We start from the raw sequence: 57,671 nt of genomic DNA on the forward strand, positions 1-57,671 counted from the left end.
ATGGCAATGTTGGGTGCTGATCTCTCATCGGTGGCGGATCTGACGACACGGCTCTACCAAGGGCCGCGCCGGACGGCAGATTTTGCCGACCCGTTCGTACCTCTTCCGGAGAACCGATTCGCCGGTGCCGCGATGGCCCGACTCGCGGAATGTCGCGATGCTCGACGGGGACAATTGGTTTATCTATACGGCCCGGCCGGTTGCGGGAAATCGCATCTTGTCAGCACTTTTCTGCGGCAGGAACGCCTGAGACCCGACGGTGATTTCGTCACTCGAACGACCGGTGCGGAACTGAGAGAACGACTCGCCGAAGGTCAGCCGCACGACGAGATCGCGGCGGTTCGGGATGAGTTGCTCTCCGCGATCGTGTTGGTCGTCGAAGATGTCGGCAGCCTCTCCGGCTTCCCGATGGCCCAGCAATTCCTGAAAGAAGCGATCGACGAGACCGTCTCGTGCGGTGGGCGGGTGCTCCTGACCGCCGCGAAGTCTCCCGGCGAGCTGGAACGCGTCACTCCGCAACTTATCAACCGTTTTCACGGTGGGACGTGTGTCGGGATTGAGCCACTCGGCGTGGCGAGTCGCACGGAGTTGCTCTCCCATTTCGCCCGCAAATATCAGCTCGCGATTCCGGCTGACATTCTTCACTACCTGGCAGAGAACTTGACGTCGTCGCCTCGCGAGCTGAGAGGGGCGATGACCCGGCTGGATGCGATTGCCGCTCGAGAGGGCGTCGCTTTCGTCAACTCGGCCACGGCGAAACGTTTCCTCTCCGACGAGGTCAAGCCGCGAACCATCGATCTGCCCGAGATTGCCCAAGCGGTTGCGAACCAGTTTGATCTTTCCGTCGGACAGCTTCGAACCGGCGGCCGGAGTGCCGCGTCGGTCCTTCCGCGTCAAATCGCGATGTATCTGTCACGACAGTTGACTGACAGCTCACTCGAACGGATTGCGACCTATTTCGGCCGCAAGAATCATGGGACAGTGATCCATGCGATCCGGCGTTTGAAGAACCGGGCCAAAGATCAAGCCGCCCTACAGCGTCATCTTGCGGTCATCCGGCGTGCCCTTGGGGCCCCTGCACCAGATGGCTCGATTTGCTGAAGGCGTTCGCAGTTTTGGGCGCGAGTGACGACGTCGTTTTCGGAGCCTGCGCTGAGTCCACGCGACGAATCACCGACCCGTGGCGACAATTCACGGCGACTCTGTGGCCGCGAGTGTGACTGTGAAAACAGTGTCGCGGGAGTGTTGCCCAATGGCGCTTAAGAGCGCGAAAAATATGTGACTAATTGACGTTCAGTACCTCCGGACGTTCGAAGGTAATTTTGTCATCATTTCGGCAACAATTCGTCCACCGTCTTCGAACACGTTTCTCACACCCGGCGACATCGGGCAAAACGCAATAAACACTGTCGTACCTTGGATTTTCGAAGGCCGAATCGATATGATTGACGATTATGAAGCCGCCCAGAACTACTACTGAAATTTAAGTTTGGAGTTCCTCTGAGTGGACCGTTTCTGAGTTCGTAATTGTTTCTTTCGATTCTCGGGGGTGATACCCGATCGAATCTTCGAGTGACTGACATATCCGCAGGATGGAATCTTATGAAGCTTCAATGTCATCGACCGACGCTGTCGATGGCCTTCGGAACGGTGGGGTCGGTGGTACCGGCACGCACCCCGAAGGAGATATTGAAAAACGTCCGCATTATCGCGGAAAACGGCACTGCCACGCTCATCGGGACCGACTCGGAGATCGGCGTTCGGTACGAGATTCCCGAGGTTCACGTCGAAGAACCGGGCGAGACGCTCGTTCCAGCGGGGCGATTCAGTCAGATCCTGCGGGAACTGACTGAGGACGACTTCCACCTGTCGATTGAAGATGGCGGCGTATGGATTCGCTGCGGCCATAGTGAATTCCGACTTTCTCCGGAGGATGTCGCTGATTTCCCACCGGTCCCTTCATTCGAAGAAACCGCCTACCTGGCGATGCCCGGCGGCGTGCTGAAGGAAGCGATTCGTCGCACCGTGATCGCGACCGACACCGAAAGCACGCGCTACGCCCTCGGCGGCGTGCTGCTCGAGGCCGCTACCGATCGCGTCACCTTCGCCGCCACCGACAGCCGGCGTCTCTCGGTGGTCGAGGCTCCCTGTCGGCAGGAAGGGACCGTCGAGTCCAACAATGCGGGGCCGGTCGTACCAAGCAAGGCGATGCAGCTCATTGAGCGAAGCATCACCGATGAAGACGCGGAGGTCGCGCTCGCTTTGCACGAAAACGACGCCGTGATGCGGGTCGGCCAATGCACGATTTCCAGTCGACTGGTCCAAGGGCGGTTTCCGAAATATCGAGCCGTCATTCCTGATGAAACGCCGATCACGATCGAAATGGTCGCCGGACCGCTCTACTCGGCCGTCCGTCAGGCACAAATCGTGACCAACGACGAGAGTCGGGGCGTCGACTTCAAATTCGCCGACGGCACGCTGACATTACAAAGCATCGCCGCCGACGTCGGGCAGTCGAAAATCGAATTGCCGATTCCCTATGACGGCGAGGCGTTGACCATCACGTTCGATCCGCGGTTCGTCGCCGACGTGCTGAGGATTTTGGACAACGATACCGCGTTTACGCTTCATCTGACCGACGGTGACAGCCAGGCGGTCATTCGAGTGGGCGACTCGTTCACCTATGTCATCATGCCGCTATCACGGGATCGATAATGCGGTCGACTTGCAGGACAGGGTGAAAACGGACTCCGTTATGCGACGCCGTATGTCGGATTCTTCCCGTCCTCAATCATTGGGCGAAGCCCTTTCGCACCTGATTCAGGCGAAGGGAATCGCCAAACCGAATGCGACTGCTGAGCTATCAACCGCCTGGCGCGAGACGGCCGGCGAACGAATCGCTTCGCACAGCCGTGTGATTAATGTGCATCGTGGAATCTTGAATGTCGCGGTATCGAGTTCGGCCTTGATGGGGGAGCTATCGGCTTACCATCGCGATCCGATTTTAGAAGCACTCAACGACAAGTATGAGCATTTAAAAATTAAGGGCTTGAAGTTTCGGTTACGCGGAGATCTGAGAGACGATTCGTAAACCGCGCAGGCCAACATCAAAGATTTGCAGCGCCGGCGCCGCGCTGTCCGATTTCGAGGAGAGTCCGGAGTGAGTGAAGAAAACGACGTGTCCGATGCGACCGCCCCGCAGAGCGATTACGACCATGAGAATATGCGGGCGCTTAAGGGCATTGAGGGCATCCGCCTGCGGCCCGCCATGTATATTGGCGGGACCGATGCGGTCGGCTTGCACCATCTGATTTACGAAGTCATCGATAACTCGATCGATGAATTCGTAAACAACCATGCCTCAACCGCAACCGTTAAGATTGAGGCGGATGGCAGCGTCGAAATGACCGACGACGGACGCGGCATTCCCACCGGCCCAATGCCCGGCATGGATGACCGCAGTGCGCTCGAAGTCGTGTTCACCGAGATTCACGCCGGCGGAAAATTCGATCGCTCCTCCGGCTATAAGACCGGTACGGGAGGGCTGCACGGCGTCGGCATTACCGCCGTAAATGCCTGTAGTGAGTGGTTGGAGGTCGAAGTTCGCCGTGAAGGTCACGTTTGGACGATGGAATTCGCGGAGGGGATTTTATCGGTACCACTGAAGAAGCTGGGGCGGACCGACCAGACCGGCACCAAAATTCGCTTTAAGCCTGATCCTAAGATTTTCGGCGATTCGACATTTTCCTATGAGACACTGAGTCGCCGGCTGCAGGATGCGGCGTTTCTTAATCCGGGTTTCCGAACGAAGTTGACTGACGAGCGGACGGAGCAGTCCGACGAGTTTTATTACGAAGACGGTTTGATTCAATTCGTCAAATTCTTAAATCGAACGGAGACGCCGCTCTTTCCGGATGTCATTACGATGGAGGGTCGCTCCGAAGAGCACGACGTTGAAGTCTCCGTCGCCATGCAGTATTCGAATGCCTTCAGCGACACCGTGCGTTGCTACGGGAACGGCGTTTACAACTCGGACGGCGGCTTCCACTTATCGGGTTTTCGAACCGCGGTCACGCGGACGATCAACGCCTACGGCAAGCGGCACAATGCGTTTAAGGACGTCACCCCGAACGGTGATGACTTTCGCGAGGGCCTGGCAGCCGTGGTGACGGTTCGCCATCCCGATCCGAAGTTTGAAGCACAGACCAAAATTAAATTGCTGAACCCCGAGGTCGAGGGGATCGTCAATACGATCGTCGGCGAGAAGTTGGCGATCTATCTCGAAGAGCACCCGTCGATTTCGAAAACGATTATCGACAAGGTGACCCGCGCGGCTGAAGCCCGCGAAGCGGCGAAGAAAGCCCGTGAAATGGTCCGTCGCAAGGGGGCGTTGACGACGGGCGGGCTACCGGAAAAGCTTCGCGATTGCCGTTCGCGTGAGCTCGAGATTACCGAGCTTTATCTCGTCGAAGGGGATTCGGCGGGCGGGAGTGCCGATACCGGTCGTGATTCGAACACCCAGGCGATTCTGCCGCTGCGAGGTAAAATCTTAAACGTCGAGAAGGCACAGCTCGTCAAGATTCTCGACAATGCCGAAATTAGCAACATCTTCAAGGCGATCGGTATTCCACCACAGGCTGAGAGTGACGACATCTCCAGTCGCCGCTACGGCAAGATCATCGTGATGACCGATGCCGACGTCGATGGATCGCACATCCGCACACTGTTGCTCACGTTTATTTTTCGGCACATGCGAGAACTCGTCAAACAGGGCTGCGTCTATATCGCACAGCCTCCTTTGTACCGGGTTCAAAAGAAGAGCGGGAAGTCGGATCCTCGTTATGTGCAGACCCACGAAGCGATGATGCGGGAATTGGTCGCGTTAGGGCGGGATCAGAGCCAGTTGAAAGTGGTCGATGACGGCACCGTCTTTTCCGGCGAAATCTTCGACCGCATTCTTGAACTGTTGATTAAATTGGAAGAACCGTTCGACACGCTCGACCGCCGCGGCGTTGATCTGAAATGGTTAATTCAGAACTTTTCCAAGGACGAAATCTACGTCCCGCGGTTTCGCGTATTTGTCGGCAAACAACAACACTGGTTCGTCACCCGCGATGAACTCGACGCATTTCTCGCCGAACAGGAGGCAGCCCGCGGCGATGAATTAGAAGTCGTCGACCGCGAACCCGAATCAAAGTCACCAGACGCGAAAGACGATGCGTCGCTGCAAGTGACCGATTTCCATGAAATTAAGACGTTAAATGAGGTTATCGCGAAACTCAGCCGGGACTTCGGCATCAAACTGCCTGACTTTCTTCCGAAATTTACGCCCGGTGGAGAGCCAATTCATCGATTCGTGATCGAGAACCCGGACGGTGACGTGTCGATTCAAACGGTGCGGGAGGTCGTTGATACGCTCCGCAAGATGGGTGAAAAAGGCCTGAGGCTGACCCGCTTTAAAGGCTTGGGCGAAATGGACAGCGAAGAATTGTGGACGACATCGATGGACCCCGAGACGCGCACACTGTTGCAGGTCACAATGAAAGACGCGGCGGCGGCAGATGAGATATTCCGGGTCTTAATGGGTGATTCCGTCGAGCCGAGGCGTGAATTTATTGAGAAGCACGCCTTAGAAGTGACCGACCTCGACGTATAAAGCCGGATCGCTGCCATTCAGACGGATAAGAATGTGCGAAAGGTCGATACGGTTATCATCGGACAGGGTCTTGCCGGTTCGCTCGTTGCGTGGTTGTTGCTGCAGCGAAATGAGAACGTCGTCGTCATTGATCGCGGAGATATCGGTTCCGCATCGAGAGTAGCGGTGGGATTGGTGACGCCGATCACGGGGAAACGCCTTGTGCGGTCGTGGCGTTTCGACGAATTTCATCGCCGAGGGATCGCCATCTATCGGGCAATCGAGCGCGAACTCGGGCAGGAACTCTATTCGGCCCGGTCAGCGGTACGTTTGTTCGGCTCTCAGGCCGAGCGTGAACGATTCGATGGTAAAGCGGAACGCGAATTCGGTGACCTCGTCGAAACCATCGATCCCGCTGTGAATGAAAGCCTCTACCATGCGCCGTTCGGAGGCTTCCAGATGAAACGGGCGGGCCGGCTTGATGTGCCCGGCTTCGTCGAAGCCATCGGAGAATGGTTGCAGCAGCAAGGTCGGCTGATCCTTGGCGAGTTCGATCTGACCAAGGACGTTCGCGAAGATGCAGGTCGTCTTGTGATCGAGACCTTCGGTTTATCGGCTAACCAGATTGTGTGCTGTCGCGGGTTCTCAGAATCAATGTCTGAGGATTTCGCAGGATTGGACTTTAATGCTGCCAAAGGAGAAGTCTTAAAAATTGAGCGGTTTCCAACTTGTGATTCGCGGACGATTCACAGCGGAGGCTGGCTGGCTGATGTCGGGGACGGCTTAGCCGTCGGGGCCACGTATGAGTGGGACCGGCTCGATGATCAGGTCACCGATGCGGGTCGGGTGAATCTTGAACTTCGATTGCAGCGGATGCTGCGTGTGCCGTATCGCGTCATCGATCAAGCAGCCGGCGTACGGCCGATCTTGCGTTGGCAGCGGCCGACGATCGGGCAGCATCAAACGTTTTCGGGCGTCTACTGCTTCAACGGTCTCGGCTCGAAAGGTGTTTTACAAGCGCCCTATTTTGCCGAGCAACTGGTCAGTCATCTCTGCGATGGGTCGAATATCGAACCGGAGGCGGATCTGGCCAGCTCGAGCGTGAAGGCGTCGACATCATGCGATTGACCGAGCAAGCCCACGCATTGATTCGGCCCCACCTTCGGCCGGGGGACACCGTCATCGATGCGACCGTTGGCAATGGCTACGACACGTTATTTCTGGCCGAAGGTGTCGGCGGCGACGGGAACGTGTATGGTTTTGATATTCAGCTCGATGCGCTCAAAGCAGCGGGGCAGCTTCTCGAAGAGGCCGGCTATCAGAACGTCCGACTCTATCAATCCTCTCACAGTCGACTAAGGTCAGAGCTCCCGCCGGACCTTGACGGACGAATTTCCGTCGTGATGTTTAACTTGGGCTATCTTCCCGGTGGCGACCATGGCATCGTCACAACGCGGGATTCGACCCTGCCGGCGATCTCGCAATCGTTTCAACTACTCAAACCCGCCGGTCTCCTTTCCGTCATCGCTTACACGGGCCACAGTGGCGGTCGCGAAGAAACAATCGCCCTTGAAGAACACTTCGCATCGATGGATCTGGATTCGGTTCAAAAGTTGGCGTGGCCGCTGCACCCGGCGACAGTAGAAACGGGCCCGCGGCTGTATGTCATTCAGCAGAGATGATCAATCAGCGTTTCAATGATCCGACTCCCAATAATTGTCCTCGCCGGAGCCTTAATCGGCGCGCTGGTTTGCTGGGGGGTGGATCACAGTCTGCACGTTCGAATGAACGAAGTCGGTGTCCCGTCGTTCTACCAGATGAGTATTGATCTGTTCGGTCCGGCCGGTTCGATCGGACTTTTTGGCGTCGTCCCGATCGTGATGTCATCGGCGTTCGGAGCGGTCATCGCCCTGGTCGAAACGCGACTACTAAAACGCTGGGCGAGGATATTTCGACGAATTTGCTACTGCACCTTCGGGGAATACGCATTTCTATATTCTGCGGGCATGAACCTCGCGTTCGCGACTTATCTTCTTTCTTACGAGCTTCCGCTTGCTGCGATGGTGTCGATCGTCGGGACATCGGGGAGCTTGGTCGGGTTCGCCACCTACCGGTGGCTATCGGGCCGATTAACGGCGGGAGACTTACCGAAAAAATTAATCGATCGCGATAACGACCTTGCCGACGTGTGAACCCGACTGCAAATGCCGATAGGCATCCGGAGCTTCATCAAAGCCGAAGACCCGATCGATGGCTGGCTTAAGTTGTGATGTTTCGATCGCACGGTTCATGGCGTGAAACATCTCGCGGCTGCCGACATAAATGCCGTGAATCGTGACGCGATTAAACAGGGCGAGAAGCGGGTTCACCGCCCCCTCAGTACCACTTAATACGCCGATGAGTGAGACGTGCCCATTGAGTGCGGCCGACTTTAGCGAGCGCTCCAACGTGCCGATGCCGCCGACTTCAACGACATTATCAACGCCACGACCGTCCGTCAGGTCGCGCACGTTGCGGTGCCATTCGGGGTTATCGCGGTAATTGACGATGTCCGTTGCCCCGAGTTGTTTGGCCTGCTCTAACTTCTCGTCACTACTGCTGGTCGCGATGACGCGGGCACCGTGCATCGCGGCAAATTTGATGGCAAAGGTCGAGACGCCACCGGTTCCGAGGGTCAGGATGTCGTGACCCGCCTTTATGTCGCCTTTGACAACCAAGGCCTGCCATGCGGTGAGCGCGGCACAGGGCAGCGTCGAGGCTTCCTCGAATGACAAATGTTGCGGCACGGGGACAAGGGCGTGCGGCTTAAACGTCATGTACTCGCGAAGGACGCCATCGATGCCGCCGCCGAGCGCGGTCTGAAACTGTTCTTCCGTCGGATCTCCACCGACCCAGTCGCGGAAGAAACAACCGGCGACACGATCACCGGTCTTAAACTCGGTAACATCCTCGCCGACTTCAACGACCTCCCCTGCCCCGTCGCTGAGCGGGATGACCGGTCGCGTGTCATTCCGCGAATATCCGCCTTGAGCGACAATTAAGTCGCGATAATTCAAGCTGCAGGCGCGGATGCGGACGAGAACCTCATCAGCCTTGGGCTTGGGGCCGTCGAGATTGACTCGCTCGATCGCGTCGATCCCACCGTCCGAATGAATCTGATAAGCCTTCATAACGTCGTTTCCAGAATCGAGGTGAAAAGTTCCAACAATAGCCCGACGCGCAAGCGAGGGAGATCAACAGAGAAATTCATCTCCCGCACTCACACGCGGCTTGCCACTATATTTAATGCATTAACAGCATCCCCGCAGCCATGGCCGCCATGCCAACGTCTTCAATTAAAGTGACGGTCGACATCGGAAGATTAATGACCGTCCCCATGCAGGCGCAGCGAATCTGGCGGCGATTCAGCAGACTGTTCAGCACGCCGATCGAACCGATCAGCATCACGACGATTGTCACGATGTTCGTGGCGGTCGGGAAAATTCTTCCGAGGTAAGCAGCTCCGAGCCCGAGTTCGATGAAAGGATACACATAGGCGTAGGGCTTCCACGCTTTGGCCACGAGGTCGTACATGCTGAAGGTCGCGGCGAACCCGCGGAGGTCGAGCAGTTTGAAGAAGGCGAAGGCCATCAGAAAACCGCCCATGAAGTCGGCCATGAACTCGCCGGTCGACCATTCGGTTCGCCAACGTATCAATAGCGTACCGGTGAGCAGAATGCCGACCATCAGAATCAGCGGGTAGTAGCTCTTTTCCGTTTCGGTGCTGGAAGGGTCTGGCTCGGTATCAAACTCCGGCTGTTTCGTCGTGTCTGGCTCGACTTCCGATTGGACCCGGTAATCGCCGGCGTTTTGCACGGCTTGGGAGATTCGGTCTTTGTCGATCGGCTCATCGCCTTCGATCGTAACTTCGGGCGGGGCGAGTGTGATGGAGGCGGTCTGTCCGCGCTCAAGCGCTTCGCCGACCGATGCTTCGATGCGGCGGACACACGATTCGCAGTGCATGCCCTCGACACGGAAAGTCTGGCTGACGGTAGCGGTGCTCATCGATACGTCCCTCCGGCAAATGTCCAATTCCTGACTCAGCCTATCTTAGGCGAGCGGAATTTGCCGGTGATCCGGGAGTGTCCCCATGCGTTCGCTGCGGGAAGGCGACGCCGAATCAGCCGCGGCTGCGAAACAGCCAAGCGCCGCGGACCGGCGGGGACGATTGCGCGGCCGTATCGTTCGCCTTGGCCGGTAGCGGCGGGAGGCTGTCGTCCCTCTTCGAGTCCACCGGAGGCCTGAGGTCGACCGGTTCGTTCATGACCGGCTCCTTTAAGACCGGCTCTGTCGCCGCCGCGGGAACTTCTGCGGATACCCAGGAGGCGCCTGCCGGTGGACTATGCACAGGAATTGACCCCGGCCCGGCATTGTACGACCAGCGATAGTGCTCGGCGTCGGCTCGTGTCGGGGGGAGATGGTGAATTTGCTCGACGAACAAAGCCGGTTCGCGAAGCGTATTCTTATCGGCCCAACATCGCGTGACGACGTATCGGCTGGAGTAAACGCAGCCGGTGCTCCCGCAGATCGAGATCGCCAAACAGATCAGGGCGAGTTGCTGACGGGAGGGCTTCATACGATCAATCACACGAATTAGTGACGCTGCCGGATCGGTGCGTCCGCGACTTCGAGGGCAAGCTCAACGCTTGTTCGCAGCCGCAGCGCCGGAGCATGGCCTCTGGGACTAGCATCGATCGACAGGATCGGTGCAGTTGATGCGACCGTGATCGACCGCAAGAACCGGCACAGGCGGAGCATCCCGGACGCCCCGATTAAATTACTTGCGTCCCCCCAACCCCCGTTCTAAAGTCAAAGTGTTGAATTTAGGGAACATGGGAAGAAACGACGGAGCGGACGGCGTTCGAATTCTGTTGAGGCGATGTGATGTGCGTTCGGTTGATCGGCGGAGTTCTGGCGGCCGCGTTCGCCGCGGTCTTGGTCATGCCTGCGTCGGCTTCGGACAAAGTGCCGGTGCGTGACGGCGTCTATCGTCCGGCAGAGATGACCGTCGACTTGAATCCGGTCGGTCTGGGCTACGGAATCGGCGTTCGGAACGGTGCCTTCGGCTATAAGCCGTATGACCTCGGCTATGGATACCGCAGCCTGAAGCGGCCCGCGTATTACGGGTACAGCATGTACCGGCCGTCGTTCTACGGGTACGGCTACTATCGCGCCCGATACAGCCCCAGCTTCTACGGAGGCTACGGCGGGACATACTTCAACGACTCGTTCTACTACCGCCCGCTCAACTACGGCTACGCCTACTACAAGCCGCGTTACTACGGCTACAACGCGTTTCGCCCGAGGCTGTACGGCGGGGGATTCTACAAGGGCTACGGGCACAAGTACGGCTATGGCTACGGGATGCCGGCCTACGGCGTGTGCGGCTGCCCCGCGCCTGTGCTGAACTCCGCGTTCGGCGGCTATCTCGGTGGACCGGCCTACGTCGGCACCTACGGCTGTGGCACGCTCTATGCTTATTGATCGTCGAACGGCGCGCGTTGATCGAATCGTCATGTCGTTTAGCCGCGACCGATAGGGAGCGCTCCCTATCGGTCGCGGCTAAACGGCTTTAGACCTGCGGGGATCGCCAGGAGTGGCCCGCTTGATAGAGCAGTTCGGCTGCTTCCTTCGGACCCCAGGTCCCGGCTTCGTAGCCACACGGCTCGATGTTCTGACCCTCCCAGTATTCCAGGACGGGGTCGACGAACTCCCAAGCGGCTTCCAATTCATCATCGCGCGTGAAGAGCGTGTTGTCGCCGCGGATCACGTCGAGCAGCAGCCGCTCGTATGCCTCCGGCAGTTTCATCTCGAAGGCTTCTTCGTAGGCGAAGTCCATCGTCACCGGGTGAATCTGATACTGCATCCCCGGACGCTTCGTGGAGAACGTCAGCGAGATCGCTTCCTTCGGCTGAATGCGAAACACGAGCATGTTGGGTCGCGCCGCGACGAGATCGCACACGTCGCCCTCGCACTCGACCGTCCGGAACATCTGCATCGGCGGCTGCTTGAACTGGATGGCAATCTCGGTCACCCGTGTCGGCAGTCGCTTGCCGGTTCGCAGATAAAACGGCACGCCGGCCCACCGCCAGTTATCGATCTTCACCTTCATCGCGACGTACGTCTCGCGGTTCGAACCGTCGGGAATGCGGTCTTCCTGCCGATAGCCCTTCTTCGACTCACCGCCGCGTTCGCTCGCGACATACTGCCCAGGGATCGCCCAATCGGAGATTTTGTCGCCCCCGGGCTTGAGTGCCTGAAGCACTTTCATCTTTTCGTCCCGCAGGTTGCCAGCGAGAAACTTCGCGGGCGGCTCCATCGCGGTCAGGCAGAGCAACTGCAGCACGTGATTCTGCAACACGTCCCGCAGGGCACCGGACGTGTCGTAATATCCGCCGCGGCCCCCTTCCATCCCCTGTGATTCGGCCACCGTAATCTGCACGAAGTCGACGTACTTCTGATTGAGCAGCGGCTCGAAGATCGCGTTACCGAAGCGGAACAGCAGGATGTTCTGGACCGTCTCTTTGCCGAGGTAGTGATCGATCCGGTAAATCTGCTCTTCGCGGAGCAGCCGACCCATATCGCGGGCGAGTTCCTTCGCCGAGTCGAGGTCGCGGCCGAACGGCTTCTCGATCACCACACGCAGCCAATCCTTCTCCTCGGGATCGGGGATCAATCCGCTCTGCGACAGCGACTCAACGCACGGGACGAATAGCGAAGGCGTGACCGCGAGATAGGCGATCCGTTTGCCCGTCACGCCCGAATCGGACTCGAGCTGGCGGATGTCGTTGCCGAAATCGGCGTACTGATCGGGCTGATCGATATCGAGGCGACTGTAAAACAGCCGTTGAGCGAACGCATCCCATTTTTCCCGTGTGATGCCCTCGTCCGATTTGCTGACCGCATCGAACATTTCGTTGCGGAATTCTTCGTTCGACTTGTCGCGCCGGGCGACGCCGATGATCGGCGCCCGGTCGGTGAGATAGCCGTCGGTCCACAAATCGTAAAGCGCCGGGAGCAGCTTCCGGGCCGTCAAATCGCCCGACGCTCCATAGATGAGGATCGACGCCTCCAGCGCGTCCGGTGCGACGGAACCGTCTCCGGAAGCGGAGTTAGCCTTCGCCTCGGTGCGAATGGTTTGGACCGCCATGATGCTTCTCTCCGCTTGATGTTTCGCGATGTCTTCTTCAATGGCGCTGCCGGCAACGGTCGGCTTCTTGCATCATGCAAACAACTTCCGTTGGTTGCATCAACGAAACGCGGCACACGCCGCATTGCGACGCAATTTAAGCTCCAGCGGAAAGCAGCTCGTCGAAGCGGGCCGGTGACAGCTCGCGTAGTGAATCGACAACGATGTCTGCCTCGCCGTATTGATCACGGGAGTGCCCGGTACTGCAAAAGCCGACACACATCGCCCCGGCCGCCTTGGCTGCGGCGACACCGTAAATCGAGTCTTCGATCACCACACAGCGTCGCGGGGGAACGCCCAGCCCGTCACTGACCTTCAGATAGACTTCGGGATCGGGCTTCGTCCGAGTCACATCATCCGAGGCGACGCTGATTTCAACGATTTGGGCCACGCCGAGCTTTTCGATCGACTGATCGAGGTTGCCGCGCGGCCCGGCCGTGCCGATGCCGATGTGAAAGCCCGCGTCCTTGGCCGCCTTCATCAATTCGACGGCTCCATCCATCGCGGGAAACTCTCGATCGACGATTTCGCGATAGAGAATCTCTTTGCGATCGTCCCGCTGACGGATCTGTTCGTCGGTCAGATCGTCCTCGGGCCAATCGTCACTTTTGAGGATCACGTCGGTCGTGCGGCCGAACCACTTCGCATAGGCTTCCATCGTGAACTCGCCACCGATTTCACGCGCAAGAACCTGATAGGTCTCAAAATGGGGCCCGAAGGAATCGACGAGGACGCCGTCCATGTCAAAAATCAGGGCTTTCGGATCACTCATCGAAGGCGTTCTCGGCGAGGTACAAGGCGAGTAGCGAGAGAGGATACCCCGCCAAGCCCACGGGTCCCACCCCGTGGGTCAAAGACCGCACACAAACTTCCGCGACCTATTTTTTGACGACTTGTCAATTTGTGACGCCATGTTTACGATAAAGCAACTATGACATTGCGCTCCACACGAAAACAGCGGGAATTCGAACAACGCGAGGCCCTGATCCTCGACGTCGCTCGACGGTTGCTCAACGACCGCGGCTACTTCGGCTTTAATATGGACGACATCGCTGCGGAGATCGAATACTCGAAAGGGACGGTCTACCAGCATTTTAAGTCGAAAGAGGACGTGCTGATGGGCCTGGCCGCGGCGGCAACCGGTAAACGGGTCGAAATGTTCGCGCGGGCCGCCACATTCCAAGGACGACCGCGGGAGCGGATGACCGCGATCGGTTGCGCCGCCCAATTGTTCGTTCGCCTGTTCCCCGATCATTTTCGAGTCGAACAGGTGCTGCAAATGAGCTCGATTCGTGGCAAAACGGCTGAAGTTCGGCAAGAGAAGCTGATGGCCTCCGAGGGCCGCTGCATGGCAATCATCGCGGGGATCATCCGAGACGGCATTGCTCATGGGGACCTCTCGCTGCCGAAAGACGAGCCGCCCGAAAATATTGGATTTGGCCTCTGGTCACTTTGCATGGGTGGTTACACGATTGCTCACGGGGCACCGGTGGCCGAGCTGGGCATTACGGACCCGTACCGTGCGATCGTGCACAATTACCACCATTATCTCGACGGCATCAGGTGGGAGCCGCTCTCAACGGCGTTCGACCACGATGCGGTCTGGGAGAGGGCGGGCCGAGAACTGTTCTCAGAAGAGATGAAGATGGTCGAAACGGCTGCGTAAATTTTTTTGCCTCAAAAATGACAAGGCGTCAAAAAATGACGACGCGTATTGTACTGTCGCTGTTGGGAGGCGCCGCTCCGATTGTGGCCGTTGTCGCGCTGATGGCGGTCCTCTCGCCGCCCGCCGATGCAACGCCGGAGGCGACCGGTCGTCCCCTGCCCGTTGAGACCGTCACCGCCGAGCGAGTGGCCTCGCTGATGGTTCAGCGAGAGTTCACCGGCACCATCGAAGCATCGCGCGAGTCAGACCTCGGATTCGAACGGGGCGGGCGGATCGTCGAACTCATCGTCGATGAAGGCGCGCGAGTCGATACTGATGACATTCTCGGGCATGTCGATACGAGTCACCTCTACGTGCGGCAGAAGCAGGTGCAGGCTGATCTGGCCGAAGCCCGTGCCATGTTGACGGAACTCGTCAATGGCCCGCGCAAGCAAGACATTGACGCCGCCGCGGCTAATTTGGCTGACGCGAACGCGAAAGTTGCACTTCAAAGAAATCAGCTTGAACGGCGCAAACGACTGCTCGAACGCAATGTCATCACCCGCGAGGAGTTCGACGAATTTCGGTTCGGTTATCAGTCGATGATCGCGCAGCGAGACGCGGCAGCGGCGGCGCTCGACGAACTACGCGAGGGCACGCGGAAGGAGCAAGTCGATGCCCAACGAGCTCGCGTGGCATCGCTCGAAGCCTCTTTGGAGTCGATTGCCGAAGACTTTAAGGATGCCGTGCTCACGGCTCCGTTCGGAGGAACGATCGTCAGGCGAAATAAAGATGAGGGTGACGTCGTCGCGGTAGGCGAATCTGTTTTCCGTCTGATCGAAGATTCCGTGTTGGAACTGCGGGTCGGTGTACCGGCTGAACTGGCCGCGGGTCTTAATGCCGGCGAAACGGTCGAGGTCAAAGTATCGAGACGGGTTCGAAACGGGACCGTTAAGACCGTGCTTCCTCAAGTCAGCCTCGCAACACGAACGCAGGTCGTGATTATCCGCATGAATCTGGACGATAAAAGTCGAGCAGTGGTCGCCGGTCAGATTGCTCGACTGCAATTGAAGTCGGGCAAAGACGTTGAAGGAATCAGCATCCCGCGGGGCGCACTCGTGCGAGGTATTCGGGGCCTGTGGTCGTGCTATGTGGTCGAGAAAACGGAATCCGAAGACGCCGGCGAACGAATAGGGATCGTCCGCCGGCGCGACGTGGAATTACTCGATACGCATGACGATTTTTCCCTCGTCCGCGGCACAATCTCCCAAGGCGAGCGCGTTGTCACCTCAGGAGTGCATCGCGTCGTTCCCGGACAGCGAGTTGTGATCGAATAGTTTCCCCGCCACCGTCTCCCTCCGGATCGACCGGCATGTCGACTTTATTTTACCGCGATACACGGTTGCTCACGCTGACCGTCATCATTATTGCCGTGGCCGGTCTGTCCTCGTGGCATGTGTTGCCGAGGCTGGAAGACCCCGAGCTGACGTCACGGGTCGCGCTGATCAAAACCATCTACCCCGGTGCCCCGCCGGAGCGCGTCGAAGCGCTGGTGACGGAAAAGATTGAGGACGAACTGACCGAGATCGAAGAGATTAAAGAAATCGAATCGACGAGCAGTTCCGAAGTCTCAATCTTAACCGTCGAATTAAGGGACGACGTCTACGAGACCGAACCGGTGTGGTCTCGCATCCGCGACGAACTCGACGACGCCCGTTTAACAATAGCCGAGGACGCGCTCGATCCGGAATTCGAGGAAATCGATGTCAAAGCCTACGCCTTTATTACGTCGGTCGTGTGGGAAGCCGACGGCCCGCCGAACTACGCGATTTTGCGGAGGCTGGCCGAAGAATTAAAGGATCACCTCGAAGCGATCGCAGGCACCGAAGAAATTGATCTTTATGGCGATCCGCAGGAGGAAATTCTCGTCGAAGTCGATCCATCGCGAGCCATTGCCTCGGGGCTTGACGCGGCGTCGATTTCCGCCGGAATCGACGATAGCGACTCTAAGAATGCCGCCGGCCAACTGCGGTCCGAAGAGGCGGACCTGCTGCTCGAGGTGTCGTCGGAACTCGATTCGCTGGAACGGGTGCGGCGAACTCCGATCCGCGTGGCCGAAGACGGCACGATCGTGCAACTCGGTGACGTCGCGACGATATCGAAAGCGGTTCGACGACCAATGACGGATGAGACGCTGATCGGTGGCAAACCGGCCGTCACGCTGGCGGTGTTCGTCGAATCGGATTTTCGCGTCGATCATTGGGCGGAGGCCGCTCATCGCGAAGTCGATGCCTTTCGGGAGGGGCTGCCGCAGGGCATCGGCCTGCCCGTGGTGTTCGATCAAAGCGTCTATACGGCGGACCGTCTCGGCGCATTAATTAATAACCTTATCCTCGGAGCGCTGGCCGTCGTCGGAGTGATCTTTGTCATTATGGGTTGGCGGTCGGCGGTGCTGGTGGGCACGGCGCTGCCGCTATCAGTGTTGTGCGTGTTTGCCGGGATGAACTTATTCGGTATCCCGATTCATCAAATGTCGGTGACCGGCCTGATCATCGCGCTGGGATTATTAATTGATAACGCGATCGTTGTGGTCGACGAAGTTCGGCGTCGGCTCAAGGACGAACCCCCCGCCGATGCCATTGCGCACTCGGTCGGGCATTTGGCTGTTCCATTATTCGGGTCGACTTTAACGACGATCCTCGCGTTTTCGCCGATCGCTTTAATGCCGGGGCCGGCCGGCGAGTTCGTCGGGTCGATCGCGACGGGCGTGATCCTCGCGCTCATTAGTTCGCTGGCCGTTTCGCTGACAATTGTGCCGGCCGTCACGGGATTGACGCAGCGGTTTGTCCGGAAGACCGATCGCCATCATTGGTGGCGTGATGGCATCTCGATCCCCTTCATCGCTCGCATTTATAAAAACGTGCTCGGTTTCCTGTTCCGCGTCCCCATCGCCGCGATCGGTTTATCGGCGGTTTTTCCATTCATGGGCTTTTACGTCGGGGGCATGTTACCGGAACAGTTTTTTCCGCCCTCGGACCGTAACCAGTTTCAAATTGAAATTGAGCTTCCGCCCTCGGCTTCAATCGGGCGGACGAGACAAACGGCTTTGGAGATCCGCGAGGTCGTCGTTGAGATGCCCGGTGTGGAAGACGTGCATTGGTTTCTCGGACGGAGTGCACCGAGCTTTTACTACAACCTGCTTCGCAATCGACAGAATGCGTCTCAATACGGGCAGGCCTTGGTGCAACTGGATAGCGGTCGTGATATCTTCGCACGGATTAATAAAATTCAGGCTGAGCTGGATGACCAATTCCCGGCTGTGCGAGTGCTGGCCCGGCAACTCGAACAGGGGCCGCCGTTTGATGCCCCGGTCGAAATGCGAGTCTACGGACCCGATCTTAATGTGCTGCGAGAAGTCGGCGAGCAACTGCGTGAGGAATTAGTGGCGGTCGAACACACGACGTACAGCCGGGCCAACCTGACGGAGACGCTTCCGAAAATGTCATTGGAGGTCGATGAGGAAAGCGCCCGCATCGCAGGCTTTAATAATGCCGGTATTGCTCGACAACTCGAAGCCACGTTGGAAGGTCAAATCGGCGGTTCGATCCTTGAGGCGACCGAAGAATTGCCGGTGCGGGTTCGGATCGGTTCGCAGGACCGCGGCCGACTCGATGCGATTCGCTCGCTCGAATTATTGCCGCCGCAGCAGCAAGGTGTGCGGGGCGCGGAATTCGTCCCGCTCTCCGCCATTGCGGAGACCCGACTGAAGCCGGTGTCCGCGGGGATTCCCCGGCGCGACGGGCGACGCGTTAATACAGTGCAGGGTTTCATTAACGCGGGCGTGTTGCCTTCGACGGTCTTGGAACCGTTTCGCCGGCGGGTGGCCGAGTCGATCGAAGCGGGTCGCATCGTTCTGCCTCCGGGATACTCGATCGACGTCGGCGGCGAGTCGGCCGCGCGGGATCGGGCGGTCGGCAATCTGCTCGCGTTCGTCGGCGTGCTGGGAACCATCATGGTGGCGACGCTGGTGCTGTCGTTTCATTCGTTTCGGATGGCCGGGATCATTGGGGCGGTCGGGTTCTTGTCGGTCGGATGCGGCCTGGGTGCACTGTACGTCGCCGGTTACCCCTTCGGATTCATGGCAATCGTCGGCACGATGGGCCTCGTCGGCGTGGCCATCAACGATGCGATCGTGGTGCTCGCCGCGTTGAGAGAGGATCCACTGGCACGGAGCGGCGACGTGGATGCGATTCACAGAATTGCGATGCGTGAGACCCGTCACGTCGTTGCCACAACAATTACGACGATCGCGGGATTCATCCCGTTGCTGGTCGATGGCGGCAAATTCTGGCCGCCGTTAGCGGTGTCGATCGCCGGGGGTGTGGCGGGAGCAACTCTGCTGGCGCTGACGTTCGTTCCCGCCTCGTTAGTGTTGCTCGCTCAGGTCGGGAGCATCTTCGGTCGCCACAAGTCTTCGAACAAATTAGTCGAAGCTGAGCCGGACGAATCCCCCTCGATTGAGAGCCATCAACGTCAGCCTGCCCCGCTAACCGTGTGACGCTCAAGCGCGTAAAAAAAGACAGCGGGGCGGTCTTCACCGTCCCGCTGCCTTGTCTGGTGCCTTATTCGGCCAGCGTTCAGACGCCGATCGGGTCGCCGTGGCAATCGCGCACGGGTCGCGAATCCCGTTTCCCTTTCAGATTCGGCGTCAACTCAGCCCTGCGAATCGAAGTCCCGTCGGGTGCTTCGATTCCGATCATGACGCGATTTCCGGACGATTTGAGGAGCCGAATGACGACATCGTCGCCAATCTGAATTTCCTCGCCGGACTTTCGTTGCAGTACGAGCATACGGTCTCTCCTTGACCTGGGACGCGTGCACCCGCGCCCGTCAGTTTCCATGTCGTCGAAATTCGAAGAAAAAGTCACCACCGAGCACAGCAAGACAAACCCGGTCGCGATGCACCCCCCTAGGTGCGCCCGTATTCTCTCTTCTCCGGCCGTCGAAGCAAGACCAATTTGTGATTCCGGATCGTTATAAAGCAAAACAGGGGCCAAACGATTCGCGATCCGATAAAAAACGGAAGCGATTCGCCCGACAACAGTTGAAATGAAAACCGCCCGCTGGAATAATGCTGAGTTCGCAGTTTTGGTCACGACGAGAGGCTTCGCTTCTGCGAATTGGTCGCGTGGAGTAAGTCCTCCTTCGAGCTCGGTCATTGACGGCCATTCCGTTTCGTACGGCTGTCACAATTCGATGCGAGCTTGTCTTCTTAGAGTTCTGCTTTCTGTCCCCATTCAGAGGACCAGCCGGTTATGGATATGGATACGGATTTGAGCCAGGATCCGAGTATTGCGGCTCGAGATATGGCGGCGCGAGCTGCCGTGGCCAACAATCAGATCGACGTCAAAGAGCTGCTGCTGGGGACGTCGAGCCTGACGCCGGAACTCGTCAAAGACCTTGAGCGGGCGATTTCGGGTTATCAGGTCGTCGAGGTTCGGCAGAATCTGGCCGAACTCGATCCGCGGGCCAGCAAAGGCGGATCAGACCGCGACCGTGCGGTTGCCGGTGTCGTGCATCACATGCTCGGGCGGCATGAGGACGCCGACCACTATCTGTCCGGTGTCGCCGGCGATCCGATCGCACTGTTTCATCATGCCGAGGCGTTGGTCGCACTGCGTCGCTACTCCGACGCTTCGAAACGCTACGAAGATGCCGCCACGGCCGGTTACGACGGCGTTCATTGCCAGTTGTCTCGCGCCGGCGCGGCCCGTCTGCAGGGTCAGTTGGACGAAGCCGACGAGATTCTGACGTCGACCGCGAAGCAGGGCGGCGCCACGCGAGCCGAATACTGCTACCAACGAGCGTGCATCCTTGCCGATCGCGGCGACACGTACGGGGCGATCGAATACTTCGAGCGCGCCGTCGACATGGACGCCAAGCACAGCGGGGCTCTGTTCCGCCTCGCCGGGCTGAATGATCTGATGGGTAACGACGACGAGGCGATCCACCTGTATGAGCGATCGCTGTCGAAGCCGCCGTTGTTCCTGGGGGCGCTGCTCAATCTCGGACTACTCTACGAAGACCGCGAGAACTACTCGGCCGCCGCGTACTGCTTCCGCCGCGTGCTCGAAGTCTATCCGAATCACGAGCGGGCTCGGTTGTTCCTGAAGGACATCGACGCCGTCGGGGACATGTACTACGACGAAGAAGCCGCGCGGCAGCAGCGCGAGCTTGAAAACGTCATGCGGATTCCCGTGACCGATTTCGAGCTCTCCGCGAGAGCACGCAATTGTTTGGAGCGGGCGGGCATCGATTCGCTCGGCGATCTGACGAAGGTCACCGAAGCCGAATTGCTGGCTGGCAAGAACTTCGGCGAAACGAGCCTGACCGAGATCAAGGAACTGCTTAATCAGCGCGGTCTGCGGATCGGTCAGGAAGTAAAACTCGACGTGCCGCAGAAGTCGTACTTCCAGGCGGACGACCTTTCGCCGCAGGAACGGGCGACGATGGAGCGACCCGTCACCGACCTCAATCTGTCCGTTCGGGCCCGCAAGTGCTTGAGCCGACTGGGACTCTCGACGCTGGGCGAGTTGTGCCAGCGCACCGGCGACGAACTGATGAGCGTCCGCAACTTCGGCGTCACGAGCCTGAACGAGATTCGCCAGAAACTCACCGAGTTCGGCATCTCACTAAGAAACGACTGACGGCTCATCGCCTTTGAATTTCAAAAAGCCTACGTGTTGCAACACGTGGGCTTTTTTCGTGGCGTTTTGCGAACGCGCTTCACGCCAATCGGCGGTGGACGATGCCGTGATGCCCGGCGGAAAGGGCGCTGCGTTGCCGAGTTCGGCCGAATCGCTGCGGCGGCTTGAAGGGGTTGCTGCGGTACGATGTCGATTGAAATCGCCATGGATCGCGCCGGCCGAGTCGGCTGTCCTGGAACATGTCATCCGCGGCCAGTCGACTCAGCCAATGCGTCATTCTCATCCACGCGCTCCTTATCAAGTGAGTGATGTCGGCTGTCTGCGGCAATGAGCCCGCCGGCCGTCGCAGGCTGCTTTCGTTGGCAACTGCGACGCTCTCTCTGCGACGCTTCCTCCGGCAGACACACCCCAACGTCGTTCGGTTCCGTAAAACGATACGCGTCGTTCCGGTCGCGGGTCAAAATGCTTTCGGGGTCGGTTTTGCAACTTTCGCAAAGGCATGTCGATCACACATTCGCCGTATTGACAGTCGGGCAATCTCTGACCTACGGTTTCGCTCCTCCTCTCCTCGCTGCCACATCCCGACCACCGTTCCGAAAGAACCATGATGCGACATTGCGTCGTCATCGCCTGCGCGCTGCTCCTTGCCGCGCCGACGGTTCGGGGGGACGATCGCGTCGAATTGCGGACGCCCTACGAAGTCTTTGAAATTGAATACCCCGCTCACACGCGGAGTTCTGCGGGCGAAGCGTGCGACTTCGCAGGCGTTGTGTGCTCATTTCCGGAGACCGACGGCACGAATCTACTTGCCTCTCCGCCCGCAGTTGCCGACGCGTCCTGGGTCGACGAGACGGAACCGATTGTGATTCGCGGGCAGAGCATCGCGCCGGTCGGGTTGGTCGGGATAGCCGGCGACCTGATCCAACTCGTCGGCGGAAGCACGATCGGAGCAGCCACCGGCACCGTCAACGGTGTCGCGGGAACATCCCTATCGACCCTGCGATCGATCATGGGCTCGAAGGGTCGGCTCCGATTCGACTATCTTTATGACGATGACATCAATCGTTACGGGGGGCACTTGCTCACGCAGACCGGCAACGGTGTCGGATTCGATGCCGAAGGCCATTATTGGGACCGACACGACAACGCGAACGACGATTTCTGGACGGGTGATCTCAATCTGATTTTGTCGCTGTCGTCGAACCCTCGCATGATCTTTCGAAGTGGTGCGGGGATGGCGTTCATTCATGTCGACGATACCGATTTCGGATACAACATTACCCACGGAGTCGACGTCTACCTGCTCGGCCCGTTTTTGTTCAATGCCGAGATCGATTGGGGCGAGATCAGTGGTGAAGGACTCCTTCACTATCGGGTCGCATTCGGCGCGCAATTCGTCGGACTCGAGTGGTTCGCCGGTTACGATTCTTACAAGCTCGGCTCGCTCAGAATCGACGGCCTGCTCGCCGGGGCTTCGATCTGGTACTGATCGGCCTATCGAGCCCGATAGAATTGGTGCGCGACGCGGATTGAGTCCGGTCCGCGGCGAATTCTCGCTGACATTCCGTGTCGATTCTTGAATTTTCGGGGCCGACGGCTTTCGCCCCGCTGTCCGCATTGCCCGGACATGGTTGAATGAGGGGATCGTAGCTGTGATCCCGCAAGATGAGCGTCGCCGGTGCCGACTGAACTGCTCACTGAATACCGCTTTGTCATCGACGCCTTCGTCGCAGGGATCGTGGCGAGCTTCGCGTGCGGCCTCGGTGTGATTCCGCTGATGTTCGGGCAGGAATCCTTCAAGCGGCGGATCGGCTTAGGCTACGGCTTTGCGGCGGGGCTGATGTTCTCGGCCAGCGTTTACAACCTACTTTTGCCCGCGTTGCAGTTAGCCGAAGGACGGGTAGACCGCATCAGTTCTTTACTGCAGGTCACCGCGGGTCTTGGACTCGGTGCGTTCTTCCTGTGGGTGGTGGGACGCCAACTGACGCCGGAGAACTTGCAGGCGAAGTGGTTCAAGTCGATGGGGGGTCGCACCGGCCTGCTTGTCTTCATTGCGATGTCGCTGCACTCGCTGCCCGAAGGCGTTGCCGTAGGCGTCGGCTATGCCGCCGAGACTCATCATCCCGAGATGGAAGGCTGGGGCTTCTTCTTGGCGATGGCGATCGCGATTCATAACATCCCGGAAGGTCTGGCTGTTGCTTTACCGATGCGGGCCGCCGGAATGAGTCTGCCGCGTTGCTTCTGGTTCGCGGTTGCCACCAGTTTGCCGCAACCGATCGGGGCGGTCCCCGCGGCACTGGCGGTCTGGTTGTTTGAACCGCTGCTGCAGTTACTCCTCGGCTTCGCGGCGGGGGCGATGATCTTCCTTGTAATGGACGAAATCATCCCCGACGCGCTGGAGACGCGAAAGCGCGGCGAGGTCGCATGGAGCTTTCTGATCGGCTTCGCACTGATGGCACTGGTCCAAGTCGCGCTGTGAAAGGCGAGCCGATAGCGTTAGCGCCCGGAGTTCGATTCAGCAGCTCCCCCGCCAATCAACAGACTCACGCCGACTGCTCGCGATTTGCGGAGAGACTCAGCTGGACGACCGGTTTGTCGTTGGTCGCTGCCGAGGTCGGGCATGAGCCGCAACCGGTCCCGCAGCCGCTCGACGTTCCACCAAAGAACCGACGCATGGCCCGCCAGATGAGCGACCCAGCCGCGATCGCGACGACCGTCAGCGCTATTGCGGTTTGGAGGGCGGGACTCATGCGGTGACCTTCACAACTTCTGAATGACAGTTTGATTCGCATCCGGCCAATCAAGGTTCGGCAATTCGTTCCCGGCGACCCAACGAAACGGCGGTCGCGGTTCTTGCTGCGACCCGACCCGACACAAGATGAATTCTAGCGCGATGCGGCCGTGATCGTAGTCCCACTCGACCGAATCGAGATGTGAGACGATCTCAATCTCCAACCCGGTTTCTTCCAAGCACTCGCGAATCGCGGCTGCTTCAAATGTTTCGTTCGCTTCGACCTTCCCGCCGGGAAACTCCGCCTTGCCGGCGAGCGTTTGCTGTTTGGTCCGAAGCCCGACGAGATAACGCCCGTCTCGTTCGACGACCGCAATGGCGATACGGGTGACGCTGCTCATTCGATGTCCGAAGCGAAGACTTCTTTCACATTGATCGCCAACTCGGGTATTAGGGCCGATCTCACAATTCCTGTCCCGAGGGCCTTCGCGTGCTCCAGGTATCTTCGTGTGTCGTGGTTAAGTCGAAATATCGTCAGTGATCGATCGCGCGGGTCCGCGATCCAATACTCAGGAATTTCTGCGGAAGCGTACTCACTTCGTTTGGTTATCAAATCACGAACGAAATCGTCTTCGCTGATCACCTCAACGACGAGATCGGCACCTTGCCAGATTCGATTGGAACGCCGTGGGTCCCGTCGATCCAACAGCGCAACGATGTCAGGTTCTCGAACGCTTTGTGGACCGGTCCGGACGCGAAGTCCTCGGGGCAAAACGATCCCATTTTTCGGGCCAATGTTTTGATGCAAGAGCCTCATCAGCGAGGCCAAGGCTGACTGGTGAGAATCGGTGAGCGGATGCGGAAACTCCAAGCGACCGTCGACCAGTTCAACCGCGCCGTCATCGTCATCGAGCATCAGGTATTGCTCGACCGACCAAAGTCCCTGTGGCGGGAGCAGTTCGGCGACCCGATAGACCGGTTCCCCTTCGCGCGGTGGCAGAGAAGGATCGATCAATCGCGAAGTCATCGAAAGCTCCTCGCTCAATTCCCCCACCAAACAAGCCCGCAGCGCAAGCAAGGGATTTCGCTCTGAACAATTCGTCTCAATGGAAAGGCAATTTGTCTTGTTGCTCGTAGGCCGATGCGCTGAATCCCTCGCTGGCGCGTCGGGCCTGTTTTACGAGAGTTCTGCGACGTCCATCGGCGGAGCGCCCATGACGTGGTAGCCCGCGTCGACGTGCAGGTTCTCGCCCGAAATCCCGCTGGCCGCATCGGAGAGCAGAAACGCCCCGGCCTTTCCGACCTCTTCAAAGGTGATGTTCCGCCGCAGCGGGCTGAAGGTTTCGTAGAGTTTCTGCATCTGTTGGAAGTCCCCGACCGCACTGGCGGCGAGGGTTCGCAATGGTCCGGCGCTGACCGCGTTGACGCGGATGTTTGACGGACCGAGTTCTGCGGCGAGGTAGGTCATCGTCGATTCCAACGCGGCTTTGCAAACCCCCATCAAGTTGTAGCCGGGGATCACGGTTTCACCGCCGAGATAGGTCATCGCCAGAATGCTGCCGCCGTCCTTCATCAGTGGTTTGGCACGGTTGGTCAGCGAAATCAGGCTGTAAGCGCTGATCTCCATCGACATCTTGAATCCGTCGCGGCTGACATCGTAAACCGGGCAGGTCAGGTCGTCGATCGGGGCGTAAGCAATCGAGTGGATCACGAAGTCGAGCTTGCCGAACGTCTTTTCCGCTTCGGCGAAGACGGCGTCGAGGTGTTCGTCGTTCGTCGCATCGCAGGGCATCACGAGGGCGGGGTCCCAGCCGTCGACGACTTTGTGCAGTCTTTTTGCGGCCTTGGGTCGCTCGGGATCGGTATCGGGCAGGTGGGTGAAGCCCATCTTTGCACCGGCCGCATGGCATTCGGACGCGATTGCCGCCGCGATACTGCGGTCGTTCGCGATCCCGAATACGAGTCCCGTCTTGCCTTCCATCGAAACCATCGCCGGCGTCTCCAGTCAGTGTGAAATCGTCAGCCGCAAAGTATAGCAGCGAGGGGCAAGCGCTCGCGAATCTCCGGCGATTTCCCGTGTTGCCCCCGATATCCCCACGCGCCGCGGGTGCCGGGAGCGTGTCGCTCCCGCATCAGGATCTTCGCACTCGTTTTGCAACGCTTGCCACCGCGTCAGCTTCGACGAACTCCAGCGATGCAATACGCGTGAGAACCGAACCATGCGGGGGCGACACGCACCCCGGCACCCACGCTGGCTTACTCGCCTTTGGGCGATTCACGATCAGAAAGCGGAACGTCTGAGAGCGAAATCCCTTGCTGGCGCTGCGGGCTTGTTAGGCGGAACTCTTCGTGCAAGTTCGAGGACGATCAATAATCGCGTCGCGAAATCACGAAGGATGTGAGCCCCAGCACGACGGCGATGAAGATCACGTTGCTCCGCAAAGGACCCCACAAATTGAGTTCCACTCGGTCCGCCTCCAAGCTATTCGCCCCGGCTTCCTCCTCGGTCAGCGTCAGCGATTTCTGTTCGGTCATCAGGTAGGTCGCAAGTTCGTCCATCTGGGCCGGTTTGGGCAGCACGGTGTAGAGCGGCCAAATGCCGTAGCGGTAGACCCGCAGAAAGATGTCGTCCGGTTGAGAAAATCGTTCCGGATCGCTTCGATCATCCGGCACGATCGAAGTCACCTGCCGATAGTCATCCGCCACATAGAGTCGACCGTCATCACCAAAGGCCGCTGCCCCGATGTTTCCGCGACGACGGACGACCTCGGGTTTGCCGCCGTCGTCAATCCGCAGCAGCGCGTAGCTGCGATCATGTGAGACCACGGCGATCAGTTGACCGTCGGGTGAGACCGCGACGCTGCGCGGGGCGGCATCGAAGGCTTCTACTTCACCACGCGGTGATAGGTCGTCCGGTTCGAAAAATCGCGCCCGCCCCTCTTCCGTGACGACTACGACCTGTTTGCCGAAGCCGACAAGCCCGGGTCCATCGACATCGAGTTCCGTTGGACGTGACGGTTCGAACGTGCCGTCGTCCTGCTTCTGCAAAACGATGAGCTCGCCCGCGGCGTAGAGGGCGAGATCGCCGGAGTCGAGGTGCATCGCGATCGAAAACGGTCGGCGGAATTGGGCCATGTCGTCGGGCGTGAGCTGACGAAAATTCTTGTCGCTACTTCCGAAGATGTTCCCGATCGCCCCTTCCACCCAACCTTTTTCGGGCTGCTCCTGAAACTCGCCGGTGAACTCGTACACGCCCGATCGCGTGACGCACAGCACTCGGCCGTCCGGGTCGATCAGTACGTCTTTGATGAGGTCGGGAGCGACGCCGATGCGTTCGCGATACCAGCCGTTTTCGGGCCGCCCCGCGAGAAGGTTGAGCGAGCCGTTCGCGCCGAATTGATGCGGCGTTTCTTCATTCGAAATCAGGAGGTCGCGGCTGGCGTCGTACTGCGGCAGAACCCGTTGCGAGGCGAGCATCTGACGCCGCAACATAGCCGGGCCGGGTGTTTGTTCGCCGGCGAAGACTTGGTTCCAGCTCTTCTGACTGGCATCCCACAACAACACCTCGCGGTTGCCGTTTACGGTGAATAGGTCATCGCCCGCCGGGATGATCTCGGTCAGTGAGATCGGCTTAATGACCAATTCGTCGAGTGTTCCTTTCGCGGTGCCCAGACCGAACAGGAGCAGCCAGAAACAAATCGTGGCCACGACCGAGAGGATGGCGCTGCGCGTGAGCGCACCGACGGCTGCCGAGACCGCGTAGTAGACCGAAAATACAAAGACATAGAGCGGAATGCACCAGACCAGGCCGAACGCCCAGATTTGATGCATCACGCCGAGAATGAGAAACAGGCCGGCCATCAGATAGGCGGCGCACACCAGGGCGAACGCGCATCCGCCGAGATACTTCGTCACGAACAACATCGTCCGCGAGATCGGCTTGCTGAGCAGCAGCGTGATCTCACCCGGTTCGAAGGTGCGGGGGACGATGTTTGCGGTGACCAGAATCGCCACCATGACGCCAACCCCGCCGACCAGCCATGAGTTCAGCGAGACGACAATCAGGCGAATCGATTGCTCGATCTGATCCGCCGTGACCGGAATCGGTTCGAACAAATCGAACCACAGGTAATAAACCTGGAACGCGGAATCCGTCTGCAAACGGATGAATCCCGGAAACGCCGCTGCGACCAATTTGCGATTGCGGGCCTTGAGCGCTTCGCCGGAAAGATCCGATTGCTCAGCTTCCGCGGCGAGATCCTCTTTCAGCTGGACATCGCCCCACGCGTCCCGATCGTAGAGATCGGGACTCTCAATGACCGACTGCAACACCCCGGAAGTCTCTGCGCGAATGAATCGCCGCGATCCTCCGGAGTCGTCCGACGGTTCGACGGTCTGTCGAATAAATTTTCGATCCGTATCGTCAAGCAACGACCAGATGCGGGAAGCCGGCGAGGCACCATCATCGGCGGCTTCACGTTCGAGATAGATCGCATTGAGCAGCGGTATCGGCGCGAGGATCTCGCGGGGCGCGATTCGCGTCGCTTTCACCTCCTGAATCGTCAGTGGTGCGAGCAGCACGAGCAGCAGCGTGATCGCGACAAGCACGACCCACAAAATGCGGTTCGCCAGTGCTTCGCGAAACGAGTCTTTGACGATGGCCAGATACGGTCTCATGCCGGTTTCTCGTCCTCAAAGAGATCGTCGTCGATCTCGACCGCTTCTTCGGCTGAATCGGACGTCTGGGCGTCACTATTCTTTTCGGCCGACCCGATGAGCGCGATGAACGCGTCCTCCAGAGTCGCTTTGGCTCGGCTGAGGCTCACGATGCTGATACCGGCGGCCCGCCAGGCATCGACCAACAGGTCGATGTCGGCCTGATCGCTGACCGCCGCTTTCGCGGACGTCCCAGCCGATGAGGGCTCGGCGACAACTGCAATGCGTTCGGCAAAGGGCTTGGCCGCTTCCTCGACGGCTTCCGTGCGAGCGCAGAGTTCGAACCGGACCTCGGTCTCGACGTTCGTCAGCTCATCAACGGTCGCGACTTTTTGCAGGCGTCCCCGATTGAGGATCGCCACGCGATCGGAGACCAATTCGGTTTCCTGAAGCAGGTGGCTGTTGAGGAAGACCGTCTTGCCTTCCTGCTTGAGGCGATGCAGCACCTGTCGAATCTCTCGTCGACCGACCGGGTCGACGCCGTCGGTCGGTTCGTCGAGCACGATCAAGTCGGGATCGTGCAGCATCGCCTGCGCGAGCCCGAGCCGTTGGAGCATTCCCTTCGAATAACCGCTGACGGAGCTCTTGGCCCGCTTCGAAAGCCCGACTTGCTCGAGCACCTTCGGCCGGGCCTGCCGAATCGCCTGTCCCGAGAGTCCGCTGAGCGCACCGTAATATTCGAGAGCCGTGTTGCCGGTCAGGTGTTGTGGGATGCGGTGATTCTCGGGCAGATAGCCGACGTGGGATCGCATCTTTAGCGAACCGGCCGTAAGCCCGAGGACTTTTGCATCGCCCCCGCTGCGGCGAACGATTCCGAGCAGAATCTTGATCAGTGTCGTTTTGCCGGCACCGTTCGGGCCGAGCAGGCCGAAGATCTCCCCCTTCTGCACGTCGAACGTCACGCCTTGCAGCGCCTCGACCTTCCGTTTGCGGAACGTGCCTTCGCGATAGGTCTTTCGCAGCGAGGAAACGCTGATCGCGGACGCATTCATTCCGGAGCGATCAATTTTGGGAAAGCGAATGAAATTCGGGGCCGACCGAAACTGGCCGGGGTGCCGGTGGGTTTACTTTCGCGGGATGACAGTCCCGGTCCAAGCAGAGTTTGCGAAATAGGCGACCATTCGTCGACTCAACCCGTAGCCCGCAAAAATCTTGAAGACGCGTCGCTCATGTAATGGTTACCAATTATTGGCGATTCTGGGGCGGCGAAAGCGCCGTCCCCGGCCACCAAACGATAGCCCGACGCGCCAGCGAGGCCGTGAAAATACTCTTCAACGGCGACACCGTCGTCGAGCAATTGCGAGTTAGAGAATTCACGTTACTGGGTCGGCAAGAGCGCCGTCCCCCGAACGATAGCCCGACGCGCGAGCGAGGCCGTCAGAATACTCTCCTTCGTTGACACCGTCGTCGAGCAATTTCTCGTTAGAGAGTTCACCTTCCGGAGGTGGCGAAAGCGTCGTCCCCGCCTCCCGAGAGACATCGCAATTCGATTATCGAACAGACCCACTTTCGGCGATTCCCAGTCCGTGTCGTTGTGCGGTAAGGTTCAGGTGATGCAAACTGTGATGTTATTTCATTTGAAACGTCGACTCATCTGGTGACTCGCCGTTCGATCCGAACGACATTCGACCTTCTCAAAATTTCAATCGACCATGAGCGACCCATCGCCTTCGCCTTCATCTGACTCTACACCAACGACAGGATCCCTCAGTGGACCGGCGGACCGAGCGTCTGACTTGATCGGCAAAGAGTTGGGAGACTTCCGTCTGCTGCGTCGGCTCGGCTCGGGTGGAATGGCTGAGGTCTATCTGGCAGAACAGCTCTCGCTGAAACGAAAAGTCGCGGTGAAGATTCTACGGGCCGAAACGGTCGACGAATCGGAAACGACGATGCGGCGGCGATTCGAGCAGGAAGCGACCGCGGCGGCAAACCTCAATCACGCCAACATCGTGCAGATCTACGCGATCGGCGAGCATGAAGGCCTGCACTTTATCGCGCAGGAGTACGTGCCGGGGACGACACTGCGAGACTACGTCTCGAAGAAAGGCCCGCTCGACGTGCTGACCGCCTTGCGAATCATGCGGCAGGTCGCACTGGCGCTGGACGCGGCTGCATCGAGCGGAATCGTGCATCGCGACATCAAGCCGGAAAACATTCTGCTGACGCGCAAAGGAGAGGCGAAGGTGGCCGACTTCGGCCTGGCCCTGCTGACTTCCGGCGAAGAGCGAATGGCACTGACGCAGGCCGGCGTGACAATGGGTACGCCACTGTATATGAGCCCCGAACAGGTCAACGGCGGAACGCTCGACAATCGTAGCGACATCTATTCGCTCGGGGTCACCGGCTACCACATGCTTTCCGGGTCGCCGCCGTTTCGCGGAGAAACCGCGCTGGCGGTGGCCGTCAAACATCTGAATGAAACGCCGCCTCCCCTTGCGGAGCGACGGCCCGACCTGCCGACGGCTGTCGTGCAAATCGTCGATCGGACGATGCAGAAGCGTCCCGATCGACGCTACCAGTCCTCGAAAGAACTGGCGGCCGACCTGAGAAAAGTGGCGATCCAACTCAAATCGGATCCCGAAGCGGCAGACAAGATTCGGCTTTCGAAAATCCAACCGGCGCCGCGGAGTCAAAGCGAGTCGAACGGCCTGCTCGGTCTTGATCAATTTTATCATTGGAGTCTCGGTCGACACGCCGCCATGCTCGCCCTGGCCGTTCTGATCGTCGGCGGACTCGGTGCCGGTCTCGGATTCGCGATGCGTCAGCCCGATCCGTTCCGGTCGCCGCCTCCGCAGGCGAGGTACGAGAAGATGCCCGACGCGAAACTGCAGTTCTTTGCTGCGGCGATGGACGCGAGAAACCCGGCTGCGTGGCAGGCCGTCATCGAGTACTTCCCGCGTGACGAATTTTACGGTCGACAGGCGAAATACCGGCTGGCCTTGCTCAGTCTGGCCAGCAACGACCTGAGTACGGCCGAGTCGATGTTTGACGACTTAAAAACTCAAAACGATGACAAAGGGCTCAAAGCCACCGGGCTCGCGGGACAGGCGGTCGTCGCTGCGAGACGGGACGACTGGTCGACCTTCTCGACCCTAGCGACGCTCGCGTTCAACATCCAATCGGAAAGCACGCCGATCCGAGACGAACTCGTCCCTTACTTGACGGCAGCGGCGCAGCGGAACCGGCAGCAGATCGAAAGCAGCACGCTGGAAAGCCTCCGGCGGCTCGAACAACAAGTCGCCGAACCGCCGGAGTAACTGACGGACAATGGATCAGTTTGAACAAGTCAAACACTTAAGCCGGTGGCTGTGGACGGCGCCACCCATCGATAGCCCGAAGCGCCAGCGAGGCAGAAAAAATACCGTCCGAAAACGATCGTAAGCCAGTTCGAACGATTCGGATGCCCAAGCGGGCGGAAGTACAAGGCGTCTTTACGCCGTCCACAGCGATCTCGTCCTCGGCAATACCGTCGTCGAGCATTCGCGAGTTTAAGAGTTCGCGTTCCGTGGGCTGCGAAAGCGCCCTCCCCGGCCACCCGCCGATAGCCCGACGCGCCAGCGAGGCAGTGAGACTACTCTTTTCTTCTTCGGCAATACCGTCGTCGAGCATTCGCGAGTCAAAAGAGTTCGCATTCCGGGGGCGGCGAAAGTGCCCTCCCCGGCCACCCGACGCAGGGCTTCAAATCCCGTTCATCCGTTCGCCGCGACCGTTATCAGCGAATTGCGGATCCTTCAGTTCGCGCGGTAGTGGGAACCGGCGGGGGTTGTCGATGAACCGCCTACGCGAATCTTCGGTCGCGTGCAGGTAGAGCCGGTCTTTATAGAACGAACCGTACTCAATCCGGCCGGGGATCGGCTGACGCTTTGTGGCGAGAATCGTGGGATCGAACCCGCTGTAGCGTGGGGCGAACTTCTCCGGTTGATCGCGGAACTGAGCCAGTTCCTCGGCGTCGGCCAGATAGTACACGACGCCTTGGTGCCGCCAGGCAAATTTCGGGTCGCCCTGTGACCAAACCTTTTCCTGGACGAGAGCCACCGGGCTGTAGCCGTCCAGTCCGAGTCCCTGCTCTTCGGCGAGGTCGCTTAACACCTCGGTCGCATCCCGCTTCACAATTTCGACGCGGCGGTCGCTGCGCTTTTCGATGCGGGCTGCCCCTGAGTCGAGCCGGGCGAGGTAGCCGTTCGTACTCGTTCCTCCGACGTAGCGGGAAACGACATCGCCGCTCGGGCTCAATATGACGTCGGTTGGCAGGGCGGCGACACCGAAGCGGCGTTTCAGATCGCCGTGATGATCGACATTGACCTTCACACCAACCGCTGATGTCCCCAGTTCCGAAGTAATCGTGGACGAATTGAGCACGCTCTCCATCGCTCGGCAGGGGCCGCACCAGTCGGCGTAAAAATGGACGACGAGCGGCACTCCCAACTTCCGTGCTTCCGATTGGGCGGCGTCGAAATCTCGATGCCACGACCCGGCTGATGCCGATGAGATCGTCAGTGATGCAACCAGTACCATCACCGTCAGTGCGCAGAACGAGAGTGACTTTTGCAGCAGCATAGGGAAACTCCGTTTGTGGGCAGTCGACCAGGCAGGTCGCCCGACGGGGCGAAGAGTCGACGGTCGGGTAGGTCTTGCGTGTTCGTCACGCAGGAGTCGTCGGCCATTCCTTCCAGCCGGACGACAGGGCGATTCCGATCGCGTCCTTACGATCCCATTCCTTGTTGGGGCGAGAGAATGCCGTAGGTAAAGTCCCCTGTCAAACCCCCGGTCGTCCCTGATTACCGATTTTCACGGAATCGACCCGACGGCATCACATCGCCCGGCGAGTTTTTCGGCCGTTTTTGAAGCTCTCGATCACCATGTTTCCGAGGTCAGACGCATTGCAGTAAGCAGAAACCCCGCCAGAGACTTGCGCCATCTTCTCCACAAAATTCACAAGGCCGAGATAGAAGTAATCTTCGACCAGCGCGAAGCTCGAAAGGTGAATTCCGTCGGTCGCACATTTCTTGACTTCCTGGAGCGTCATCCCGGCCGTCTTTTCGTCCGGCGGGTAGATCAGCACGACGTCTCGCCCCTCAATGTGAGCGGTCGGTTCGCCATCGGTGATCGTGATGATTTGCTTATTCGGCGCCGCCTGCCGCGAGAGAATCCGCCGCGCGAACTGCAGGCCGGCCTGAATATTGGTGAAATGCTGCGGGACGAAGGCGGGCGGGTTGTCGAGGCTGATCCGCAGCCGAACCCGCGGGTCATAAATACTGACGGGTTTGGGGGCCGAGTTCATCAGCTCCCGTTCGGTCATCGGTGAGGCGTACGTGTAGAAGCCGACAAACTGCAGGAAGTCCCCCTGATATTTGCCCCGCACGAGCGACTGCATCGCCAGCGCGACCTTTTTCGCCGCTCCGTATTTGCCGTACCGCATCATGCTGCCCGACATATCGACGAGCACCACCGTTGCGCAGCTCGTCTGATATTCGGTGTCATGGACGACGAAGTCGTCCTCGGCGATCCCGATCGGGCTGCCGCCCCCTTGCCGATACAGTGCGTTCTTCAGCGTTTCGTGCATGTCGAGGTTCGAAACCGGATCGCCGAACTCGTACGGCTTCGACTCCTCGTGAATCGTCTCCCCTGCCCCGCGGAACTCGGTCTCGTGCTTACCGAGTTTGTCCTTGCGGGTGACGTCGAACAGCTCTTCCAGTGCTTTGTTCTCGACGCGCCGCAGCCCCTTCGGAGTGATGACGAACTGCCCGTTCTCGTCCTGCTCGATATTCCCCTGCTTGAGCAACGCCTCGATTAATTCGGGATGCTCTTCGGCGAGATCCTCAAGCTGGTCGAGGACCGACTCGCCGTAATCGAGCATGTACTCGCTGATCTGGTCGAAGACCTGATCGGCACTCTGCGGCTGGAATTCCTCGGAGCCGTCGAAGCGGGAGTATTCAAAGTCGGGCATAAGCTAGTCGAGGGTCGAGAGTTCAGAGTCGAGGGCAAAACAAACAAGCCCGACGCGCGAGCGAGGGATATTCTTACTACGGCACCCGTAGGAGCGAATCCCTTGCTTGCGCTGCGGGCTTGTGTCGGCGCGCCCTTTTTCAATAACGCGACGCGTTCGATTGTAGGCGCCTAACCTTCTTCGTTCTCCCCCAGCACTGCCAACTCCTCGAAGATTCGCTTCTGAAGTCCTTCCAATCCCCAGCCGGTCGCAGCGGAGATCTGCAGCACCGGTTTGCCGAGTTCTTCAGAAAGCATTTCCGCGATCGGGGCGGCGTCAGGCAATTCGCATTTGCTGACGCAGATGATCTCGGGACGCTCGGCGAGCGACGCCTCGTACAGCCGGAGTTCCTCGCGAATTTGCTTGTAGTTGTCGATCGGATCGGTCTGATCGGTCGGCATCGGTTCGACCAGATGCACGAGCAGCCGCGTCCGTTCGACATGCCGGAGAAATTCGTGGCCGAGGCCGACGCCCTGCGAGGCTCCTTCGATCAGCCCCGGTATATCGGCGAGCACAAACTCCCGGTCCCAGCCCTCGCGGACCATGCCGAGGTTGGGGTATTTCGTGGTGAAGGGATAGTCGGCGATCTCCGGCGTCGCCGCCGACATGCGGGAGAGCAACGTCGATTTGCCCGCGTTCGGTTTGCCGATCAGCCCGACATCGGCGATCAACTTCAACTCGAGCATGACCTCACGATATTCCCCTTCGCCGCCCGGCTCGTATTCTCTGGGCGTCTGATGAGTCGCGGTGGCAAAGTGTCGGTTGCCGCGTCCCCCGCGTCCCCCGTGACACAGGACGATCTCCATCCCGTCGGCGTTGAGATCTTTGAGCACATGGCCTCGTTTGAGGTCGCGAACGATCGTGCCCGGCGGAACGACGATCAGAACGTCCTCGCCGTTCTTGCCGTGCATCAGGCTACCCATGCCGTGCTGTCCACGACCGGCGTTCCAATGCTTGTGTCCCACGATGTTCGACAGGCTTGATACGTTGACGTCGGCCCGAATGATCACATCGCCGCCGTCGCCGCCGTCCCCCCCGTTGGGTCCACCCCGTGGCACATGCGACTCTCGGCGGAAGCTCATGCAGCCATCGCCGCCGTCACCGGCCCGGCAGTAAATAGATGTGCGATCAACGAACATGGCGAAGGAGCAGTCAGAAGACAGGAGTTAGTAGTCAGAAGCACGAGCGATCCGGTCATTAGACCGTCCGAGCGCCCCCGGCGATACACTAACACTGGCCCGGTCGAAACGCAGAAAACTCTAGTCTTCTAACTTCCGACTTCTGACTCCTGTCTTCTCAATTCCGCCTCCTCGACTCGCAATGTCCGCACCGTCTGACGGGCATCGGCGACGTGGCTGATGAAGCCGGTCAGATGTTCTTGGCCATGCACCCGGCCGGAGGAGTAGGACTCAATCGCTCGCTCCTTCAGCCGGGTTAATTCGTCGAGCAGGTCATTCCGCATTCGCTCGGTAAATGTTCCGCCTCGAAGCGCGGCAAAGGCCCGAGCCTCCAGCGCGGAGACTTCATCAAAGTACTCTTCGAAACGGACTGCCTGTTTGCGGCGATACCATTGCCACAGCAGAAACGCGGCGACGAGTGCCGAAAAAACGAAGCTGCGGGCGCTCTCGGCGTTGTCGATGAATTCATTCGTGACGATCGGTTCGTGCCGGCGAAGAAACGCGATCGTCCCTTCGTGCAGCGGCAGTTCGCGAAACGGCTCGATCTCGGCGGACGACAATTCCCCGATTTCAGCCCGGCGACGAAAGTCCCCGTCGTACATCGCAGTCAACAGCCGTTCGACGGCCTCGGCGGGAACGTCCGCCCGGGCGACCAAATTCAGGCGTGGCGCGATGGTCGCGATCGGTTCGCGCGGCTCGGCGGGATAGGCCCGATAGGCCGCGTACGGAATTTCGACCGGTGTCAGCGACGTATCGCGCATTGACAATGCTCGGCCGAACGGGATCGCGATCAGCCGGTAATTTCGCTTACGGACAAAAAATTCCGCAATGTCCGAGGGCATCGACGAAACGAAGAACATGGCGTCGGGCAACTGCTCGGCGGGCATCTGCTGCAGTTCGCGGTAGCTGTGGCTTTCGTCGATATAGTCCCCCGGGCCGACTCCATAGAACTGAAGGACCTGCTCGCTGAGCTGCCGCGACCCACTCCCCTTCGTACTCAGATTGATCCGCTTTCCGAGGAGCGAGGCCAGCCCGGCCTCCGCTAATTTTGGGCGGGCAACGAGGTGTAATGGCTCCGGATGCAAAATTGTGAGCTGACGGAGATCGGCGGGCGGGGGGCGAAGCCCGCCCTGCACGAAGGCGACGTCGAGCTCCCCCTCGGCGAGTAGCCTGAGCGATTCGACCGAGCCGGCCGTCGGCACGATTTCGACTGTGATCTTGTGGTGACCGACTTCTTCGGCAAGTGCGACGGCCAGATCGTGCCGGTGGCCGCGCTCACTGCCGGCACTGACACGCAGACGATAATGCCGCTCGCGCGTGATGAGCGGCATCACGAAGAGCGTCACGAACACCATCGCGACGGCGCCGGCGGCGAGATACTTCACGTGCCGCAAACGCTTACCGAGGCCGTCCTGTGGTGCGCTCATGAGGCAAGCTGCGCTTGCGGTTTAGGGTTTAAAGGTGAGGGTTGAGGGATGCACGATTACGCGTAGCTCCCCGACTCATTGAATTTAATCAGCGAGCCTACGAATAATGCTTCGCGCAAGGTGCTCTTTAATTTCACGATGACGAGGCACTGGCTGGGCAACACCTGAGTTTGGATTCCGATACCAATCGTGCTTGGCACCGTTCCGAATCAGCACCGCACCGCCTTTCTCAATCACGCGAATCAGGTCGACACGCTTCACGATAAGTTCAACTCTTCAATCCGGCGAACGTTCGGAATTTTCCCGCCTGTCAAGTCGGCGTATAAGTCCCGGAGATGCTCCTTCAGATCATCAAGGGTGTCGCCCTGTGTCCAATAGTCAGGATACTGCTGCAGGTATCCGATCCACCCGCCGTCTTCTTCCCAAATCACGATTTTGACAGAACTGGTCATGTTAGAGCTCTCACCTTTCGCCCGGCACCACTCGCCTGCATAAAAATCATAACACGCCAACGCGAGCCGCTCACCCCTCACCTCTCAACCGTAAACCAAAAGCGTTAGCTCTGCCCACTGAGAATCGCGTTCATATTCTGCTTGTATGCTTCGACGCCAGGCTGGCCGTACGGGTTAATGCCAATTAAGCGTCCTTCCACGACGGTCGCGATCATCAACATCTGCAGCAGCTCGCCGATGTGATACGCGTCAAGCTGAGGCAGTTTAATATCGGCAGTCGGTCGCTTGTCGTCGGCATAGGCTTTATTCGTTCCGGCGATCGCCGCGTCGAGGACTTCCGGAATCGTTTTACCGGCGTATTTATTAAGCTGGTCGGCATCGTCTTCCACTTCGGGGATCACGACCGGTTCGTTGTTCGCTGACCCGACGATGACGTTCGTGATTAATTTATCGCGACGGCCTTCCTGATGCTGTTGGCCCCGGCTGTGCAAGTCGCGAGTATTGACGATCGTCAGGGGCAACGCCCCCCGCTCTTCCTTACCGAGGCTCTCTGCGAGAAGTTGATCGTACCACAGGCCCACGGCTTCGAGCTTCTTGCCCCAGGTCGAAAGGATGCGGGTCGTCATCCCGTGATCGCGCTCGCACAGGTGACAGATCGCGGTGTAATCAAGAGCCGGGCTTGACCCGACATCTGCGGTCTTAAATTTTTCCGTGAAGTCGGCGGCGCCCTGTAATAAATCTTTAATGTTAATGCCTAGCACGGCTGCCGGGACGAGTCCGACCGCGGTCAGTACACTGAACCGCCCGCCGATGCCGTCGGGCACGGGGAACATCTCCGGGTAGCCCTTCGCTTCCGAAAGTGCTCGGAGCTTACTGCCTTCGCCGCCGGTGACGGGAATGACGAAGTTCTTCGCCTCTTCGGAATCGGGGCCGTAATACTTTTCGAGGGCTTCGCGGAAGATTCGGAATGCCGCCGCCGTTTCGAGCGTACCGCCCGATTTGCTGATCACGACGATGCCCCAGCGATCTTCCAATTCGGCCGCATTGCCGGTCATCAGGTAGTCGCGGATCGCCCCCATCACGTCGCTGTCGACGTTGTTGCCCTCGTAATAGAGACGAGGCACGCCTCGCGCGGATCGCGGCAGTTCGTTATGAATCGGAGAGCACAACGCCTCCTGCAGCGCCCGCATGCCCATGTACGACCCGCCGATGCCGAGCAGCACGCAGGCGTCGACCGATTCCCGAAACGACTTCGCCGTCGCTTCGATCCGGCCCAGCAGGCTGCCGGTCGGGTCGATGCTCGCTTCTTGCAGCACATTGGCGGGAAAGTTCAGGAACCCCGCATCGAGCGGCTGTTTGTCCTCGGGGATCGATCCGGACGACATCAGCTCGACGTCTGCCACCACTTCATCGCGTGCGGCGATCAGCTTGGGCGCCAGATCGTCCAGCTTCGAGGTATCGATCAGTTTTTTGGTTGCAGAGGCGTCGTATGACAGAGCCATGGGATCGGTCCAAAGGAGGATACGGTCAACACCCCGCCCATGATGCCGACTTTGGCGAAGGATTGAAGGAGCTTCGGATCAGGAATTCCGGAATTTGCCGCATCGGGCGTCACTTTACTTCCACGATCTCAACACTCGCCTCACCGATGAAGTCCATCACGGGGAGCATTGCCGATAGCGGGGCGGGGCCGTCGTCGGCGAAGCTGGCGTCGGCGAGCTTGAGATGAGCCGGGCCGATGCCGCCGGACCCGAGCGTTGCGTCGAGCGGCACCCATTTCCCGCCGAGGTACGCTTCGGTCCACATGTGCCAACCCATCTGGCTGCGGCGTTGGATGTAGACCAGTCCGATCGCCACGCGGGACGGAATTTTGCGAGCGCGGAGCATCGCTGCCAGCAGCACGGCGTGCTCGGTGCAATCACCCTTCATCGAGCGAGCGATCTCGGACGCACTGGCCATGCCCGTTGAAAGATCAGTCGAGTCCATCTTGCGAGCCACGTATTTCTCCATCGCGACCGCCACGCGTCCCGGGTCGGTCTCTGAGCCGACCGCCTGGCGAACCAATTGGCCCACATACGGATCTCTCGACTGAATCATCGCGCTCGGTTTGATGTATTCCTCGCCCGGCGACCCCCGAACGGGGCGACGCGTGTCGGGAATCTCGACAGCCGTGACGGTCACAAGAGCCGACCCGGCTTCTTCATCCGGCTCGACCTGTTGAAAGTCAGTAATCGGCAATAGCTCCGTGGGATCACGATCTGCGATCGTCACCCGATAGACAATCTCCTCCCGACGATGCGCCCGGACGAGCGGCGTCACGTCGATCAGCGTCTTCAGGGCGAAGTCGAGTTCCTTGCCCGAAATCTCTTCCAAGGCGACACCGGCGGTCACGCGATCGGTTCGAATCGTCTGCCCGGCGGCCCGCTGCTCGGTCGCGCGGATCACGCCACGGTCATCGACGTAAGCCGTCATTGGACTTTGAGGCATCAAACTGCTGCTGATCGTCACCGGGGTCAGTTCGATGAGCGAACCGTCGAACATTTTCACACGCTTCGGCTCCATCGCCCGCATCGTGTAGTCGGCGGACTCCTCCATTTCCGGAAGATAAGCCCGGAACTTCATCGTCTCACCGGCAATGGGCTTGTCCCGCAAAAACAGTCGTTCGGGCCAATCGATCGACTTCAGGCCGTACTCCCATCCGAGCACCTTTTCTTTCGTCTTGCCGTCGATCGTCACTTCCAGTTCGACGTTGTCACCAACAATGCGTCCGGCACGGCGGACCGGCGCGGCCGGGGGATTTTCCAAGACGTGAGAGAAGGCCAGCAACCGCCCGGACTTTTCTTCCTCCTCGGTCTTCAATCGCGTGATGATCTGCAAGTCTTTGCCGAACCGCCGGATCGTCATCCGCGTTTCCTGATCGATAGACACGCGGCCTTCTTGCACACGCCGCTGCGTCCGCGCGTACCCGACACGCGCGTCTCCGATCCGAATGAGGTCCCACTTCTCCGCGAACGGGTCGCCGAAGACCGTATCGCCGGCTTCGGTCAGTCGACCGCCCGGATTCGTCGGCGGCTGAGAAGACGGCTCGGTCTTGCGATTAGGAACGATAACGATCTGTTCGGCGGGGCTGTCGGAGCACCCGATTGCGACGATCAGCGGCAGAATTGCCACCCGCCAGTTGGTCTTGAAGTAGGACAAGATCGGGCCTCCCTGTAATGACGACCGGTCGTGCGGATCGCATCGATTCCGGCGGATAGATCAATTAATGCCGGCGTCCGAGCCGACCGCGGCGATTGTAGACGCTCGCGCAGCCCGCCGAAACCGGCCTCGCAGGCCTTCCGTCCGTCACGACTCGCACAATCGTGCGCCTCGGCCATCCCTCGCTTAGTCGCCGCGGCTTCCCCGACATCCGCCGACCTAGATATTTCGCGCGCCACGCTCTTTGTTCCGGCGAGACGGGGCCGAATTGCGTGCTAGGTTTGGGTGAGCCGTCGCAAGACCTCCGGCGGCGGTACAGAACGCCGATCTCGCTGCCGGACGTAGCGACGGACGCATTCGGATTTAAAGGTCCTTCGATGAGCTTCTTGCAGCGCTTTCTAAAAACCAATCCGCGGGACGGACGCAGCGCGTCACGGCCGAGCAGCTTTCGTGATCTCACCGAAGATCAAATCGAAGCGCACCTCGCCGTCAGTCGCTACGGCCGGTTCACGCTGACGGACGCCGTGCGCCCTTCGTACGACCTCCAGGTCGTCCCGCGAGCCGGCTATCGTCACGACACCTTCACCGACCGTGAAAACGGCGTGAACATCCCCGTATTAATGGCGGCCGCCTCGCGAGAAGTGGTATTCGATCTATTCATGGACCTGCTCGGCCCACTTGGTGAAGAGGTCGACGTCGTGCTTGAAACGAGTCACGACAAATCGAACAACAGCCATCACGACCTATACCGCGACCATATCGATCTCCCCGTGCTGCGCAGCACGATGTACGACTTCGAAGAGTCGATCCTCGACGACGGCTGCCTCGGCATCGCCGCGCTGAATCCGCGCATCCCGCTCGAAGTCCAGCTCGACGAACACAAGCTGCTGATCGTCTACGGTCAGGACCTTGAAGAGTTCGAGGAGACTTTCCGTGAGTATGGTTTGAAGCGTGATGACGAGCTGAAATTCATCACCGAAGCCGAACACGTCCACTCGTCAACCGACGACCTGCAGGACGAGTTCACCCAGCTCAAATACCGCTTAGGCGTCGAAGACTAAGCGCGCTCTCAACAAGCCCGCAGCGCCAGCAAGGGACTAAGTTCTCAAAGTCCCCGCCCGTCCTCAAACCCGGCTGCGCCGGGGGTTGAGAGTTTAGGGGAAAGCCTCGATGCGGGACTCTCACCGCTTGCCTCTCAACTCTAGACTGCGAGCGCAGCGAGCCTTCGCATCGTGCTCTCCGGCGAAGGCGAATCTCCTCTTCCGACTCGGGACAACCGCCTCCGCAATCGCGGTTGCGCTGCTGCCTCCTCGGTGACTTTCTGCTGAAAGTGCTCTTAGCGGTGTATCTCTTGTAGCAAGCGCACAAAGCCCAGTCACCCAACTCCAAGCCTCGGTTTCGCACCACTCCGAATTTGCTTGACGCTTCCGCAGGATCGTGCTTAGGGCATTTCTGGACGGGAACGAATGCACGGCCACGTGCCCAAATCGATCTGTCAAGACCGAAGCAGGCGACCGACACAAATAACCCAGAGCTGATGTTATTCCGCCGCCTCGTTCAAAGTCGCTCGTCGCGCCGTAGACGGTCAGGCAACCATCCTATAGGTTACTGCTTTGGATGAAGGAGTGCCCCAAGCGATGCCACCGTGCGCCAATGATACCGCTGCGCAAAAGTTGAGGGGAGCCTTCTACACACCTGATGATGTCGCTGCCGCGCTAGTGCGATGGGTCGTTCGACGAAACTCAGATCGGCTCCTCGATCCGTCCTGCGGTAACGGGCAGTTTTTGCAATTTCATAGCAATGCGTTTGGTGTCGAGTGCGACTCTGAGGCTCTGACAGAGACAGCAATTCGGCTGCCTCATGTGCGAGTGCAGTCCGGCGACTTCTTTGAATGGGCTGGCAAGACGAACGCAAGATTCGAATGTGCTGCCGGCAATCCACCGTTTATTCGATACCAGCACTTTAAGGGCGAGCAGAGGAAACGGGCGCTGAGGCTATGTCGCCAGTGGGGCGCTGAGTTCACAGCGCTTTCGTCGTGCTGGCCGTTGTTTCTGGTTGGCGCCGCCAGGCTCCTGCGACCTGGCGGACGAATGGCTTTCGTTGTGCCAGCGGAAATCGGACACGCTCCATATACGCTTCCACTCTTAGACTATCTCCGGTTTCGCTTCAGCACGGTTTCTGTCATCGCCGTGAAGAAAAAGATTTTTCCTACTCTCTCTCAAGACGTATGGCTTCTTTATGCTTCGGGAGCCGGTGGCACAACCCGTTTTATCGATTTCCATGCGTGGGATGAATTTGCTTATCGCTCCACTCCGCCTACCAGTGGTACGCGATTGTCGCTGGATGAACTTCAAAAGTTTGGCGGAAGGCTGCGACCTTTTCTTCTACCAGAAGAGATGAGAGAGCTTTATTTGCAGCTAAAGTCTTCGGCAGATGTCAGGCGTCTTGGTGACTTCGCCAAAGTCGGTATCGGATACGTCACCGGCGATAACGACTTCTTCCATTTGAGCCGTAAGAAGGCCGAATCGTGGGGGATCGAAGACCGTTACCTGATGCCTACTGTTCGCAATGGCCGCATGTTACCGAATAACCGTCTTACGCGCAGACAGGTTAGCAGTTGGATTGAGGACGATATTGAATGTTTTCTGCTGCGAATCCGGCCTGAAGAGTCGCTTTCAAAGGCAGTCCGGTCCTATCTTGGCAGCGAACAGGGGCAGAAAGCGCAAGGCACGTATAAGTGCCGCAATCGAACGCCTTGGTATTCCGTGCCTGACGTAAAAGTGCCCCACGCCTTCCTCAGTTATATGAGTACGGACTGTCCAAAGTTCACGGCCAACGCCGCCGCTTGTGCATGCACCAATTCAATTCATTCGGTTCGATTTGCGGGTGGTCGTCCTCCCATCAATCTTTCGACTGTCGCGGACAATATCGTGATGGCTTTCAGTGCTGAAGTGGAAGGCCACAGCTTGGGTGGCGGAATGTTGAAACTCGAGCCGAGGGAAGCAGGCAACTTGTTATTCCCGAGTAAAAAATTGCGAGTCACTCCGTCGGAAAGCGCGTTAGTGCGGGAAGGCATCTTACGTCTGAGAAGGTGGCGGCATCGTGGCTGACACGCTCATCGGGCTCAGGGAAGCTTTGCAAGCATTTGTTGAAGCCGAACAGGTACAAAGCCAGCGGCATATTAAGCCGCTGCATCGTCACCTCGTTCAACGGCTTGTTATTGAAGGCGGATTTCATCCGCAACATATTACACCACGTCCGCCACTTCGAATTGAGGTTACCGGATCGGGTAGACACCGAAAAAAGATTCTGCATTTCGATGCTGACCAAGCGCGCGACGGAGAGCAAACGGTACTCGGCGGTCTTAAGACGAAAGACGTCGATGTTGTCGTCTCGCTTCCCGAAATTGGGCCGGTGCTCGCGATCTCAGTAAAGGGAACGTTTAACGCGTTTCGAAATTTAACGAATAGGATGGAAGAGGCGGCGGGCGACTGCACCAACTTGCATATTGCTTACCCCGCTCTTGTTTACGGCTTCCTGCACGTCATGCGCGCAAATCGTGTAGGCGATGTTTCGAAGCCAAACGACGTTGCGATTAATGCGGATGGCACAATCGTAGATTCCATCCAGCGTTATCACGATGCAATGGCGCGAATCACCAATCGCCGTGATTTGCGAAATGATGTCAGCCGCTACGAGGCAGTCGCTCTTGCTCTTGTGAATACATCTGGCGCACAAGTCGCCGAGGTTGTGGATATTTACCCACTTGCCGCGAGTCCATTAGGTTTCGATCGATTCTTTGAAGCGCTTTATTCGATGTACGACCTACGGTTTGTCTATTCCGCGCCAGCTCTTGCGCGGAAAACAAGGCGTCAAATTTGGGACAACGATTCTCCGGTCCGTGAGATTGCCGACGGAGTAGATCTCATTTTGCGAACCGGTGACGACGAAAGCTGACAGCTTGGGCAAAATCAGTCCCAAACTCAACCCTTTCGCGGGTGGCCCGGAGGTCACACCCTTACCCACAATTTTTCAACGAACGTGTGTTCCTTGGCGATCGAAGGATTGGCGGAGGTCGTGGAGTGTGAGGGAAATGGGGTTTCGGGGGCGGTGTGGTGCGCCGGTTGCAGGTTTCCGCAAGGGTCTGCGGCGGGTGGCACTGGCTCTGCCAGTGATTGTGGGTGGTTCATGAGTGGAGGCTCGAGAGTCCCGCGATGGTTGGCAGCCCTTCGTGCTGCTGTCTCGGAGATCCGTTCAAATAATATCGCGCAGACGATCATCTGAAGTCGACCGCCCGCAGGCATAGTCCTCGACGAACGGGATTATTGTTAATGTCGTCGATTGCCGACGGAATGGCCTTGTCGCCGAAGATGCTTCGGTCATAGCCGGGACCTTCCTGCCAGAAACCAAGGGTGGCTGGGGACGACCTTTTAGTCGCCCCCAGCGAGCGCGGGTCAACGGTGATATAGAGGGCGTACCTCTTCAACGACTGGGGGCGGGCGACTTAACGCAAGGCAATGTTTAACGACAAGCGAGGACTGGCTACAAAACCCCGTCCGTCCCCAGCCACCCAGCGATTCAACTCACCCTTTCCGCCGCTCGATCTGCTTAATCGCGGCGTCAGTTTGTTTCCGCGCTTCACACGCTTCCAAGATCGTCTGGCGGACGGCTTCGGCGTAGGGGACGGCGATAAGTTTTAAGGTCGCTCGGTCGTCGTTGGAGCGGAGGATGAGGTCGCCGGCGCGGAAGAAGCGGTAGCAGTGCCGAAGCCGCAGGTCGATTTGATCGACGCTTTCGAGCGGCATGGCTCCGTTCGGTGAGCCGGTCAGGGCCGACTCGCGGCGGACGGCTCGATCGGTCACGGCGTAGCGTTCACCGAAGGCCTTGAGCAGCACGTAGAGCAGCGCCCCAATCGGGGCCAGCGGCAGCCCGAAGATCAGGTTCGACACGCGGGCCGAGCCGATCGGAATCGGGATGCATTCCATCAGCGTCCCGATCAGGCGACCCACGGGATTGCTGGCGATCGACGGGTAATAGATGCGAATGACCCGTTCGGCAGCCGCGTCGGGATCAAGTGTTGCCGATTTCATATCCAATCCGGCCGAAACCATTGTTCGTCCTATCGCAGCACAGCCAAGACGGGTTGGCGGGCTGAAAGGTTCGTGTCGTGGCGAGTTAAGGTCGTCATTGGGAGTTCGCCCGCGGTGAGATTAACCGGTTCGGCTGTCGTTGTCTTCGGAAAGGGCCTCTTGGGTGGCGGCTCCGTCGATGGGCTGGTCTGTGGATGCCGACTCGCCGTCCTGCTCGGCTTCTTCGACGCTCGGCTCGGTGACCATAACGCTGGATGCCAGGTCGGCGGTCACGCGTTCGTGGGGGTGTGACTCGGGCAGTTTGTTACGGATACGTTCGATCCGTTTCATTTTTTCGATCTCGCCCAAATGCACGACCGGTTCTCCCGGGCTGGTCGCCGGCAGCGTCGTCATGCCGATGACCACGCCGTCGAACGGCGCGACGAGGCTGTGACTGTCTTCGCCGAGCAGGTCGCTGATGGTCGCGATCGGCTTGCCGCGGAGGACGATGTCACCCGGCCCGACGTGAAATTCGAGGAACCCGCCCCGCTCCGCCCGAATCCATTTCGTCCGTTCAATCAGCAGTTGATACGGCGGTTCGACGGGCGGCTCGTCGATCATTTTCAACTCGAACAGGACGTTCTTCACGCCGCGCACGGCGGCGGCCACGATCGAGGGTTCGACCTTCCATATTTCGCCGGCTTCGAATAGCAGCACCGGACACCCCGCCCCGGTCGCCTCGCGGCGGAGGGATCGATCGGGGCCGCGACCGACCATCATCAGCTCGCAGCCGAAGCTCTCGGCGAGACGCTTGGCCCCGGCGTTTCGGAAATCGGCCCGCACGTTCGGGAAGTTCGTCCGCCGCGCCGCCGCGGTGTGCAGATCGATTCCGAAGTCAGACCGGCCGATGATTTCCTCGAAAATGACCCGCGCGGTTCGCGATGCGAGGCTGCCCCGCTCGGAGCCGGGGAAGCAGCGGTTTAAATCGCGGCGATCGGGCAGATACCGCATGTGTCGATCGAAGCCGAAGACATTGACGACCGGCACGAGAATCAACACGCCGGCCGTCAGATTCAGCGTTCCGTCGCGGATCAGTTCGCGGACGACCCCGGTGCCGTTGATTTCGTCGCCGTGCAGCGCGGCGGTGACGAAGATGGTCGGCCCATCCCTCAGTCCGCGGCGTACGTAGACCGGAATCGGAATATTGACGCCGCTGTAGCTTTCCGACACGTTCAATTGAACGCGTCGAGACTCACCGGGCAGAACCTCTTCGCCGTCCCAGATTGACGAAGGTTTTCGCTTCCTTTTTTTCATCGTGGTGCCGTCCCGGTTCGGTCGCCGCAGACTTGAAGCTGCGATCATCGAGACAGCATACCCGATCGGACGGCCCTTCGAACGCCTGCGGCAGTCGCGATGCCGACCCGGGCGAGGCTATTTCATCGCGGCCTGTTCGGACATGCGGCGAATCATGCGGGCGGGTCCGCTGAGGATCGGTCGCAACGCGGGCGTTTTCGCGGTTCGCCGGGCCAGTTCCCAAGCCGATTTCCCGGCCCGCCGGAGCGGACTGCAACTGACGATTCCATCGCAGACGGGAATCGTTCCGGACGCAAATTTCAGTTTGTACGTCTCATCGCCCCGCCCCAAATCAATCCGTTGAATTCCGTTTTCGGCCGCTGCTTCGGCGAGTAGTTGCAGTGAGATCAGCCCGGGCGAGTACTTGGAGAGCTCGCAATCGTAAGCCGGAAACCATGAGTGTAGCACGCCGCCGGACGCCATGCCGTAATGCATGGCCACGAGGCGATCGCCGGCATACATCGACGACAGAACGCCTTGGAACTCGGCGTCGCTGCGGTCGAGAATGTGGAGCAGCAGATCGAGCGTCCAGTCGAAATCGAAGATGTTGGTCAGATCGGTTCGAGCGTACTGATCGGCTTTCCAGCGGACGAGCTGGTCGAAAACGCGATCATCAGCATCGTGATAGGTGAAGCGGATCTCGCCGACTTCTCGCTCCAGCTTTCGCTCTTTGCGGCCGAGCGATTTGATTTCGCTGCTCTGCTTTCGTCGGTCCTCGATGTAGGCTTCGTACCCTTTCGACAGATCGATATAGGGTGACGTGTCTCGGGTTTCGATGTCGCCGCTGAACGGTTTCTGATTACCGTGCAAGTGGTCGAATCGCCACTCGGAGAGCCCGCATTTTTTTACGAACTCGCGGGTCGAAATCCGCAAATTTTGATGCCCGATGATCCCTTGGAAGTCGGAAAGCCGCCCGCCAACCGGCCGGCCGGCGTTGCCGGCTCCGAGTTGAAACGGAAACACGGCGACGATCTCGCTGCCCTCTTCGACGATCGCGACTCGCACGTCATCGCGGACCGTGGCCACGGCGTCGGTGAATTCCGGTCGGAAGTAGGGGCTGTCCAAAGAGGCGTCTGCCGCGAGCAGGTCGCGCCACACCTTGGTAATTGCGGGCGGAATGTCCCACGACGACAGGACAGATACCTTCTGCATGGGTTTCAATCATCGAAGAGAATAGAGGGCAGACGTCTCAAACTTACGCCTCAGTTATCCGTTCGAACGACTTTAATGGCAGGAATGCCGAGATACCGTGTCGACCAAACACAACGTCGGCGAGTCGACCGTTCAATCGGCCCAATCCGCGTGACCGATTCGTCGGGCCGAATGACCGGCATAATCGACATAGTTTGTCATTCCTACACGGCCGAAGCATCGCGCACGTAGAAGTTGCAACGATGTCAGGGCGTTGTGCAATGTTGGGCAGTGATCCGTAAACATTTTAATTTGAATGGGTTACGTCAAATGCATTTTTCCAGCGGTCTCGAAAACCCGGTTTGGCACGCCAGTCGCAATGTGGTGATGGCGGAGAGAACGACTTCGACAACGAACTCCCGCGGAGGGGAGTTCGACCCCGCCGAAGTCGCCAGAGGAACTGACCCACCGGCCTGCTGGAGAACAGGCTACCCGCCCACCTCATCGATCACGCCTCAATTTTCCCCCAAATGAGCCGGTTGGACCCCGCATCCGACCGGCTCATTTTCCTTTTGCGCCTTCAAAATTTCACTGATCAACTTCCGCTTGCGCTTCTGGCAGTGACGCAAGGCCGGCGGCGGCGTCGAATCTCCACCGCCAACCCGTGAGAGTCGCCGCCCCAATCTGGCGTTGCGCGACACGCCACGGTGCAGCACGGCGAAAAGCATCACAGTCTCTCAACATCCGCTGTGCCCCTGTGTGAAATTCTCCTGCTTGGTCGCCGCGCGAAATTCACCCCATCTCCCGAACACGTTGCGCCGTCGCGCGTTCGGTCGATCCACGGAGGGGTCATGTGTGAATATCGTGCAAATGTTTATTAATGCGCTTGCACCACTGAGCACCGTCGATATTGTCTTTTTTGAACAGGTAAAGCCTTCTGGCCTCAATGAGCGATCGGTCACATCGCAGCGCGCCAAAGTCCTCGGTCCTCTCTGACACCCTCCCCGCAGCAAAGACCTTCCCTGATGGCTGACAACCCTCGACCGCGACGCCCGCGCACCGGTCCCTCGTCGACGACCTCTTCGAATACTCGTCGGCCCGAACGATTGAAGCGACAGGTGCCCCGTGCAACGGAGGAGCCCGCGAAAGATGAAAAAGCAAAGCGGCCTTCAAGAGCTCAGCTTGCGAAATTAAGAGCCGCCCGAAAAACGGCGCAGGAGAAGGCGAAGCAGCAGACCAATCGCCGTATGCTGATTGCTGCCAGCGCGGTCTTAACTCTGCTATTCATCGTTGGACTTTCCTATTGGCCCAGCAGTTCCTCCAACACCCCCGCCTACCCCGGCGTTCCGACGCCGACAGCAGGCCCCGTCCAGCCGGCCAATTCACAGCCGAGCATCGTTGACTTGAGTTCGTCCGGACAGGCGGGCAATCACATTTTAAGTCCCGGTACCGATATATCGCAGGCGGGCGGATTTAACAGCTTTCTGAATCAGCCCGGAACAACAACGCTTGTTTCCACTGTCGGGAGTGCGAACGCGGCACCGGAAGTCGCCCCGGTACCGGATGACCCTTTGCTGACCGTGAGTGATTCGACCGGGGTCCGTCTCTCGCTGAACGTCGAAGGAGCCGCCCGCTTTTATGACATTAAGGCGGTCGGCCCGCGGCACTTTCGGGTCACCTTCCCGCCTGAAGGCCCGAACGAGTATTTCTCGTGGTTCATTGCCCGCGTCGAAAACGCCGCCGGTCAGCAGGTGCAGATCGACATTAAAGGCGTGCGTCGCCACTGGCGTTCGCAGACGCCGGTCGTCTGCTCCGATGATGATCCGTCGGCGCTTAAGAACTTCGAATCCCGGCCGGTCTCCAATCCACGCAAGCCGGTCGAGGCCGCGCACGGGCCGCTCCTGCCCGACACCTCGGGCGAACAATGGCACTTCGTGGACGAAGTCACCAACGACGGCAAGACCCACAAGCGCGGTCGCATCACGCTGCACGTAAAGCACACCTATAAGAGCGATTCGTCCTTAATTGCGATCCGGCCTCCTTACACGCCGAGCTATCACGAGAATTACCTCGCCTCGATCGAGTCTGATCCTTACGTCACCGTCCATCGCGTCGGCAAGTCGGAACTGGGCCGGCCCCTCTCGGTCATTCAGGTCGGCGGCTTAACCGAGACGGCCCGCAAAGAGAACCCCTGCCTCTTCCTCTACGCCCGCGAACACGCCGACGAACAGGACGGCAGCTGGACCGTGCAGGGAGCCATCGACTGGTTAAGAAAAGGCGAAACCGCCGAAGCCCGCCGCCTCCGCGACGAAATCACCCTCCTCGCCATCCCGCTGCTCGACCCTGACGGTGCAGCGCTCGGCATGCACGACCGGATCATGACCACGTTCTCTTACATAACCACGGTGCCGGAAGTGACGCAGGAACGGACCGAGGCGGTCCACTATACGCAGTTCTTAACGAACTGGGTGAACGCCGAGAATCGATTAGATATCGTCCACACCTATCACAACCCCGGCGCCGCAGGCTGGCACTTTCAATGTGCGATGATAGAGCCTGACAAAGAGCGCGCGGCCATGCTCAACAGTCTCAACAACGCGGTCACCCGCGATGTCGAGTCGAGCGGTTACCGCGTCGATACCCGACCGGTCAAGAAATTCTATGCCCACATGCGTTTGTGCAAATGGTGCCGCCATTACGGCTCGATGAATTACGGTTATGAAGTCAACGCGCGTTCGACGAAACGGCATTTGAATCTCGGGGAATTAAGACAACTCGGCACAGTCATTCTTTCAGAGAGTGCCCGGCAACTTCACGGACCACGGGGGAATTCGCTCATCACCGACATCGATGCCCTGCGTCTTCAGCGGGCGAGGCGATGGTTAATGCACTACGGCGACTTCGACGCACCCGACGACTACACGCGCCTAAAAGCCGAAGACGTACTCTCCGTCAAATCGCTGCCGGAATGGACGGAAGACCGCGAACTGCTCGGCCGACTCAATGACGCCTTAAACCGCTATCCCCAGTATCGTTAATATTCCCCTGGAATGAGAGGAAACAAATGATTGATTGGTTGAAGATTGGAACTGTGCTCGCAATCACGGGCATCGCTTGGCCTGTGGCAACGTACGCCGCTGACCCGGTCGTCGCGCCGAAGCCGTCACTGGGTTGCGGGTGCAATTTGCCGTCCGACCCGACTGCTGATGCGAAGCTCCGCCCGATATCAATGGAAGGCTTTGGTATGCCGGGTGATTGTAATGACGATAAGGGAAAGGACCTTCTTCATGACCCCTGCAAAAACGGTATCCCAGTCCCGAATGATACTCTCAATTTAAAAATAACCGATGGCAATGCGTGCTATGTCTGCGCCGACCCGGACGGACCGGGTCTGTGTTCTTACCCTTGTGCAGACGGCAAGTGCTATGAGTGTGATGCGGATGATTCGAAGCAGGGAAAAGACGCTTGCAAAACGTGTAGTTACAATAACGCGTTAAATTGCCCGACCTGCGACGAGGATGATGATGGTGTTCGCGATTGCCCTTCGTGCGATCACGATTCCACGGTCCCTGGAAACGAGTCGTGCAAAAAATGTCGAAATTGCGATAACGCCCCGGTGTGTTGTCGCTATGATAATGACGATGACGGAAAGTTGGAATCGTATTTTCAGCCTGTCGATGTGTCAGTAACGCCTATCGACTCATTCGGTGAAGGCGACGACAAAAAAGATACGATTTTAGACCCCGTGACGTGCGTCGCACTTCACAGTCCGCAAGTACCACTCGATCAGCGAAGGCAGTGGTTTAAATTTTCTGTTGATAACATCCCATGCAATGCGATAATTATTCAACGGGTTGAAGTCGATTGTCGGCGAATGACGGTGTGTGCCAATCCGTCCGGAACGCTAAAGACTTACGCATATTACGAGCACTGGAATCCCACTCCTGCTGCTCAATCGGCAGACAGATTTGACGAAGCATCATTCTTGCCACCACGCAATTTTGGCGCCACGAAAAAGTATGCGACTATTATGGGTCTATACAAACAAACCTGCGAAATTCGACTTATACCAGTCACCGCAGACGATTTCGTAAATGGCGATTGGACTCAGCTCAAAGACTTCAAAAAACCCGCGGCGAATGCGTTGAACGAAATCGGACCATTCGGCTGCACGACCGTTACCGGCGAATTACCGTTCCATCGGGAGAAAAGAGACAAGCCACCAGAAATCTGGAATCGCCCAGCATTAGGTACAGCATCCCGATCATTTACGGTAAAATGGAATTGCTGTGACCCAATGTTCGGCGTGACTTTTCCACAAGGCGTGTCGGTGGAAGCTCAACCATAGGGCGAACTATTGTGCAAGAAACTGAGATAATGTGAGTGCTTTTAAGAATGTAGTCAATAGCGGAAATCCTTGGCAGGAGAGTTATTTAATGAAGTTCCGAAATTGTGTCAAAGCGTTGTTGATAACAATCTCTATCTTGCCGTCTCTGGCACGAACTGCGGCTGGGGATAACCCGTCATACCATGACGGCGAGTGCAAGTTGAGTTCCGAAGCCGATATTTTAAAGTTGATAAACCAGATCGAAATGCCCTATCGAACTTGGCAGGAGGAGGAATGTTTTCGGGCGCTTGGCCGTAAAATTGAACGGCCGTGCCGTTATTCAATGCTCGATGCCGAGCAACTCAAAAGGGGAATAAAAAGTGATGTTCTTACGCATCAGGTGAATTGCCAGTGGCAACTGGCATTTCGACAGGTAATTGAGAAGTTAGTATCGAAATTATCTGATATTGAGGTGACAGAGCTGAAAGACGGAAAAGACATACGCGACGATTTGGCAGCCGAAAATGCCGAGCAAGTCCTCTCTGAATTTTCGCGAAAATTCGGCAAGTTTCTAGACATCGAACTGCCGAAATGGTTCAGTGAGTCGTTGAAGCGTGGAAATGTAGGATTCTCGGCATTGGAACGATGTGACGGACAGCCGTTTCGAGTTAAAAATGTGAAGAGCCCATTGTATTGGGCAATCGGGTTCCCGCCTTTACAACCGAGCGATAGTCGCGAGAATCAGATGCAAGGCAACGGCGAAGCAAACTTAATAGGTGGTGTTGCTCTAAGTCGTGGAGTAGAAGGGGTTCTAGTTAAGATTGAAACGGAGGACGGCTTTATCGCGTCGTTTGAGACTGCCTTAAATGTCGGCCGCCAAGCGATCGTGACGCGTGTTGACGATCTCTTGCTAATTGCTTTTATTGATGAGGTTGGCGCACCAAGCGCGACCGTCGCGTATGACATGAAGAAACTCACAAAGGTGTGGGAGGCCAGTCAGTGGGCGGCGGGGACAGTGGGCGTGGGAACCACCGGGATTCTTCCACATCCCAAAGCTGAGTGGCGGGTCGCGGACGGGAAAGCATTTTTATTCGGGAGAGCAATGTACGCGTTATTTGTGGAAGGTTACGATATCAAAACAGGTAATGTTATCTTTCGGTTTACTCCGTCAATTGATCTTCCTTTGGTACCGCAGTAAGACCGGAACACACCGACTCTACAATGTTTTTCACTATCGGCTTTTATCGGGTGCCGGGCAACGCCGGGAGCGATTCTTACGGTGCGAGCCAAGTAGGGTCCGCTGAGCGGACCGAGGAGCGACGTCGCATTCCGCTATAAAATTCGGTTTGAGTCGCAGGGCCGTCCCATCTCTTGCGTCGGCCCTGCTTTCATTGGTGGATGCTGAGTTGGGTTTCCCGCGTAGTTCCGACGGGAATATTGTAACGATAAAGCGCCGGGTTCCCGATCTGAGAACAGGACTGGGTGGCGGCGGGGGGGGAGCTTGCTCTACTTCATCCGGAAGACTGGCATACTTTCCCGTCTCGGCCACCGAGCCGGACAAAGCCCCTAAAGTTTGGGACAATCCAGTACTTGGCGTGAACGACCGTGAATTCAAACTTGAATTCGACTGCTGCGGCAACAATGCGACTGGAATTGACGTCGACTGAGTGTCGCTGGATTCTTGGCTTATTTACTTTTGAAAGGTATCCGATGCTACGTAAATCGTGTGTGAGTCAGACTCCAATACATTTTATATGTATAGGCTTCGCTGCGTTACTGGTGACCGACCAGATAACGGTCGCGGAAGAACCGCGAAATTGGTGTAAGAAAATTGACGCAACAGAGATCACTGCTGTTGTGCGATCGAAAACGCAGGTATTGCCCAGTGTTTTGTGTGCGCTTCAACTAGGCATCGAATTGGATGAAATTTCTTGTCGCTACTCCATGATGAGCGATGAACAAATTGCGAAGGGCCGAGAGTCTAAGCTACTGCAGCACGCGATATGCTGTGACTGGCAGTTCGCGTTCCGCTCACTTGTGAAACGCCGTTCAAAAGTCGACCAGGATGGCAATCCGGACGAAGCCACAGTGGCCGAGTTGAAAACGTTCACGGATAAGCTGCAAGTTCACCTAAAGACGCAACTCCCGTCATGGTTAGAAACTGCCTTAGCAAATACTTACTTGGCGGAGATCGGACCATGCTGCGGCACATACGATGTGGCTGATATCCCAAATAATGCACTACGCGAATGGGGTCCTGTCAGTCCAGTTGGTGATTCTAGGAAAGTAAAAGACTCTTTGAATGATGGCGATCCAAAATGGTACAAGATAACGGCCAATGTTGAGCGACAGAGGTCGGCGATCCTTTTAAAGTTCAAGACACGTAACGGCGATGAAGTCCGCCACTCAACAAAGTTGCCCTTTTCGAGTGAACTACTCTGCTTTGAGACAAAGACTGATTATGTTCTGTTCTGCATAAATTCGTTTGGTTCCCCTGGTGTAGTCTTTGCAGTCTCAAAAGACACCCTGAAGACGAACTGGGAAAATGGGAGTTGGGGATTGTCGACATGCGGCGGAGGAACCACAGGGAGTCTGCCCGAGACGCAAACGGCGTTTCGACAAGCGGGCGACAAGCTGTTAATTTGTCGTGCTGTGTATGATTCATTTTTCATTGAACGTTACTCGTTGAAAGATGGAAGTGTCGACCTTCGATTTTCTCCTCAGGTGGATTTTCCGTTATCGCCGGAGATTATCAATTAACGCTTTTGAAGCCGGGTTCCCGATCTGAGAACAGGACTGGGTGGCGGGTCTGAACCGGAGGGCCAGACCCGGATCACCCGCCGGGTGCCCGGAGGCGCCGCGCCCCTGTAGAGTGGGGTTCGCTCGCGGCTTTCCCGCCGGCTGCCCTGTTTTTTGATCAAACCAGGCAATTGAATTGTCCCGTTTTTGCGGAGAAAGCCCGGGCGAGCGGCAGGGTGTCCGGGCTCGCAGAGCAGGCCCGTCGGGGCGCCGGGCATGGCTGCGCTATCAACCAATTCATCGCCAGATGCGATCGACTGGGGGCAGGCGAAAGCGCCTGTCCCCAGCCACCCGTCGGAGTAGAAGTCATGTTATCTATCGTTAAAGGCCAGTTGAAAAACACGGCCGTCTTTTTCATCGTTTTTAGTTCGTTGGCGATATTGATGCCGGCCAGCAGTGGCGGTGATGCCTCTGATGTTTCGAAGACTGTTCTGGGTTACGTAAAGCCTTCGAATGTACGACCGCCGGAAAAATCTCTCTTTTGGAACGACGAATTCAAATACGATGTTTCGGCTAGCTACTTAACCGTTAAGCCCGTTCGCGATGCGAAAACAGGCGATATCGTCATCCCGTCGCTGATTATTGTTGTTCCCGAAGAGGCCTTTGAGGCAAATGCAAGCGAGCGTGCCGGTGATGTGAAACGGGTGCTCTCCAATTCACTCTATTACAACGAGCTTAAAGAGGGTGATGTGTTTGCGGTGCCGGGCGCGGGGACCGGTGTTTATAAAATTGCGAGTGTTGATATTGAGAAGCCGACAGTCACGCTCGAAATGCTGGCTGAGGATGTCATTGATTCGCTGGGCGTCGATGCTCCGCGGGGGCCGGTGGTGCTGTTCGGCCCTTCAGTCAGCTCTCTTAATCCGTTCGCCCTCACACTTGAGGCCAATGATCGCGGTAAAAAAACCGCCGCCTTCGATCTCGATGTTGTCGAGATTCGGGTCAGCGGCTCCAAAGTTCGCCGGGGCAATCAAAAGATTCGACTCGCTGAGGGTCGTTTCAGGGCCTATAAAGGCGCTGTCTTGCCGATAGGTGGGCTCGGCTTCAAAATCGTTAATGTCGTGCTGCCGGATGAAAAGCGTCAAATCGCCGGGTGGATTGAGCTCTCGAAAGAGCCGCCGATCAAGCTCCGTCCGTGATACGAGTTCACCAACGCCGGGGGCAATATGCCCCCGTGGGAAGGGGTTTGCTTACGGCTTGCACGCCGGCTGTCCGGTTTTTTGATGAAGATGAAATCGGGCAACGGAATCGTCCCCATTTTGGGGAGATAGCCCTGGCGAGCGGCGGGATGTCCAAGGGCCGGGCTCACAGAGCAGGCCTCTGCGAGCGCTTGGCATGGCTGCGCTATCAACCAATTCATCGCGAGATGCGACCCACTGGGGGCAGGCGAAAGCGCCTGCCCCCAGCCACCCGTCGGCTCATTTTCCCTTTGCAACTTCAAAATTTCACTAATCAACTTCCGCTTGCGCTTCTGGCTTTGATGCGAGAGGGGGACTATTCTCGATGTCCTCCACAAATCGCTGTTCTTTGCCGGAATGCTGATGCGCCCGATCTACCGCCTGCCGATTGCACTTATCGCTGCTTCGATTCTGATCTACTCGGGCCGACCGCTTGCGGCTGGTGACGGCAACGACGTTTTGCGGCCCGATAATCTGGTCGCGTGGTGCATCGTGCCTTTCGATGCGAAGGATCGCGGGCCGGCGGAACGGGCGGCGATGCTGAAGGAATTGGACGTCTCCCATTGTGCTTATGACTGGCGGCGGGAGCATGTGCCGACGTTCGAGGACGAGATTCTTCAGTACCGCGAGCACGGCATCGAATTCTTTGCCTTCTGGAGCGAACACCCGCGGGCGTTCGAGCTCTTCGAAAAGTACGACCTGCATCCGCAGATCTGGAAGACCGCACCCAGTCCTGCGGGCGACTCCGACGAGGCCCGCGTCGAAGCGGCGGTCAAGTCGCTGACGCCGTTAGTCACAAGGGCGGGCGAACTCGGTTCGAAGTTTGGCCTCTACAACCACGGCGGCTGGGGCGGAGAGCCGGCGAACCTCGTGGCGGTGTGCCGACGCTTCCGCGAACTCGGGCATGAGCACGT

At 58.3% G+C, this 57,671-nt stretch carries 48 protein-coding genes (1 of these 48 running past the window's edge); 24 read left to right on the top strand and 24 right to left on the bottom strand.

Annotated elements, in window-relative coordinates; genetic code table 11:
- From Pan189_RS00005 to Pan189_RS00035, 7 genes are all read left to right on the top strand, one after another.
- Nucleotides 1-1,101: a DnaA/Hda family protein gene (locus Pan189_RS00005; RefSeq protein ID WP_310820869.1), complete on the top strand. Its 1,101-nt coding sequence runs from the start codon at nucleotides 1-3 to the stop codon at nucleotides 1,099-1,101.
- A 501-nt stretch (nucleotides 1,102-1,602) separates the two neighbouring features.
- The gene (dnaN, locus tag Pan189_RS00010; protein WP_145361923.1) at nucleotides 1,603-2,715 is read left to right on the top strand and encodes a DNA polymerase III subunit beta; all 1,113 of its coding nucleotides are present in this window, start codon (nucleotides 1,603-1,605) and stop codon (nucleotides 2,713-2,715) included.
- Between the two features lie 52 nt (nucleotides 2,716-2,767).
- Nucleotides 2,768-3,091, top strand: coding sequence for a DciA family protein (locus Pan189_RS00015; protein WP_310820870.1), 324 nt, complete (start codon nucleotides 2,768-2,770; stop codon nucleotides 3,089-3,091).
- Nucleotides 3,092-3,160: 69 nt separating this feature from the next.
- Nucleotides 3,161-5,656: a DNA gyrase subunit B gene (locus Pan189_RS00020; RefSeq protein WP_310820871.1), complete on the top strand. Its 2,496-nt coding sequence runs from the start codon at nucleotides 3,161-3,163 to the stop codon at nucleotides 5,654-5,656.
- Nucleotides 5,657-5,689: 33 nt separating this feature from the next.
- The gene (locus Pan189_RS00025; RefSeq protein ID WP_310820872.1) at nucleotides 5,690-6,763 is read left to right on the top strand and encodes an NAD(P)/FAD-dependent oxidoreductase; all 1,074 of its coding nucleotides are present in this window, start codon (nucleotides 5,690-5,692) and stop codon (nucleotides 6,761-6,763) included.
- A complete protein-coding gene (gene mnmM / locus Pan189_RS00030; protein WP_145361926.1) occupies nucleotides 6,754-7,317 on the top strand; it encodes a tRNA 5-(aminomethyl)-2-thiouridylate-methyltransferase MnmM in 564 nt (187 codons plus the stop codon). The genes Pan189_RS00025 and mnmM overlap by 10 nt, the downstream gene beginning before the upstream one ends.
- Nucleotides 7,318-7,332: 15 nt before the next feature.
- Nucleotides 7,333-7,827, top strand: coding sequence for a hypothetical protein (locus Pan189_RS00035; RefSeq protein WP_145361927.1), 495 nt, complete (start codon nucleotides 7,333-7,335; stop codon nucleotides 7,825-7,827).
- On the opposite strand, the gene Pan189_RS00040 is transcribed toward Pan189_RS00035, so the two are convergent.
- From Pan189_RS00040 to Pan189_RS00050, 3 genes are all read right to left on the bottom strand, one after another.
- On the bottom strand, nucleotides 7,792-8,805 hold the full coding sequence (locus Pan189_RS00040; protein ID WP_145361928.1) for a zinc-dependent alcohol dehydrogenase family protein: 1,014 nt from the start codon (nucleotides 8,803-8,805) through the stop codon (nucleotides 7,792-7,794). The two genes, Pan189_RS00035 and Pan189_RS00040, sit on opposite strands and share 36 nt — an antisense overlap.
- 112 nt (nucleotides 8,806-8,917) lie before the next feature.
- A complete protein-coding gene (locus tag Pan189_RS00045) occupies nucleotides 8,918-9,679 on the bottom strand; it encodes a heavy metal translocating P-type ATPase (RefSeq protein WP_145361929.1) in 762 nt (253 codons plus the stop codon).
- Nucleotides 9,680-9,794: 115 nt separating this feature from the next.
- A complete protein-coding gene (locus Pan189_RS00050; RefSeq protein ID WP_145361930.1) occupies nucleotides 9,795-10,250 on the bottom strand; it encodes a hypothetical protein in 456 nt (151 codons plus the stop codon).
- Between the two features lie 308 nt (nucleotides 10,251-10,558).
- Between Pan189_RS00050 and Pan189_RS00055 the strand changes: the two genes are divergently transcribed.
- Nucleotides 10,559-11,158 carry a hypothetical protein gene (locus tag Pan189_RS00055; RefSeq protein ID WP_145361931.1) on the top strand — a complete coding sequence of 200 codons (600 nt, stop codon included), beginning with the start codon at nucleotides 10,559-10,561 and terminating at the stop codon, nucleotides 11,156-11,158.
- A gap of 88 nt (nucleotides 11,159-11,246) precedes the next feature.
- Here Pan189_RS00055 and zwf read toward each other — a convergent pair whose 3' ends face one another.
- Together zwf and Pan189_RS00065 are read right to left on the bottom strand one after the other, a co-directional pair.
- Nucleotides 11,247-12,824 (bottom strand): glucose-6-phosphate dehydrogenase, encoded by a 1,578-nt coding sequence (gene zwf / locus Pan189_RS00060; RefSeq protein WP_145361932.1) that lies wholly within the window; start codon nucleotides 12,822-12,824, stop codon nucleotides 11,247-11,249.
- Nucleotides 12,825-12,960: 136 nt separating this feature from the next.
- A complete protein-coding gene (locus tag Pan189_RS00065) occupies nucleotides 12,961-13,635 on the bottom strand; it encodes an HAD family hydrolase (RefSeq protein WP_145361933.1) in 675 nt (224 codons plus the stop codon).
- A 159-nt stretch (nucleotides 13,636-13,794) separates the two neighbouring features.
- On the opposite strand from Pan189_RS00065, the gene Pan189_RS00070 reads away from it, so the two are divergent.
- The 3 genes from Pan189_RS00070 to Pan189_RS00080 are packed head-to-tail and all read left to right on the top strand — an operon-like array spanning nucleotide 13,795 to nucleotide 19,066.
- Nucleotides 13,795-14,529, top strand: coding sequence for a TetR/AcrR family transcriptional regulator (locus Pan189_RS00070; RefSeq protein ID WP_145361934.1), 735 nt, complete (start codon nucleotides 13,795-13,797; stop codon nucleotides 14,527-14,529).
- Nucleotides 14,530-14,564: 35 nt separating this feature from the next.
- Nucleotides 14,565-15,845, top strand: a complete 1,281-nt coding sequence (locus tag Pan189_RS00075; protein WP_310820873.1) for an efflux RND transporter periplasmic adaptor subunit — start codon at nucleotides 14,565-14,567, stop codon at nucleotides 15,843-15,845.
- 35 nt (nucleotides 15,846-15,880) lie between these two features.
- On the top strand, nucleotides 15,881-19,066 hold the full coding sequence (locus Pan189_RS00080; RefSeq protein ID WP_145361936.1) for an efflux RND transporter permease subunit: 3,186 nt from the start codon (nucleotides 15,881-15,883) through the stop codon (nucleotides 19,064-19,066).
- 79 nt (nucleotides 19,067-19,145) lie between these two features.
- Here the strand turns inward: Pan189_RS00080 and Pan189_RS00085 are convergent, their stop codons facing one another.
- Nucleotides 19,146-19,358, bottom strand: a complete 213-nt coding sequence (locus tag Pan189_RS00085; protein WP_145361937.1) for a carbon storage regulator — start codon at nucleotides 19,356-19,358, stop codon at nucleotides 19,146-19,148.
- 471 nt (nucleotides 19,359-19,829) lie between these two features.
- On the opposite strand from Pan189_RS00085, the gene Pan189_RS00095 reads away from it, so the two are divergent.
- Nucleotides 19,830-21,215 carry a DNA-directed RNA polymerase subunit alpha C-terminal domain-containing protein gene (locus Pan189_RS00095; protein WP_310820874.1) on the top strand — a complete coding sequence of 462 codons (1,386 nt, stop codon included), beginning with the start codon at nucleotides 19,830-19,832 and terminating at the stop codon, nucleotides 21,213-21,215.
- A 79-nt stretch (nucleotides 21,216-21,294) separates the two neighbouring features.
- Here the strand turns inward: Pan189_RS00095 and Pan189_RS00100 are convergent, their stop codons facing one another.
- On the bottom strand, nucleotides 21,295-21,498 hold the full coding sequence (locus Pan189_RS00100; protein WP_145361940.1) for a hypothetical protein: 204 nt from the start codon (nucleotides 21,496-21,498) through the stop codon (nucleotides 21,295-21,297).
- Between the two features lie 321 nt (nucleotides 21,499-21,819).
- Here Pan189_RS00100 and Pan189_RS00105 point away from each other — a divergent pair, with 321 nt between their 5' ends.
- Both Pan189_RS00105 and Pan189_RS00110 read left to right on the top strand, forming a co-directional pair.
- Nucleotides 21,820-22,704, top strand: a complete 885-nt coding sequence (locus Pan189_RS00105) for a hypothetical protein (RefSeq protein WP_310820875.1) — start codon at nucleotides 21,820-21,822, stop codon at nucleotides 22,702-22,704.
- Between the two features lie 189 nt (nucleotides 22,705-22,893).
- Nucleotides 22,894-23,694 carry a ZIP family metal transporter gene (locus tag Pan189_RS00110; protein ID WP_145361942.1) on the top strand — a complete coding sequence of 267 codons (801 nt, stop codon included), beginning with the start codon at nucleotides 22,894-22,896 and terminating at the stop codon, nucleotides 23,692-23,694.
- A gap of 64 nt (nucleotides 23,695-23,758) precedes the next feature.
- Here Pan189_RS00110 and Pan189_RS00115 read toward each other — a convergent pair whose 3' ends face one another.
- The 6 genes from Pan189_RS00115 to Pan189_RS00140 all read right to left on the bottom strand — a co-directional run bounded on the left by Pan189_RS00115 (nucleotide 23,759) and on the right by Pan189_RS00140 (nucleotide 29,654).
- A complete protein-coding gene (locus Pan189_RS00115; RefSeq protein ID WP_145361943.1) occupies nucleotides 23,759-23,965 on the bottom strand; it encodes a hypothetical protein in 207 nt (68 codons plus the stop codon).
- A gap of 10 nt (nucleotides 23,966-23,975) precedes the next feature.
- Nucleotides 23,976-24,347: a (deoxy)nucleoside triphosphate pyrophosphohydrolase gene (locus tag Pan189_RS00120; protein WP_145361944.1), complete on the bottom strand. Its 372-nt coding sequence runs from the start codon at nucleotides 24,345-24,347 to the stop codon at nucleotides 23,976-23,978.
- On the bottom strand, nucleotides 24,344-24,973 hold the full coding sequence (locus Pan189_RS00125; protein WP_145361945.1) for a Uma2 family endonuclease: 630 nt from the start codon (nucleotides 24,971-24,973) through the stop codon (nucleotides 24,344-24,346). The genes Pan189_RS00120 and Pan189_RS00125 overlap by 4 nt, the downstream gene beginning before the upstream one ends.
- Nucleotides 24,974-25,123: 150 nt before the next feature.
- Nucleotides 25,124-25,936: an enoyl-ACP reductase FabI gene (locus tag Pan189_RS00130; RefSeq protein ID WP_145361946.1), complete on the bottom strand. Its 813-nt coding sequence runs from the start codon at nucleotides 25,934-25,936 to the stop codon at nucleotides 25,124-25,126.
- Nucleotides 25,937-26,313: 377 nt separating this feature from the next.
- Entirely contained in the window at nucleotides 26,314-28,623 is a 2,310-nt protein-coding gene (locus tag Pan189_RS00135; RefSeq protein WP_145361947.1) for an LpqB family beta-propeller domain-containing protein, read from the bottom strand.
- Nucleotides 28,620-29,654, bottom strand: a complete 1,035-nt coding sequence (locus Pan189_RS00140) for an ABC transporter ATP-binding protein (protein ID WP_145361948.1) — start codon at nucleotides 29,652-29,654, stop codon at nucleotides 28,620-28,622. Before Pan189_RS00140 ends, Pan189_RS00135 begins: the two co-directional genes overlap by 4 nt.
- Nucleotides 29,655-30,398: 744 nt before the next feature.
- On the opposite strand from Pan189_RS00140, the gene Pan189_RS00145 reads away from it, so the two are divergent.
- A complete protein-coding gene (locus tag Pan189_RS00145; protein WP_310820877.1) occupies nucleotides 30,399-31,919 on the top strand; it encodes a protein kinase domain-containing protein in 1,521 nt (506 codons plus the stop codon).
- Nucleotides 31,920-32,340: 421 nt separating this feature from the next.
- Here Pan189_RS00145 and Pan189_RS00150 read toward each other — a convergent pair whose 3' ends face one another.
- From Pan189_RS00150 to Pan189_RS00185, 8 genes are all read right to left on the bottom strand, one after another.
- On the bottom strand, nucleotides 32,341-33,219 hold the full coding sequence (locus tag Pan189_RS00150) for a thioredoxin family protein (RefSeq protein ID WP_145361950.1): 879 nt from the start codon (nucleotides 33,217-33,219) through the stop codon (nucleotides 32,341-32,343).
- A 253-nt stretch (nucleotides 33,220-33,472) separates the two neighbouring features.
- Nucleotides 33,473-34,609 carry a VWA domain-containing protein gene (locus Pan189_RS00155; protein ID WP_145361951.1) on the bottom strand — a complete coding sequence of 379 codons (1,137 nt, stop codon included), beginning with the start codon at nucleotides 34,607-34,609 and terminating at the stop codon, nucleotides 33,473-33,475.
- A 170-nt stretch (nucleotides 34,610-34,779) separates the two neighbouring features.
- Nucleotides 34,780-35,787: a GTPase ObgE gene (obgE, locus tag Pan189_RS00160; protein ID WP_145361952.1), complete on the bottom strand. Its 1,008-nt coding sequence runs from the start codon at nucleotides 35,785-35,787 to the stop codon at nucleotides 34,780-34,782.
- Nucleotides 35,788-35,915: 128 nt separating this feature from the next.
- A complete protein-coding gene (locus Pan189_RS00165; protein WP_145361953.1) occupies nucleotides 35,916-37,253 on the bottom strand; it encodes a TAXI family TRAP transporter solute-binding subunit in 1,338 nt (445 codons plus the stop codon).
- 84 nt (nucleotides 37,254-37,337) lie between these two features.
- Nucleotides 37,338-37,514 carry a type II toxin-antitoxin system HicA family toxin gene (locus Pan189_RS21570; protein WP_145361954.1) on the bottom strand — a complete coding sequence of 59 codons (177 nt, stop codon included), beginning with the start codon at nucleotides 37,512-37,514 and terminating at the stop codon, nucleotides 37,338-37,340.
- Nucleotides 37,511-37,705 carry a type II toxin-antitoxin system HicB family antitoxin gene (locus Pan189_RS00175; protein ID WP_145361955.1) on the bottom strand — a complete coding sequence of 65 codons (195 nt, stop codon included), beginning with the start codon at nucleotides 37,703-37,705 and terminating at the stop codon, nucleotides 37,511-37,513. The genes Pan189_RS21570 and Pan189_RS00175 overlap by 4 nt, the downstream gene beginning before the upstream one ends.
- 104 nt (nucleotides 37,706-37,809) lie before the next feature.
- Nucleotides 37,810-39,207 carry a phosphoglucose isomerase-related protein gene (locus tag Pan189_RS00180; RefSeq protein WP_145361956.1) on the bottom strand — a complete coding sequence of 466 codons (1,398 nt, stop codon included), beginning with the start codon at nucleotides 39,205-39,207 and terminating at the stop codon, nucleotides 37,810-37,812.
- 109 nt (nucleotides 39,208-39,316) lie between these two features.
- Complete coding sequence (locus Pan189_RS00185; RefSeq protein ID WP_145361957.1) at nucleotides 39,317-40,903, bottom strand: transglutaminase-like domain-containing protein; 1,587 nt, start codon at nucleotides 40,901-40,903, stop codon at nucleotides 39,317-39,319.
- Between the two features lie 377 nt (nucleotides 40,904-41,280).
- On the opposite strand from Pan189_RS00185, the gene Pan189_RS00190 reads away from it, so the two are divergent.
- From Pan189_RS00190 to Pan189_RS00200, 3 genes are all read left to right on the top strand, one after another.
- Nucleotides 41,281-41,964 (top strand): hypothetical protein, encoded by a 684-nt coding sequence (locus tag Pan189_RS00190; protein ID WP_145361958.1) that lies wholly within the window; start codon nucleotides 41,281-41,283, stop codon nucleotides 41,962-41,964.
- A gap of 576 nt (nucleotides 41,965-42,540) precedes the next feature.
- Nucleotides 42,541-44,013 (top strand): N-6 DNA methylase, encoded by a 1,473-nt coding sequence (locus Pan189_RS00195; protein WP_310821348.1) that lies wholly within the window; start codon nucleotides 42,541-42,543, stop codon nucleotides 44,011-44,013.
- The gene (locus Pan189_RS00200) at nucleotides 44,006-44,860 is read left to right on the top strand and encodes a hypothetical protein (RefSeq protein ID WP_145361960.1); all 855 of its coding nucleotides are present in this window, start codon (nucleotides 44,006-44,008) and stop codon (nucleotides 44,858-44,860) included. The genes Pan189_RS00195 and Pan189_RS00200 overlap by 8 nt, the downstream gene beginning before the upstream one ends.
- A gap of 626 nt (nucleotides 44,861-45,486) precedes the next feature.
- Here the strand turns inward: Pan189_RS00200 and Pan189_RS00205 are convergent.
- From Pan189_RS00205 to Pan189_RS00215, 3 genes are all read right to left on the bottom strand, one after another.
- Nucleotides 45,487-45,993, bottom strand: coding sequence for a PH domain-containing protein (locus Pan189_RS00205; RefSeq protein ID WP_310820878.1), 507 nt, complete (start codon nucleotides 45,991-45,993; stop codon nucleotides 45,487-45,489).
- Between the two features lie 120 nt (nucleotides 45,994-46,113).
- The gene (locus Pan189_RS00210) at nucleotides 46,114-47,286 is read right to left on the bottom strand and encodes a succinylglutamate desuccinylase/aspartoacylase family protein (protein ID WP_145361962.1); all 1,173 of its coding nucleotides are present in this window, start codon (nucleotides 47,284-47,286) and stop codon (nucleotides 46,114-46,116) included.
- Nucleotides 47,287-47,403: 117 nt separating this feature from the next.
- Nucleotides 47,404-48,477, bottom strand: a complete 1,074-nt coding sequence (locus tag Pan189_RS00215) for a GNAT family N-acetyltransferase (protein ID WP_145361963.1) — start codon at nucleotides 48,475-48,477, stop codon at nucleotides 47,404-47,406.
- Between the two features lie 1,097 nt (nucleotides 48,478-49,574).
- Between Pan189_RS00215 and Pan189_RS00220 the strand changes: the two genes are divergently transcribed.
- The 6 genes from Pan189_RS00220 to Pan189_RS00245 all read left to right on the top strand — a co-directional run.
- Nucleotides 49,575-51,494: a M14 family zinc carboxypeptidase gene (locus Pan189_RS00220; RefSeq protein ID WP_310820879.1), complete on the top strand. Its 1,920-nt coding sequence runs from the start codon at nucleotides 49,575-49,577 to the stop codon at nucleotides 51,492-51,494.
- A gap of 26 nt (nucleotides 51,495-51,520) precedes the next feature.
- The gene (locus Pan189_RS00225) at nucleotides 51,521-52,804 is read left to right on the top strand and encodes a hypothetical protein (protein WP_145361965.1); all 1,284 of its coding nucleotides are present in this window, start codon (nucleotides 51,521-51,523) and stop codon (nucleotides 52,802-52,804) included.
- 88 nt (nucleotides 52,805-52,892) lie between these two features.
- The gene (locus Pan189_RS00230; protein ID WP_145361966.1) at nucleotides 52,893-53,981 is read left to right on the top strand and encodes a hypothetical protein; all 1,089 of its coding nucleotides are present in this window, start codon (nucleotides 52,893-52,895) and stop codon (nucleotides 53,979-53,981) included.
- A gap of 581 nt (nucleotides 53,982-54,562) precedes the next feature.
- Nucleotides 54,563-55,543 (top strand): hypothetical protein, encoded by a 981-nt coding sequence (locus Pan189_RS00235; protein WP_145361967.1) that lies wholly within the window; start codon nucleotides 54,563-54,565, stop codon nucleotides 55,541-55,543.
- A gap of 347 nt (nucleotides 55,544-55,890) precedes the next feature.
- A complete protein-coding gene (locus Pan189_RS00240; RefSeq protein ID WP_310820880.1) occupies nucleotides 55,891-56,718 on the top strand; it encodes a hypothetical protein in 828 nt (275 codons plus the stop codon).
- Nucleotides 56,719-57,120: 402 nt separating this feature from the next.
- Nucleotides 57,121-57,671, top strand: the beginning of a protein-coding gene (locus Pan189_RS00245) for a plastocyanin/azurin family copper-binding protein (protein ID WP_310820881.1). Its footprint extends 3,427 nt past the window's final position; 551 of the gene's 3,978 nt are visible here — the first part of the coding sequence; the start codon lies at nucleotides 57,121-57,123; its stop codon lies off the right edge, out of view.

Source organism: Stratiformator vulcanicus (genome assembly GCF_007744515.1).
Classification (GTDB): domain Bacteria; phylum Planctomycetota; class Planctomycetia; order Planctomycetales; family Planctomycetaceae; genus Stratiformator; species Stratiformator vulcanicus.

What these genes read in the sequence shown, in the direction of transcription:
- Pan189_RS00005 (WP_310820869.1), top strand. Translation starts at nt 1, where the DNA reads ATGGCAATGTTGGGTGCTGATCTCTCATCGGTGGCGGATCTGACGACA.
- dnaN (WP_145361923.1), top strand. Translation starts at nt 1,603, where the DNA reads ATGAAGCTTCAATGTCATCGACCGACGCTGTCGATGGCCTTCGGAACG.
- Pan189_RS00015 (WP_310820870.1), top strand. Translation starts at nt 2,768, where the DNA reads ATGTCGGATTCTTCCCGTCCTCAATCATTGGGCGAAGCCCTTTCGCAC.
- mnmM (WP_145361926.1), top strand. Translation starts at nt 6,754, where the DNA reads ATGCGATTGACCGAGCAAGCCCACGCATTGATTCGGCCCCACCTTCGG.
- Pan189_RS00035 (WP_145361927.1), top strand. Translation starts at nt 7,333, where the DNA reads ATGATCCGACTCCCAATAATTGTCCTCGCCGGAGCCTTAATCGGCGCG.
- Pan189_RS00040 (WP_145361928.1), bottom strand. Translation starts at nt 8,805, where the DNA reads ATGAAGGCTTATCAGATTCATTCGGACGGTGGGATCGACGCGATCGAG.
- Pan189_RS00045 (WP_145361929.1), bottom strand. Translation starts at nt 9,679, where the DNA reads ATGAGCACCGCTACCGTCAGCCAGACTTTCCGTGTCGAGGGCATGCAC.
- Pan189_RS00050 (WP_145361930.1), bottom strand. Translation starts at nt 10,250, where the DNA reads ATGAAGCCCTCCCGTCAGCAACTCGCCCTGATCTGTTTGGCGATCTCG.
- Pan189_RS00055 (WP_145361931.1), top strand. Translation starts at nt 10,559, where the DNA reads ATGTGCGTTCGGTTGATCGGCGGAGTTCTGGCGGCCGCGTTCGCCGCG.
- zwf (WP_145361932.1), bottom strand. Translation starts at nt 12,824, where the DNA reads ATGGCGGTCCAAACCATTCGCACCGAGGCGAAGGCTAACTCCGCTTCC.
- Pan189_RS00065 (WP_145361933.1), bottom strand. Translation starts at nt 13,635, where the DNA reads ATGAGTGATCCGAAAGCCCTGATTTTTGACATGGACGGCGTCCTCGTC.
- Pan189_RS00070 (WP_145361934.1), top strand. Translation starts at nt 13,795, where the DNA reads ATGACATTGCGCTCCACACGAAAACAGCGGGAATTCGAACAACGCGAG.
- Pan189_RS00075 (WP_310820873.1), top strand. Translation starts at nt 14,565, where the DNA reads ATGACGACGCGTATTGTACTGTCGCTGTTGGGAGGCGCCGCTCCGATT.
- Pan189_RS00080 (WP_145361936.1), top strand. Translation starts at nt 15,881, where the DNA reads ATGTCGACTTTATTTTACCGCGATACACGGTTGCTCACGCTGACCGTC.
- Pan189_RS00085 (WP_145361937.1), bottom strand. Translation starts at nt 19,358, where the DNA reads ATGCTCGTACTGCAACGAAAGTCCGGCGAGGAAATTCAGATTGGCGAC.
- Pan189_RS00095 (WP_310820874.1), top strand. Translation starts at nt 19,830, where the DNA reads ATGGATACGGATTTGAGCCAGGATCCGAGTATTGCGGCTCGAGATATG.
- Pan189_RS00100 (WP_145361940.1), bottom strand. Translation starts at nt 21,498, where the DNA reads ATGAGAATGACGCATTGGCTGAGTCGACTGGCCGCGGATGACATGTTC.
- Pan189_RS00105 (WP_310820875.1), top strand. Translation starts at nt 21,820, where the DNA reads ATGATGCGACATTGCGTCGTCATCGCCTGCGCGCTGCTCCTTGCCGCG.
- Pan189_RS00115 (WP_145361943.1), bottom strand. Translation starts at nt 23,965, where the DNA reads ATGAGTCCCGCCCTCCAAACCGCAATAGCGCTGACGGTCGTCGCGATC.
- Pan189_RS00120 (WP_145361944.1), bottom strand. Translation starts at nt 24,347, where the DNA reads ATGAGCAGCGTCACCCGTATCGCCATTGCGGTCGTCGAACGAGACGGG.
- Pan189_RS00125 (WP_145361945.1), bottom strand. Translation starts at nt 24,973, where the DNA reads ATGACTTCGCGATTGATCGATCCTTCTCTGCCACCGCGCGAAGGGGAA.
- Pan189_RS00130 (WP_145361946.1), bottom strand. Translation starts at nt 25,936, where the DNA reads ATGGTTTCGATGGAAGGCAAGACGGGACTCGTATTCGGGATCGCGAAC.
- Pan189_RS00135 (WP_145361947.1), bottom strand. Translation starts at nt 28,623, where the DNA reads ATGAGACCGTATCTGGCCATCGTCAAAGACTCGTTTCGCGAAGCACTG.
- Pan189_RS00140 (WP_145361948.1), bottom strand. Translation starts at nt 29,654, where the DNA reads ATGAATGCGTCCGCGATCAGCGTTTCCTCGCTGCGAAAGACCTATCGC.
- Pan189_RS00150 (WP_145361950.1), bottom strand. Translation starts at nt 33,219, where the DNA reads ATGCTGCTGCAAAAGTCACTCTCGTTCTGCGCACTGACGGTGATGGTA.
- Pan189_RS00155 (WP_145361951.1), bottom strand. Translation starts at nt 34,609, where the DNA reads ATGCCCGACTTTGAATACTCCCGCTTCGACGGCTCCGAGGAATTCCAG.
- obgE (WP_145361952.1), bottom strand. Translation starts at nt 35,787, where the DNA reads ATGTTCGTTGATCGCACATCTATTTACTGCCGGGCCGGTGACGGCGGC.
- Pan189_RS00165 (WP_145361953.1), bottom strand. Translation starts at nt 37,253, where the DNA reads ATGAGCGCACCACAGGACGGCCTCGGTAAGCGTTTGCGGCACGTGAAG.
- Pan189_RS00175 (WP_145361955.1), bottom strand. Translation starts at nt 37,705, where the DNA reads ATGACCAGTTCTGTCAAAATCGTGATTTGGGAAGAAGACGGCGGGTGG.
- Pan189_RS00180 (WP_145361956.1), bottom strand. Translation starts at nt 39,207, where the DNA reads ATGGCTCTGTCATACGACGCCTCTGCAACCAAAAAACTGATCGATACC.
- Pan189_RS00190 (WP_145361958.1), top strand. Translation starts at nt 41,281, where the DNA reads ATGAGCTTCTTGCAGCGCTTTCTAAAAACCAATCCGCGGGACGGACGC.
- Pan189_RS00195 (WP_310821348.1), top strand. Translation starts at nt 42,541, where the DNA reads ATGCCACCGTGCGCCAATGATACCGCTGCGCAAAAGTTGAGGGGAGCC.
- Pan189_RS00205 (WP_310820878.1), bottom strand. Translation starts at nt 45,993, where the DNA reads ATGAAATCGGCAACACTTGATCCCGACGCGGCTGCCGAACGGGTCATT.
- Pan189_RS00210 (WP_145361962.1), bottom strand. Translation starts at nt 47,286, where the DNA reads ATGAAAAAAAGGAAGCGAAAACCTTCGTCAATCTGGGACGGCGAAGAG.
- Pan189_RS00215 (WP_145361963.1), bottom strand. Translation starts at nt 48,477, where the DNA reads ATGCAGAAGGTATCTGTCCTGTCGTCGTGGGACATTCCGCCCGCAATT.
- Pan189_RS00225 (WP_145361965.1), top strand. Translation starts at nt 51,521, where the DNA reads ATGATTGATTGGTTGAAGATTGGAACTGTGCTCGCAATCACGGGCATC.
- Pan189_RS00230 (WP_145361966.1), top strand. Translation starts at nt 52,893, where the DNA reads ATGAAGTTCCGAAATTGTGTCAAAGCGTTGTTGATAACAATCTCTATC.
- Pan189_RS00240 (WP_310820880.1), top strand. Translation starts at nt 55,891, where the DNA reads ATGTTATCTATCGTTAAAGGCCAGTTGAAAAACACGGCCGTCTTTTTC.